This window comes from Novosphingobium guangzhouense, from assembly GCF_002896965.1.
Taxonomy (GTDB): Bacteria; Pseudomonadota; Alphaproteobacteria; order Sphingomonadales; family Sphingomonadaceae; genus Novosphingobium; species Novosphingobium guangzhouense.
This window is the reverse complement of the sequence record NZ_LYMM01000026.1, coordinates 1-56,522: the sequence shown is the minus strand read 5'-3', so window position 1 is coordinate 56,522 and position 56,522 is coordinate 1. Positions and strand designations below refer to the sequence as shown.

Here is a 56,522-nt window from a genome sequence, read left to right as displayed (position 1 = left end):
GCGCCCGGTATCGCTTATACAGGGGTCTTCGACGATCTCGCTTGCGCGCTGCGCCAGCCTGACCATTTCGGCATCCTCGGCGGTCATCTCGAGGATGAAGGAGCTGGTGAGGTAGTTATTCGCCATGATGGATCTCCTGCGCTTCAGGCGGCATCGCCGGCGAGACGCGCGCGGGCGGCCTCGGCGAGTTCGGGGAATGCGGCCGAAAGGTTGGTGTGGATGGTCTCGAACGCGGGGATCGCGAAGCGGCCGTTTGCGCCGGGGCGGGTGGTCAGCAGCGCGCCGATCGTCACTTCGTCGAGTTCGGGCCTCGGAATGGTGGCGACATTGCCGTCATATTCGACGGGGCACGCAATCGCGGCTTCGATCCAGGAGCCAAGCCCGTCTTCGACGGCCTCGGCATAGGCGGCGACCGCAGCGTCGTTCTCGTCGTCGATATGCAGGACGAGAGTGCGGTAGGTGCCAAAATCGTGGCGGTTGGGCTTGCTGGTGAGGCGGCAGCCTTCAGGGGGAAGGCCATGGATCGCGATGATGCCGATGCGGTAGGCGTCGATCTCGAAGCGATTGACCCGCTCGAAATCCGGGGTGTGGCCAAGCTGGGCGCAATGGGCGTTCGCAGGCGCTGCGCCAATGTCGATGGTGTAGGACAAGGGAACCTCCGTCGATCCTCCATGGATCGCCTGTCCCTTTCCCCCTCATCTCAAGGGGCTTCAGGCTCGATCGTGAAGTTCCAGCCATGCACATGGAGCATTTCGTTCGCGTCGCGGTCGAAGGCGAGGAAGATGGAATCGAGGTCTGCGCCGGGTTCGATCAGCAATTCGAGCGTATGGTGCGTGCTGTCTGCAAGCACCGCGCGCGTGTAGCCGGCTTCGCGGGCGTCGGCCTCGGTGTGGATCGGCGGCGGCGATGCCTGGATGAAGGGCTTGGCGGCCAGCTGGGCGGGGCCGTCGAAGGTGCCGAGCGTCTTCAGGCGATCGGTTTCCAGCTTCGAGCCAAGATCCTTAGGCAGATCGGCATATTCGGTCGCAATAGCGATTGCGTCTGCAGCGGTGGGAAGCTCTCCGGGGGCACTACCCTTCCAGATGTAGGTTGCTTCCTCACCCTCGATGCGGGGATGGGGCTGCATGACCTGCACGAAAAATGTCGACAGAGGCCGGTCGTATCCGATGGCGACGCTGCTCGCGACGCCCTTCCCGGCGAAATCGTATCGGCTCATGAGGGGATCTCCGGTCAGTTCACCAAGGTAAGCCATTCCGCGTGCCAGGGGCGCGGGAACGGCTTGTAGCGGATGAAGGTGGGGACGAGGGGAAGCCCCATCGCAGCGAGGCTTTCCGCCATGGAAACCCGCTGGAGGGCTTCGGCAAGGTCATCTTCCAGCATGAAGTCCAGCATGGCAGCTTCATGAACCTGTTCACAAGTGAGCATTGTCCAATCCAGCGCATCGAGGAAAGTCTCGCGGCGCTGCACGAACCGTTCGATCCGTGCGGCATCGCTGCGGACCTGATCGACAACCTGTTGGTTGGTGAGCATGGGATGTCTCCCTAAGCGGCGATGGGTTCGCGGTTGATGGTCGCCGTATTCTCGACGGGCGCGGGCGATGGGAGGATGGCATCGAGGCGCAGATCGCGGCGGATGCGGGCGGCAAAGCGGGCACGCCGGACGAAGTCGCGCATGGGGGCAAAGCGCAGTTTCTGACCGGCTGCAGGACCGCGCTTGGCGAAGTATTGCACCTCGTTGCCTTCATGGAGCGGGCCCACGCTGAGCATGATCGAAATGTCATCGCTCGACAGCGCGACGTATCCTGCGATCGCGGGATCGCTGGGCATGGAACTGATGGTGAAGCTGCCTGGGGCGAGGCCGATTTCCAGCGCGAGCGCCTTCATGGCCTTGCGCCCGTCGGCGTGGAATCGCTCCTTGGCTACCCGGTCATGGGCAACGCCGCGCACCGCCAGGGTAAGAAGCGCGGGAAAGCGCTCGATTTCGGCCATACGGCGGCTGCAGGCGAAGCGCAGACTGTCATCATCGCCGCGGTTGGCGGTGACAGTCGCGAAATGGCGCGCGAGCAGCGCGATCGCCGGGTCGTGGTCGGGATCGACGCCAGCAATGCGGCAATCTTCCATGGCCCGATTGATGGCATGAAGCGTTGCGGTGATGGTGGTGAGACTGCTGGGGTCGATCGCCTGCATGTGACGGAACGGGACGTCGTAGGTCATGGTAGGACTCCGGGTCAGACCGAGCGCATTCACGCGCTCGATCTTCCCTTCCCCCTCAACTCAGAGGCTCTGATCTTCAGGCCGCATCAGGAGTCTTCCGAGAACCAGTCGACCTCGGTGATATTACCGCTCGCTTCGAGCGCCTCGATGTCGGCGATCGTCCAGCATTTGCGGTCGGTCATGCTGAGGTTGGCATAGCCGGCATAGAAGCGGCCCTTATGCTCGATGAACTGCATGTAGACGCGCTGCACGACGGGTTCGCTGACGAACCAACCGGGGCTGAAGCGGCTGTAGATCGGTGGTAGGATGCCGAGCATGTGGTCGTAGAAGCGCTGTGTGACGCGCGTGAGTGGAAACTTCGCCATCGTGCGCTCGACCTCGGCCTTCTGGTAGGCGTCGCACGTCATGAGGAAGGCTTCGGGATCTTTCTGGCGATAGTCCGCCAGAGCCTTGGCATGATCGGCGCGTTCCGCGACATAGGTCTGCGGGTATTGGCTGCAGGCGGTCATGATGTAGTGATCGGACATGGGAGATCTCCCTTGCGCGCATAAATTGCGCGCAAACCCCGTTCCCCCTCCATTTTCGCAGCACAGTAATTCAGGGAGTCGTTGGCCGGTAGGCGACCGTCCGAATTAGAGCCGGGGTTCGAGCATGGCAGCCGCTCACGCGGCGTCGGCTGCTGATAAAAAAATGCGCCATTCATCGATAGGGTTTCGAACGGCAGCTTCTACCATAGCCAGAGACCCACCCAGCGTTAAGCCGTCTAGTAGCCATGCTGCTGTAACGCTGCGTTACGCGTCGCAAGCACGCTTCGAACACTATCTCCGCTGGGTCAGGCTGTTTCACGATGCCGATGTTGGTCGGACGCGCAGGCCTTGTCGGCGTCAGGCAGTCCTCCCCGTTGGATCTCGGTAAGCCAGCAGCCGCAAGGCATTGATAACCACAAGGAGGGTGGAGCCTTCGTGGACGGCCACCGCAGGCCCAATGCCCAGCCCCAAGATGGTGGCGGGAACCAAGAATGCGACAATGCCCAGACTTACGAAGACATTCTGACGGATGATGCCACGGGTATGGCGGCTCAGGCCGACTGCAAATGGGAGGTGGGCAAGGTCATCAGCCATAAGGGCCACATCAGCCGTTTCGAGCGCAACATCCGATCCCGCAGCGCCCATGGCGATACCGACCGTTGCGCTGGCCATGGCCGGAGCATCGTTAACTCCATCGCCAACCATCGCGACCTTATGCTCTTTGGCCATCTTCTTGATTGCATCGACCTTGTCCTCGGGCATCAGGTTGCCCCAGGCCTCGTCGATGCCGACTTCGGCCCCGATGGCCTCGGCAACCTTCTGGTGATCGCCGGAAATCATGATCATGCGGCTGATGCCCAGATCATGAAGCTGCTTGAGGGCAGCCTTCGCGGCCTCGCGAGGGGTATCCATAAGGCCAATGGCGCCGAGATCGCGAGCGCCCTTGCGCACGACCATGGTCGTGCGGCCATTCTCCCGCAGATCCGCGATCGCCTGTGTCGCGGCCACGCCGAGAGGAGGAATGCCTTCGGTCCCGAACATTTCTGCCTTGCCGATCCAGACCTCCTCACCATCGACCGTCGCTACGACGCCGCGGCCGGTCAGGCTCTTCATTTCCGAGGCGACAAGAAGTGCCGCACCGGCGAGCCTCTCGCGACCGTCCTTGGCGATCGCCTGCGCCAGCGGATGGTCGCTCAGATCCTCCACCGCGACGGCAATGGCGAGAAGCTCCGCTTCGCTGGCACCATCCACGGGCACGACGTCGGTGATGCGAGGCTTGCCCTCGGTGAGCGTGCCAGTCTTGTCGAAGGCGATTGCCTTGAGTGAGCCGAGGTTTTCCAGCGGCGCGCCTCCTTTGACGAGGACGCCGCCGCGCGCGGCGCGGGCGACGCCCGACAGGACGGCACTCGGCGTGGCGATGGCCAGCGCACACGGGCTGGCTGCGACGAGCACGGCCATTGCACGATAGAAGCTGTCGCGGAACGGTTCGTCGATCACGACCCACGCGAACAGCAAGGTCACCGCGAGGATCAGCACTGCGGGAACGAAGACCCGCTCGAACTTGTCAGTGAAGCGCTGCGTGGGCGACTTTTGCGTTTCTGCCTCGCTCACCATCTTCACGACCTTGGCAAGGGCCGTCTCGTTTGACCGCCTTGTCACTTCGATCTCGATGGCACCGCCTCCGTTGATCGTGCCTGCAAAGACCTTGCTGGAGCCGTCGATGGCGTCGGGCTTCGCTCGGGCGGCCTCCAGATCGGTGACGGCCACCTTGTCGACTGGGATGCTCTCGCCGGTGACAGGAGCCTGGTTTATCGCGCTTGTGCCTTTGAGGACAAAGCCGTCCGCGGGAAGGCGTTCATTGGGGCGTACGATGGCGACATCACCGACGACAAGCTCCTCGACCGGTATTTCACTGGTAGTACCCTCGCGGCGTACTGTGGCAGTTTCGGGCGCGAGTTTCCCCAGCGCCTCGATCGCCTTCTTGGCCCGGCCCATCGCGTAATGTTCAAGCGCATGACCAAAACTGAATAGGAAGAGCAGGAGCGCACCTTCTGCCAACTCACCCAGCGCTGCGGCGCCGGCGGCAGCGACCAGCATCAGTGTATCGATCTCGAATTTGCGCAGCCGCAGGTTGTCGATTGCCTCTCGCAAAGTGAAGAAGCCGCCAAGGCCGTACGCCGCAATGTAAAGCGCGGTCGGCACCCAGTTCGGTAGACCGGCAGCAAACCTCTCTAAGAGGTAACCGATCGCCAGCAAAGCACCGCATCCCAGAGCGAAGATCAACTCGGTGTTGGGTCCTAGGAAGTCCGCGTGGCTGTGATCGTGCCCATCACCAGGGCCATGCTTCTCATCTTCTCCGTGGGTGTGGCTGTGTTTGTGATCTCCCGCACCATGGTCGTGTGGTGCATGGTCATCCCTTGCATGCGGCGACGGGGCTGTACCAGGGACAGGCACAACGCCGACCCTGCGCATTGCGGCAAGGATTTCACTCTCCTTTATGGCGAACGCCTGGTACTCGACACTCACAGTGCCAGCGGCGCTGGCTCTGATTTCCAGAACGCCATGAAGCTTCAACGCCTGCTCAACCGTGCGTGCCTTGCGCTCGTGATTGATGCCGGTGACTTCCCAAACCCTGTGGCGAAAGCGTGTGCTGAGCTCGGCACCTGCCGAACGCACCAGTTCGCGCAGACGAGTGACCGATAACGTGTCAGGGTCGAAATGGATGCAAAGTGTCGGCGTTTGAGTGCCGTTGTCAAAGCGAAGGTGCGCCTTTTCGACACCAGCTTTGGCGGACAACGTGGATATTAGCCTTCCGACGCATGCATCTTTGGCGTCGGGTATTTCTGGCAGCAGGACCGGGATTTCCAGCTCGAGCTTATCGGTCATTGAGAAGGCTCCTTTTGTCCGCTTTGATTTCATTGCGCGCGTCTGAGAGAATTTCGAGGCCGCCCATGAAGGCGATGCCTGCGGTGCCGAGGCCCACAAGCAGGTCCGGCCAGTTCGAGCCGAGCCAGAATACCAGCCCGCCTGCTATCAAGATGCCGCCGTTTGATACGAAGTCGTTGAAGCTGAAGGTCGTTGCGGCACGCATGTTGACGTCTGGATTATCCAGACGCTGCAAAAGACGCAGGCACTGATAGTTCACCACACCTGCGACTGCCGCCATAATCATCATCGTTGGACCTATGGGTTCGCTGCCGACAACATAGCGGCGACCGACGTCGATCAGGATTCCTACGGCAAAGACAAGCAGCATAACACCCGATGCGGTTGCAGCGCTCGTTTTCCATTTGCGACCTCTGCTCAGGGCCGCGAGACTGAGTGCATAGACCGCCGTGTCGGAAAGGTTGTCGACGCCGTTCGCTATAAGGGCGCTCGAGTCTCCTATGAAGCCCGTGGCGAAGAAAGCTGCCGAGATGCCGGCATTGAGCAGCAGCACGGTCCACAGCGTCCGGCGTTCCGTAGCGGTCTTGATGTCTTTGGTCATACGAGGATCTCCTCGATGGTCAGCAGCGCTAGGAAACCAACGAAAAACATTGCGCTGGCGAATGAGGTGTCCGGCGTCTCGTGTGCTTCGACGAGCAATTCTTCGGTTACCAAGAATAGCAGTGCCATGACACCGAAGGTCAAAAAGCCGGCAATGTAGAATGGGGGGAGCGTCGCGATCGGAATGGCTGCAAGCGTCCCGACAGGCAACAACAATGCCAACGCACTGACCGTCGCGATTGTACGCAGTCGCCGGGTCGCAGCCGTATTGAGCTTGGCGGTCAGGGTGATGCCGATGAACAGCACTTCGAGGGTCAGGGCGATGGAAAGAAGAATGCCTGCCTTGGAGCCCGTGATGAATGCCAACCCAAGCACGAGGCCATCGAGCAGGATGTCGATGGCGACCGTCGTCAGGAGGATGACTGGGCCTGAAAAGCGAGCTTCTATCGATTTGAGGCCCAGCATGCATGCGACGCCAAGCGCTCCGCCGTATAGCGTGGCTGCAGGGTCAGCTAGATGGGTCACCTGAGGCAGGATCTCTATGGCAGTGGCCGCGAAGATGAGCCCCGCCGCTAAATGCTGCATGGTGCTGGTGAAGTTGGCCGCGGGTCGCTTGAACACCGCCAGAATTGCTCCGGCAACAAGTGCTAGAGTCGGGACGAGAGTGTATTCAAGCGCCTTCATGCCCGTGAATCCAATTGATTGCGCATGTGGAAATGGGGGGCGATGCGTCTCACCAGAGAATCCCGCGATCCGGTTTGAGTGGCTCCGGTCCGGGACGGCCGAGCGCCTGCGATAGGTCGATCTCGATTGTCGTGCTCATCGCGGTCAGGGGGATGTCGTGCACCGAGTTGGCGAAAGGATCGGTAAGGTCATCGCCAATGCTCAAGATTGCCAGGAATACGAGGCTGATGAGCGTTGATCCGATTGGTGTAGCGATACCAAGGGTTTCAACCAGCGCGATCGGCAGCAGCAGGCAGAACAGGCGCGAGAACAGATTCGGGAAGAACTGGAAGCCATTTGGCAGCGGCGTATTTTTGATCCGTTCCATGCCACCTTGGGCATTTGCGATGTCGATCAGGACGCGTTCCGCAACTCCCTGCTGGATGGTGTCGATCCTGCCTGCCGCGAGCGCATCAGCATACAGACCCGAGATGCTTTCCAGGATGACGTTCGCAGGATTGCGGCGCTGCATAGCGGCGTCGGCTATGTCCTCGCCAGCAAGCCGGGAAATGTCGCCTCTGGGATTCTGGCCGCGCAACTGGCAACGCATCGAATGGGCGAACGCCATCTGCCGGGTGATCACGCTCTCTCGAAACGCGAGGTTCGGACCGTTGGGGGTCTTGCTGTAAGTGAGCGTGAGGCGCGTGATGCTCCGTGAAGCATTGATCAGTGCACCCCAAAGCGTGCGCGCCTCCCACCACCGAGCATATGCAGCGTTGGTACGAAAGCCTAGAAACAGAGCAAGAGCCGTGCCGAACAGGGCAGTCGGCAGCGGTGGCTCCTTGATAGGCATGTAGAAATGAAAGGCCGTAACCGCGACATCCCAGATGAACAGCAGGGATAGCGGTTTCGAAACTTCAAGAATGATCTGGCGAAATCGAGGAGTTGTTCCAACGATCATGATGTCACCCGTAAAAATTTTCTTGCATGGGATCGCAATTCATAAATCATTCCCAACCATCGCGGGTGCATGTCCTGGTCACACCAGCTTCCTCAAGAATTAAGTTCTGGTTCCGCACGATGGCCGTGCCGTGTTCGCCGAAGAACTGGAGTCCTTGGGACGGCGCGGTCAGGACCTGAGGAGGAGTGGTTTTCGACGTGCGATATTCCAGTGTCAGTCCGGCGTCCTTGAAATCCACGTAGACCTTGGATCCGTCGCTGCAGCGATATGGGTGCCGACCGACCTCGGCTGACCGGGTCGCGTTATCCATCGAATGGATCTCCTGCTCCGAGGGCGCGCGCTCCCGTTCTTCCTTTGAGCATGCTGTCACGGTGGCTAGCATGGCGAGGGCCAAGGTTGCCGTCCCATACCGGAATGTTGTGCTGCTTTTGTTTTTCATGTTCTTACGTCCTTGAAAAGTCGCCATGGACGCCTCAGGGGATGCGACTGGTTGAGGCGCCCATGGCGGACCCCCACACGGTTTTGCGCGACCAATTCCGTGTGGGGGCCATCTCATCGCGGTTCGAACAGACGCTTCAGTGGGCCGCTTTGAGAATGCGGTTGCGAGCGCCGCCAAGGCAGCCATGATCTGCGTTGCGAGCGCGCTTGCCGGCCTGCGGCAATAAGGCGAGCGATCTTGTCCAGTTCCTCACTCGGAACCCACAGGCCGCGGCAATGAATGCAATGGTTGAACTCCACGCCCTCCTGTTCGAGTTCGACAAGGTCGATCAGGCAAAAGGGGCACAGGATGTCATGGTCGATTGGAGTATCGTTCATGCCTGCGGCTCCTCAACCGATCGGGCTCGACGACAAGGCGGCAATGGCTGGTCGATGGGTATGGCACCTCCTGCCTGAAATTTCTCCATCGGTTCCACTCCTCTGTTCCCCTGACTCGGATGGTGCCCGGTCTAAGTCCGACCGGGCACCATCCCATCAGGCTGGTTCGCTGGTGTGGGGGTGGCGGAAGTCGTCGCCCTCATGCTCTTCGTTGTAGTGCTCGTTCGGGCCGATGACCTTCTGTCCGAAACGGGCGTAGAGCGTTGGAAGGACGAACAGGGTCAGCAGCGTTGCCGAAATCAGCCCGCCGATCACGACCGTCGCCAGCGGCTTCTGCACTTCGGCACCTGCACCTGCTCCCAATGCCATCGGCACGAAGCCGAGGCTGGCGACCAGCGCCGTCATGGCAACCGGACGCAAACGCTGCATGGCGCCGGTCCGGGCGGCCTCAGCCCGTTCCATACCCGTCCGGATCAGGTCCTGGATCGAACTGACCATGACGAGGCCATTGAGGACTGCGATCCCAGACAGGGCAATGAAGCCGACTGCTGCCGAGATCGAGAAGTCCATGCCTCGTACGAAGAGGAGCAGGACGCCGCCCACCAATGCAAAGGGGACGCCGGTGAAGACGATCGCGGCATCGCGAACGCTTCCAAGCGCTCCGTAGAGCAGCAGCAGGATAAGAATGAAGCAGGCCGGGATCACGAGCTTCAGGCGCTCGCTGGCCGACTTCATGTTCTCGAACTGGCCGCCCCATTCGACATAGCTGCCTGCAGGAAGCCGAACCTTCTGGCCGATGGCTGCCTGGGCATCGGCAACCACACTGCCGACGTCACGCCCGCGCACGTTCGCCTGCACCACGACGCGGCGTTTGCCGTTCTCGCGGCTGATCTGGTTGGGACCATCCACGACCTTGATTTCCGCAACACTGGCGAGCGGCACATAGGAGCCGCTGGGGACCGGCACCTGCAACTGCTGAAGCAGGTTGATGTCGGCACGCTGGGCATCGGAAAGACGGATCACAACCGGGAAGCGGCGATCGCCTTCGAAGATCATGCCGGAGGTCCGGCCGCCGAGCGTGGCGGTTACGGTATCCTGCACGTCCTGCGCGGTGACGCCAAGGCGGGCCATGGCATCGCGGTTCACCACGATGTCGAGCATCGGCAGACCGGTGGTTTGCTCGACCTTCACGTCAGCGGCGCCTTCAGTCTTGCGCAGGATGCTGGCGATCTGCTCGGCGGTGCGGTTCATGGTATTGAAGTCGTCACCGAAGACCTTGACGGCGATATCGCCGCGAACGCCTGCGATCAGTTCGTTGAAGCGCATCTGGATCGGCTGCGTGATCTCGTAGGCATTGCCGGGGAACTTCGCGAGTTGACCTTCGATGCGCGAGACGAGCTCGGCCTTGTCTAGCTTCGGGTTCGGCCATTCCTCACGAGGCTTGAGGATCACGAACATGTCGGTGGCGTTCGGTGGCATAGGGTCGGACGCGAGTTCCGCCGTACCGGTCTTGGAGAACACGAATTTCACCTCCGGCTGCTTCGACATCATCCGCTCGATCGGCACCTGCATGGCCTGGCTCTGCTGAACCGACGTCGCCGGGATACGCAGGGCCTGGATCAGCATGTCGCCTTCATCCAACTGGGGCAGGAAGACCTGTCCGAGCGAAGTGAAGGCAGCGGCCGCAAGCACGAGGCTGCCCAGAGCTGCACCGATGGTCAGGGTGGGGCGCTTCATTGCCCGGTCAAGACCGGGTTCGTAGCGCTTCTTCAACCAGGTCACGATCCGGCCGTCTTCTTCCTCGACCCGGTTGGACAGCCAGATGGCGATCATCGCGGGAACGAAGGTGAGCGACATGACGAACGCGAAAGCCAGTGCCATGATGACGGTGAGCGCCATCGGGACGAAGGTCTTGCCCTCCACGCCCGTGAGGGTGAGCAGCGGCACGTAGACGAGGATGATGATCGCCTGACCGTAGACCGAAGGACGGATCATCTCGCGTGCAGCCGAAGCGACGGTGGCGAGACGCTCCTTCACGCTGAGCAGGCGACCATGATGGTGCTGGTCCTCGGCGATGCGGCGAAGAGCGTTCTCGACGATGATGACCGCGCCATCGACGATGAGGCCGAAGTCGAGCGCACCAAGGCTCATGAGGTTAGCCGACACGCCAGCCTTGAGCATCCCGAAACCGGTCAGCATCATCGTCACCGGAATGACGAGCGCGGCGATGAGGGCAGCGCGGAAGTTTCCGAGCAGCAGGAACAGCACGACGATGACGAGGACCGCACCTTCACCGAGGTTCTTGGCGACGGTCTTGATGGTCGAGTTCACCAGTGCGGTGCGGTTGAGCACCGGCTGAACGACGACGTCAGGCGGCAGCGAGGCATTGATCGACTGCAGCTTGTCGGCGACTGCGGTCGCGACCGTGCGGCTATTCTCGCCGATCCGCATGATGGCGGTGCCGACGACGACCTCGGTGCCGTTCTCTGAGGCCGAACCCATGCGGATGGCCTGTCCCGAACGGACCGATGCGACCTGGTCAAGTGTGATGGGCACACCATTGCGGGTGGCGACGACCGTGCGGCCAAGTTCCGAAGCATTGCGGATAAGCGCGTCCGAACGGACCGCAAGGCCTTCGCCATTGCGATCGACGAAACCTCCACCGACGCTGGTATTGTTTCGTTCGAGCGCATTGCCAAGGTCGGTGAGCGAAAGGTTGAGCGAGGCGAGGCGCTGAACGTCGGGAACAACCAGGAACTGCTTGGCATAGCCGCCAATGGAATCGACCCCCGCAAGGCCCTTCGTGCTCTTGAGCAGCGGGGTGACGATCCAGTCCTGCGCAGTGCGCAGATAGGTGGCCTTTTCGGCTTCCGTGGTCAGACGCTCTCCCTCAGGAGTGATGTAGCTACCGTCGGGCTGCTGGCCGGGTTCCCCGGGCCGGTGCTTGTCATCCTTGCGGTGTTCAAGCTTGACGGTCCACATGTAGACTTCGCCAAGACCGGTCGCGATAGGTCCCATTTCGGGGTTCACACCGGCCGGCAGGTTCTCCGCGACCCCCTGAAGTCGTTCGCCGACCTGCTGGCGGGCGAAGTAGATATCGGTGGAGTCCGAGAAGACTGCGGTCACCTGCGCAAAGCCATTGCGGCTGAGCGAGCGGGTGAAGTCGAGACCGGGGATACCGGCCAGCGCCGTCTCGATCGGGAACGAGACCTGTTTCTCAACCAGCTCGGGCGAAAGGGCAGGCGCGCGGACGTTGATCTGGACCTGGTTGTTGGTGATGTCCGGCACTGCGTCGATCGGCAGGCGGGACAGCGATGCCGCACCGATGACGGCGGCGATGGCAGTGAGAAGCAGGACGAGCCAGCGCTTCTCGACCGCCCATGTGACTACGCGGGCGATCATGGCTCAGTCCTCCACCGCTTCGCTCTTGCCGAGTTCGGCCTTGAGCGTGAAGCTGTTGACGGTGGCGATCACCTCGGAGCCCTTCAGGCCCGATTTCACGATGACCATGTCCCCGGCGCTGTCGCCCAAGGTCACCGGGACCGCCTGGAATCCGGTTTTCGTGCGCACAAAGATTACCGTCTTGCCTTCATCTGTCTGGACGGCGGTGGTGGGCACCTTGATGGCATTGCCGCCGCCGCTGTCCGACAGCGCGATCGATGCCGTGACGGGCTCACCAACCCGCCACTGGCCCGCGCGGTTGTCGATCGTCGCGATTACCGGCACAAGGCGGGTATTGGCATCGAGGGCAGGGGAGACGAAGGTCACGCGCGCGGTGGCTTCGCGGCCTGCCGCCTTGATCGTCACGGTATTGCCGGGGCGCACGCGTCCCGCATCCTGCGGCTGTAGATTAAGCGAGAGCGACACGCTGGAGAGGTTCGCCACGCGGAACAGTTCAGCGTCTGCCGCAACCGTCTGGCCCAGCACGACGCTGCGCGCGATGATCTGGCCCGCAATCGGGGACGTGATCGCAATCCGGTTGAGCGCGCCGCCGCCAGCACCTGCGGCAGACACCTGCTGCTGCGCCAGGCGCAGGGCAATGCGAGCCTCCGTTGCAGCGGTACGTGCGGCGATCAGGTCCTGCTCGGGCGAGACTTTCTGGGCGAACAGGCGCTGTTCACGGCCAAGGTTGGAGTTCGCAAGCGACAGGCGCGCCCGAGCTGCCTCGATCTCGGCGTTGAGCGACGCGGCCTCGCGGCTCTCGATCACGGCAATGGCCTGGCCTTGTCCGACTGACTGGCCCAGGTTGCGGGTCAGCGAAACGACGCGGCCCCCGATCGCGGCCGAAACCACCTGCGTACCCTGTGGATCGCCGTCGATCGTAGCGGGAATTTCCACGGTTCCCGAACCGCCGATCGTGGGTCGGCCCAACTGGATCCCGGCCGAGCTGATCTGCTCGGCGCTCATCAGGACTTTGCCTTCCACTGGCTTGGATTGTGCAGCCTCGGCATTTTCCGCGGCCGGCGCTTCAGCGGCCTTGTCACCACCGCCGCAAGCGGCGAGGGCAAAGGCAACCGAGAGAGGCAGCGCGGCATAAGTGAGCGTGTTCAGTTTCATGGTAATCAGTTCCCCCCTTGAGGCGCGACGGCAGGCGCGGTCAGGCGCTCCAGCTGCGCACGGGCATTCTGGTATGATGCGAGAGCGTCGATGGCGGCGACGCGCGTGTCGGCGAGCGTGCGTTCGGCATCGAGAAGGTCGAGCTGGCTGAACTTGCCCTCCCGATAGCCGATACGAGCGATGCGGGCGGCTTCCTGCGCAGCCTGCAAGGCTGGTCCCGACGTCGCTCGCGCCGTGGTCGCCGCATTGTCGGCATCGGCCTGGGCATTGGTGATTGCCTGCTCGATATCGAGCGCGGTCACCCGGCGATTGGCTTCCGCCTGCGTGCGCTGGGCACCTGCTTGCGCCAAAGCGGCGCGACCGTTGTTAAAGACCTGCAGCGGGATCGAAACCGTAAAGACAGCGGCGAAGTCCTTCGTGGCTTCCAGACGACGTACCGATGGTCCGACATCAATGTTCGGCACCCGGTTTGCCTTGGCGAGGCGAACGCCTGCATCGGCGATGGCAAGGTCTGCATCGGCAGCAGCTAGTGCCAGCGTTCCTTGCGGGCTGACCGGTTCGGACGGCCCGTAGGACGCAGAAACGGCAGGCAGTCGATCAAGCAGGCCGATGTCCAGGGGGCCGTCGAAGGCGCGGCCAATACGCCTTTCAAGATTGGTGCGGGCAGCTCGGGCAAGGCGATCCTGCCGCTCGACATTGGCTTCAGCATTGACTCGCGCCACATTGGCACGTTGCTGCTCCAAGGGAGAAGCGCGCCCGGCCTGCACCCGGACACCGGCGGCGCGCAGGGCATCGCCGGCGATGCGAGCTTGGTCCCTGGCTGTTATAAGGCGCCGTTCGGCCGAGACGGCCTCAACGTAAAGCTGCGTTACCTGAAGGCGGACATCGGCAGCGATGATTGCAGCCTGAAGTTCTGCGCGGGAGAGTTCGGCGCTTGCTACGGCAACGCGAGCACTGCGCTTGCCGCCAAGTTCCAGGGTCTGCATGAAACCGACCGTGGTTTCGCTGCTTCGGACACCGGAATAAGGCCCGGTGCCAATTATGTTTTCGATCTGACCTTGGGCGACCGGGTTTGGCCGAAGGCCTGCAACGGTACGACCTGCCTTGGCAGCATCGATGCCTGCACGGCCCGCATCCATCGCGGGAGCAGAGCCGCCTGCGGCAGCGACGGCATCGTCGAGCGACAGGACATTACTTGCGGAAACTGCGCTAGGCGTCTCCTGCGCTTGCGCCATCGTGACGCAAGACGCGGCAGCCAGAAGGGCTGCGAGCGTACGATACATTGCTGATTTTCCTGAATCGAGTCATGTCGGCCCGCAGCGCCAGTCGCAGCGCGCGGGTGTTGAGAGCTCAATCAGGCGATAGGAGGGCGCAGCAGTGGCCCGGTCGTCCAGCGAGGCAGAACTACCGCTTCTGGCGCAGGCTTTGAAAGTCCACGCATGACCGGAAAGACTCCAGCGAATAGTGCGTCGCGAAACACAGCTGCCGAGCCGTGACATACGCTGTGATGTCCGGCCATTCCCTTGTCGGGATCACCGCGACTCTGGTCTGCGTCGCCGTCGGCATGTACTATGCCGCTGCATTCGATAACCGGAGCGACCGAAGATTCCTGGGCGTGCACCGTCGCGGTCGCCATCATTGAGGCGACAAGCAGGTACAGCAGGAGGAAGCTGCGGCGAAACATCAAAGGGCCCGATATCTTATACGGACGACAATGTCATCAGAGAAATTGGGCTTCGCAGGATTTTTGCGAATGATACGATATAACGCGATAAGTATATCTTGAATTAATTCGCGAAGCCAAGAATTCGATCAAAGTTGCCTATTACACAACAATTTTACTTCTTAGATGTGAAACGATGCATATTCACACCGCTGAATTTAAAAATATCAATATTGATTTGGACCAATACATTGGATGCTGATTTCGACGATTCTGGTGTGGTGGCTTCGAGCAGCACGGGGAGCACACCCTCCGGATCAGGCGCTGATGCAGGCTAAGGCAAACGGAGCGGCTCCGGTGAGTGCCGGGCTCTCCTTTTGTTTGGCGTTGTTGCACTTCACAGTGGGAGTATTGGCTAACGCTAGATGACGCTTCCCGAACTGGTCCCTCACGTTGGCTTCGACAATTCGTCCCAGATCGTGTGACAGAGCCAGACTTTGCAGCAGCCTTGGCAATACTTGACAGAGGCTGCATTAATAAATTGTAGCGCCAGATGTCTTGAGCATTCGGAGCATTCGGAGCATTAATTGGGGAGCCGCAGAGTACAAAGCGCACAGGTGACATGACTAGCGGGTATGAAATCAAAATCTTAGCCATAACCCCCTGAACAAACCCGCCTGTGGTTGAAGGCACCGCCGCTGCGGACAACCGGAGTTCGACCTGCCGACAAAAAAATTGGGATGACACGGAACAGTGGCGCGCCTATTTAAGGAGTGCAATGATGCGTCGAAGTCTTCTCGTCCTGTATGTTCTTGTAGGCGCGTGGTTTGCCACATCGACGGTGCATGCTCAGGAGATTTCCGCAGCACCACTGATCGAATGCACTGGTGTTGTGCATTCCGGCGGAGATGCCGAAAAGGCCCCTGGGGATATGGACAAGGGCATCGCTCACCACCACGGCATGTGTCATTCAGTCGCTGCTGTGGTGCGTGACAGCCAGTCGAACATACTCACGCGGGTTCTTCTTGGATCCGTGAAGCTTGGAAGGAACGCTGTCGTCCTTCCGCGCTGGACCACAGGGCCGTTGCTTCGACCTCCCATCGCCTGAACGAGCCGTAGTCGCCCGCCGGTCGCCAGACCGTGCGGGTTAACGCATCTCGAATTCAGGAATTACCATGTACGTTACACTCGCGGCCGTGCGCGCAACCGTGTTCCACGACTTTTTCTCGGATGTGAAAGCGCATCCCACAGCAGCGCAGCTGCCTGCGGCGGGGCCCTCGCGCCTTCGAGAGAGCGTAGACAGCCGGTGAGACAGGAATCGACATTCTACGTCGCAGCCTCGCCGTTGCGCGTATGGAGCATGCTGGCCAACCTCGACGAGTATCGCCTGTGGCGACCTGGCACCAGGATTACGGTACGCAACCCAGGAGCAGGCAGCAGCTTTCGCTACGCTCGTCGGACATTTTGGAAGAAGTGGCTCGTCGTCGATGCGACGATAACCGATTGGGACAAGGGGTCAGCGGTCGGATGGCGGTGTGGCACCGATCGCCTCATCGGTTTCACCGAAACCTATCGGATCGAAGATGAGGGATCTGGTTCCCGTGTACGCCACAGCATAGAGGCCATCGGGTTTTTCGGTCGCTTGGCCAGTAGGCTCGTCGCGAACGATATCCTGACGGCGATCGAGTTGGAAGACGCCGCGTTCGTCAATTTTGTGAAGCGGGTGATGCGTGAGCCTGCCGCGCCGAACCGTCACCGGCGGCGTGCTGCCAAGTACCAGTCAACTAATGATCGCGAGACCGATCGGCGCAATTGAGTGTCTCGATAATCATCAGAAAATTCAGGAGACCAATCATGTCTACCGAAAAAGATAGGGCTGGGTTTGTTTGCCCCGCCTGCACCGTCAGCCTTGTAATGACCGAACGTCTAGGGATCGAAATTGACTATTGCCCGCAGTGCCGCGGTGTGTGGCTCGATCGCGGTGAGCTCGACAAGATGATCGAGCGCAGCATCAGCGAGTACACCGAAAGACCGGTGCCGCGCGAACGGCTCGGCATGTTCGATGGCGGACACGGTGCAAAGCACGGCAACAGGCACGGAGCCGAGCCCATGCGGGGGCATCACGGTGGCCGCCGCAAGGGTTTCCTGAACCGGCTGTTCGACTGACAGTTCAATCAGCCGCGGCGCCTGGATGTCCCGAAGAGCGCTAGAACGGTTCACGCCATGGAGCGGCCAGCCCTCCGCTCCATGGCGAAAGTTTCAAGGGAAAATGGCAAAGGGCATAGCCGACACCGCCCGGAAACGCCTGTCTATGGGCGAATGCTTGTAGTGTTCGCTGTAAGCCGCCCGTTTGGCTTGGCGGTTTCCAATGACTCGGGCGTCTGGGGCATGCAAGTCCAGTCGCCCCGATCCACAGTCCTGCCTGACATTCCCGATAACCAAGCGGAACCATCGATGTCATTCCTCGATCGATACCTGCCATCCCTCTCGATCTGGGGCCGCGAGGCCATTTTCGCCCTGATCGCGGGCGGGCTCGGCATTTCGATAGCCCTCATCATCCATTCGGCCTTATTCCATTTGCTGGGCAGACTATCGAGGGCGAGCATTACCCAACTTGATGACATCGTCGTCAGTCGACTGCAGCGGCCAACGCGATGGGCGTTCATCGCGATGGGAATCGTACTTGCGTCACGCAAGGTGCCGTCCCTCGACTCAGTCTGGGATGGCATGGCCGGGTTAATTGTACCCCTTCTTACCGGATGGGTTGCGATTGCTATCTTGAGAGCGTTCGTCGAGGCCATGATCCTGCTTGCCGACATCGACGTCGAAGATAATCGAGATGCCCGGCGCCGCCGGACACGGCTATCGATATTCAGCAGGATCGGAACCTTCAGCATCGTTTTCCTGACGATGGCGGGAATGCTGTCATCCATCCCTGGCGTTCGTCAGGTCGGCGTGACGCTCATGGCTTCAGCCGGATTGGCTGCGCTCGCAGTCGGAGCTGCCGCCCAGCCTGCACTCAAGGCGCTGATTGCAGGTTTCCAGATGGCGATCACCGAGCCGATCAGCATCGACGACGTCGTAATTCTTGACGGTGAATGGGGACGTATCGAGGACATCCGCACGACGTATGTCGTGGTGCGCCTGTGGGACGAGCGCAGGCTGGTGGTTCCATCCAACCGGTTCCTCGAGAGCACTTTCCAGAACTGGACGAAGACGTCCTCGCAATTGCTTGGAACGGTGATGCTTTATCTCGATCATGCTACCGACGTCGCGCCCATCCGTGCCGAATTCTCCCGCAAGCTCGCGACACACGACCTTTGGGATCGCCGTGCCCATGCTCTGCAAGTCACCGACTGCCGCGAGACGACGCTGGAGCTCCGGTTGCTCATGAGCGCGAAGGATGGCCCTTCATTGTTCGATCTACGCTGCGCCATTCGCGAAGAGATGCTTGAGTGGATTCGAAGCGAGATGCCCGAAGCGCTTGCGAGAAGACGCAACATGCAAGTCGACCCGATCGAGATCGTGCAATCTGCGGCCGGTGCGCGAGCAATGATGAGCGCATCGTAGATGTGATGGATGAGTTCGTTCGTGCGCTTCACGGTGTTGATGACGCCGCATGCTGTGCAACTTGTGGATCGTTACACCAGAGGCAGGAAGATGGACGCCCTGTTCATAGGGCAGCGGACCACTCCGCAATTGCAATTATGACTCATTCCTGATTGTCGCTCTGACAACTGAATGACTGGTTACTGGCCTAGGCGGAACGAAGGTACATGACTGGAATGGGCGCGTAGTAGACACCTGCCCTGCTGTCCGTTCACATGTTCATCACCAAGTCGGGGGCCTTGCGGGACATCGCCAGTCAGTGTCTTTTGCTCTCAGCAGTGAGTCAGGATGCCGCTGCTACCTTTGGTGGCCTTAGGTTTCCGGCAGCTTTGGGCCGTCTACGGTATAGGTCGGCCGCCCATGTCTCGATCCATCCAGTGGTCACTTCATCGTGAGCCAGGTCGCCGCTTTCGATAAGCGCGCGGATCTCGGCCTGCGCTTGCTGGATGGCGGCTTCCCAGGGATCGGACGGCGTCTGTGGAGGCGTAGGTTCAGGAGTGATGGCCATCGCCCGATGGGGTTCGCGCAGACGATCAAGCTGGGCGATGGTCCAGCGCTCCATGTGGTCGGCCGCGAGGGCATCGGTTTTCGATACCTGCCGGCGCCGGGCATCGCGCCGTGCTGCGGTGCCCCATGCCTGGGAATCGAGCGAGGCCACGCGATGGGCATAGGGTTGAAGGTAGGGGATGGCCGCTCCCTTCACGCCGAACAGGTGGAGGCGCGGGCCCGGATCGGGGAGTATCCTGTCGAGGTGGGCGACAACCGCGATCAGACCGTCAGGCCCATGAATGTCTCGGCGGCACATCGAACCAACACCGACAACGGTGCCCGGATTCATCGACCATGCCAGTGCTTCAGCGCAGCGTTCGTAGTCTTCAGGATAGCGGCCTTGGAGAACCGGCATGAAGCGGTCGATAATCCCTAGGTCATAGGCGCGTGAACGACATTCGCGGTTCGTCGCCACGGTACGGGCGATGCGGTCGAGGACTTCGGCGCGATCGGCGGCGATTTCGGCCTCGCAGCAATAGTCGGCAGCCGCAAAGCGGCGGAAGGGATAGGATGCGGCCAGCGCCATGTAGTCGGCGATCGACCATGGATAGCCGCCGTATCTGGCCATAAGGACATAGCCCGCGCTGTCCAGATCGAGGCTCTTGAGGCCATAGGCGTTGCCGAGCTGGCCAGTGCGCCAGCCATGCCATTCGCGCCAGCCCCCTGAAGCGGTCCGCCAGCGAGAGAGGCAGTTCGCGGAAATCAGCATGGGTTGCTGCATCAGCCGCGCGCGTTGCAGGATTGGCCCTTCGTTGAGGTGGGGCAGGCCCACGATCACCTCGATCGTCATGTCAGGATCTCGGCGTCGAGTTCGTCGAAGCTGATGACGCTGGTGCGCTCTTCATAACGGGCAGCATCGACGAGGGCCTTGAACACCGGGTCGGCGTATGTGGGGCGGGCCATATGATCGACGCTGGCGAGGCGGTAGCCAAGCACGCCAACCTTGCCAGTGGGCACCCAATCGGCCCAATTGCCATAGGCGGTGGTGACAACGACCTTGCCGATGCGCGCCTCGAAGGCTTCGCGCTCGCGCCGGACGTGGCTCTGCCGGGGTTCGACGGGCTCGCTGGCATAGGCTTCCCAGCGTTCGGGCCGCCAGCTCTTGACGGTGCCGGTGGCGAGCGAGAGTTCGATGTCGAAGAGCGGATCTCCGGCAGCGGCAAATTCGGTTTGGAACGCGACGATCACGAGCGACCAGTCAACGTCATGCTCGTACTCTGGCCCGTCGAGGCGCAGGGCCTCGGGCATGGCGGCCTGGCGCGCTTCGGACAGGACAAAGCCGCCATGCGACGGGGTCATGACGCGCCAGATGCCGGGCAGGCGCTGGGTGGCCGTTACGGGCTTGCCCCAGCGGGTCATTTCGGGTGCGGGGGAGGAAGCGAATGCGGGCATGGATGTTCTCCTCGATCGTTCGCTTCCTCCTTCCCGCTCCCCTCATTCGGCTTCGGAGAGCCAGGCCGCCATCGTATCGACGACAACGGGACGTCGCTCGCAGTGCCGCCGTGCGCCCTCGGCGCTGTTGATGGCGCTGTGAAGACGGCCAGCGGCCTTGGAAGCGCCTGCCTCGCGCAGCAGTCCGCGCGCACGGCGCATGAGTTTCAGGGCGTCGTCGATCTGTTGCCTGGATCGCGGTGTGGCGGGTTTCAGGCGGGGCATCTCAAGTCCTCCTGTTTCTTGAGGACAATGCGCGCGGCGACTTCGCTGGCCGAAAGTTCGGTCCGCTCGATCACGCGCCAGGGTTGCATGGCATCGCCGGGAGCGACCATGACGGCGATTCTGGCCTGCGTCATGCGCTGCGCGACACGGATGGCATTTTCGCGCCTGCAGAGGCGCGCCCGCAGCGGCGAGAGTCTGGATGCCCCGCTCATGGCGGGGGCATCGCTGCAGAGGGCCGCGGCGCGAAGATTGTTCGGTGAACCTTCGTTGCCGGGACGATCGACCATTCGGCGTCCCTGAAATTGCTGATGCGGTAGTGCCCGGGCCTGCCGACGGGGCGGAAGGTTATGGTCGCGCCGCGCTTGATGACGGTAAACTCGTCACCCGCGAAGCCATCGGTGAAGGTGATCGCCTGCGGAAATTTGACGCGCATGCCATCGACGATCTTTCGGGAACGCTTCTGCAGGCGGGCGACGCAGCGCCGGCGCCAGTCGAGGGAATACTCGTTGGTGGTGGGCGTGAGCAGGCGAAGGATGTTCTCCGGAGCCTCGGCCTCGCAAGGCCCCATCATTTCGCTCATGTCCTTGAAACCGAAGTGCATGGCCTCCTTGTCCCTCGGGTTCCACTTTACGAGGCAGACCATGGCGATGACTTCGGTCGGCACGCCGTTTTCGGAGTATTGCACCGCTGCGTACCAGACCCGGTTGCCGGGGCAGGACGATGCAAGGACGCCGGCGCCGCGCGCGATTCCTTTGTCGTCCGGCGCATTGGTGAAGGTGAATTGGGCGTCGAGGTAGGACTTGGGTGTAGCGTGTCCGCCCATGTGGTGTCTGTTCATGAAGAGCCAGCCCATGGTGATGTCTCCTGATGTGTGGGGTCATGCCGCTGCCTTCAGGGCATCGCCGGCAGGCGCAGACGCCTCGGCAAGGCTGAAGGCGCGCAGATAGTTGAAGGCTTGTTCGGCTTTGGCCGAAGCGGTGAAGATGGCGCTGTGGTCGGCGCGAAGTACCCTGACCCAATGCGCAAGGTAGCTGGCATGGCTGTCGTGGAGTTCCGTTGGCAAGCCGAGTTCGGCGCAAATATAACTTGCTGTTAATTCAGCACAAAGTTCTTCTACGCAGTAAGCATCGTCGCCGAAACGCTTGCCGAACGTCCGGTTGAGACGGTCCTTGTTCCCGCTCCAATGCGCACTTTCATGTCCGCGGGTCGAGGCGTAAGCGTCCCCCGACTTGAAACTGCCGGGACGGGGTAGCTGGATGTAGTCTCCGATCGGGCTGTAATAGGCTTCGTCACCTCCATGACGTACCCGCGCAGGGATTGCCGCGAAGAAGCTATCGATCGCGTCCTGGCGCTGCGAAAGCAGGCTCGGTGTCGGCGGCACGTCGCGGGCATAGTAGTAATCCGGCAGGCCCTCGATCTCGTCTGCGTTGTAGACGATGTAGTGGCGCAGGAAGCGGATAAGCTGGCCGGTGGCCTCGCCCATCAATCCCGGCTGTCCGGCCTTGCGGAAGCTGGAGGCATAGATCGACATGGAGGGATCAGCTTTGCGGCGAACACGCGCACCAAGTTCATCGGCCTGGCGGGCAGTCATCCAGTAGCGGCTGCGGTATCCACGCGCATCGGCGATGGTCCAGAGCCAGAGACAGTTGATGCCGTTGTATGGGGTGCCTTCGTGGCGCAGAGGACGACCGCCCTCCCCGGTCAGCGACCAGGAGCGGGTCCATGGCGTAGTTCCGGCTTCAAGGCGGGAGACGATGGCGTTGGTGACTTCGCGCGCGATCTCGCGCGAATTGCGGGGCGTCTTCATGGGGTATGTCCCTTGTCCGGTGTGGCGAGAAAAGCCGCCGGTGAGCCGTAAAGCCCACCGGCGGTTCGTCGGTCAGGTTGGGGACGCGGGTTATTCCGCCGCTTCGGCCCACTGGCTGACGGCATCGTCGTCGCCGTAGACAGCGGGCGAGCCATCATCGATCTGCTGATCGTCGTCGCCTTCAGCGGAGCCCGCATCGTCGATCGAGACGCCCTCGCCGTCATCCCCGTCGTCGGGCCCGGCAAGGGCTGCGTCGATCAGGCTGGCCAGTTCGTCCTCGGCTTCGCCGTCGGAGCCACGTTCGCCGGCTTCTTCGGGCGTGTCGTCGTCGTCCTGATCGGCCGTCACCTCGGCGGGGGTGAAGCGCATCGCTGCGGGCACCCAGGCCAGAGCCCTTTCCTTGACATCGGCTTCGATCACCGCATCGCCGGCGAACAGCTTCTCGCAGGACGTCGAGATTTCGCCCTTCTTCTGGCTCGCATGACGGCTCGAGAGTGCAGGGCCGCCGACTTCATCGAGGAGCGAGAGCAGCGCGCCCTTCGATACGCGGTCGAAGAAGTTTGCCGAGGTCGGGCGCCACCACTTGGCAACATCGACTTCGAGCAGCCCCGCAAGGTGGTTCTGAAGGGCGTTCTGGCGATGACTGTAGGTTTCCTTCGACTTGAAGGACTTGGCTACCGTCCAGGCCAGCCACGCGGTCTTGGCCTCATCGCCGAGCGCACGGAAGGCGTCGAAGCGTTCGATCATGCTCTTGTGTTCGGTCCAGGAGGCGTCGAGGCCCTCGCGCACTTCGGCCAGATAATCGTGCGCGACCGACTGCGGATAGGCGTCGAAGCGAACCGGATCTTCGGGATGCGGAGCATGGATGCTGGTGCCGCAGCTCTCGCGCATGATGTCGACCTTATCGACCATTGCGAACAGCATGAAGTCGAGCGCGAGCGCCGGATTGGCGATCATGGAAGCGCCCAGAACGTCGCGGCGCTGCACGGCGAGCTGGTCGAGAAGAACCTGGCTAAGCGCCTTGCCGCCCGGTGCGGCCTCGTCGGGAGACACATCCTTGGTGCCTCCGGTGACGGTGGCGGTCTCGCCTTCCTCGATGCGGAAGGTCGGCACGCGCGGCGCAGCATCGCCGGCAGTTTCGCCCTCGATACCGTCTTCCCCGGTTTCGGCCGCGTCCTCGTCGTCTTCGTCGGGCTCGACCACGGTGACGCTGAGCGGCGTCTCGCTGTAATAGGTGTGGTCGAGTTCCATGCTGCCGTCCTGCGAGAGCGTCAGAAACAGGCCGACACGCGGGGCGAGTTCGGGAGGAAGGATCTTCTCGCGGCGGTTGACCTCTCGAAGTTCGGCGGTGAGCGCATCGTATTCCTTGTCGAGCGCTTCGTAGGCTTCCGGCTCGGTTTCCTCATCGTCCATCTCGAGGCTGATGATGCTCTGGCGCGCTTCGATCTCGCTGATGCGGATGATCTGCGCCTCGGTGAGCGGAAGGCTCGGCAGGCTGACCCGGCAAAGGTCGCGCGCCACTTCCCAGGTGGAGTTGGAGGCGACGGGACGAATCCACGCGAGGCCACGTTCTTCCCCGATGCGCTTGGCTTGGGCTTCCATCGCCGCGGCCGCAAGCGTGTGGGCAATCTCGGGATTGGTCCAGCGATCGCCGTTGTCGCTGAACAGGTCGCGATCGACGACGCCGCCCGCCGCAACGTAGGCTTCCTCGCCGACAAGGCGTGCGATCGGATCGGTCGACTTCATGGAGTCGTTTGCGATGACGCGGCGAATGGTGTCGGCGCTGGCGTGGTAACTGTTGGCGCCGTAGCTCTTCCACACCATCAGCTGGCGCTCATGGCTCTCGGTGGAGGCATATGCCTTGGCCATGTCGAGCGTTATTTCGCCCGCCTTCAGGGCGTCGAAGATGGGCTCGGCAAGGTTCGCGAGCCGCAGGCGTCCTTCGACGAAACGGCGGGTGATGCCGAAACGCTTGGCGACCGCCTCGATGTCGCCGCCCTGCCCGAGGCAATACTGGAAGGCGCGGCATTCGTCGGCAGGCGACATATTGAGGTGATGGAAGTTTTCAGCGAGCGATGCTTCGGAAAGCTCATCGTTGCCGCCGCTCAGGATCAGCACGGGCACGTCGTATTCGGCCGCGTTGATCTCGCCGCGCTCGGCGAGCAGCATGAGGGCACGAAAGCGCCGGCTACCGGCAATGACGCCATAGGAGCCGCGAGGCTTCTTCACGGAAGTCACGACCAGGTTCTGCAGGATGCCGCGCGCGGAAATGTCGGCGGCGAACTGTTCGATCAGGTCTTCGCCGCGGGTGCGCACGTTGATGTCGGAGAGGACCAGCTTTGCCAGCTTGACGGTCTGGATCATGGGAACAACACCTTCTTCTCATCGTCCGGCCAATTCACGGACACCTCTTCCCTTCCCCCTCCTCTCTCCTGACCGACCCGGCTGTTTTGGCACTGGTGGTCGATCAGGGAGGATAGGTGCGCCAAAGCAGCCGGGGCGATCAGGAGGGCTTGAGGATCTCGGCGATGATGGCCTCGGCCTGCGCGACCGGGATGAAGACGCGGGTGCGGTACTGGATGATCTCAGTGAACGCGCCGAGCGATTTGAGCCATGCAAGCTGCGAGGCCGGAGCGTCGACGATCTCGACACGCGGGTTGCCGTTCACATGCGATCGCTTGAAGGACATCGGGAACGGGCGGGTCACGTTGACGCTGCGCCCTGCGAGGACGGCATTGGTGATCGCTTCGACCGGCATCTCCTCGCTGCTCGCAAGGCCGAGCTTGGTGAAGAGGTCGACGATGCTGTGCTCGAAGACGATACGGCCAAGCCAGCTGTTGCCATTCTTGTCGACAATCCGGTTGACCGCGAGGTGATCGGAGGGCAGCGCCGACCAGATCGGCAGCAGGAGCCCGGTTGCAAGGCGCACCGTCTCCGTCTCCAGCTGCTCGGCGGCTTCTTCGACTTCGGCCTGCCACTTGGCCCGGAAGGTGTCTTCGTCGATTTCCTCCCAGGCGGTCTCGTACAGATCCGCCTCGCGCATAGATTTGCGGCTGCAGGGGCGCTGCAGCTCGATGCGAAGGATCGGCTCGCCTTCATCGTCCATCCATGCGTTCGCCTTGCTGCGCAGCGCGACGCGGCCCGACTTGGCGTTCATGACGAAGGCCGGGTTCTCGCGCCAGCGGACCATATCGAGGATGCGCTCCAGCGAAATCGGGTTCTTGCGCCGTGCGATCTCGATCGTGAGAAGGTGCGTGGTGGCGCCGGTGCCGGGATCGGTCCGCAGGATCGTGTCGCTGATGACGCGGGCGCTGTCGGCCGTGATCGTCTCGACGCCGACATCGAGGGTGCCGGCCTCGCGCGCGGCGGCGACACGGGTTTCAACGAGGGTAAGATATTCCTCGAAGATTTTGTTCTGCAGCGCGATCGGCAGGGCCAGCAGGCGATTTAGCCAGCGCTGGATTGGCGGAAGGTCTTCCTTCAGGACGCCGTCGCCCTCGGTGATCTCCAGCCCGCTGAGGTCAACGAACTCGGTCATGTTCGTGCTCTTGAGCTTGCCATGATAGAGAAGGTGGAACCACGTAACGAGGGCGTCGCGCGCGTACTCGCTTTCGAGGTTGTCGGCGGGATCGAAGAGGCCCTGGCCTCCGGTCTGGCGCTGGCCGCGCGTGAGGGCGCCAAGGCTGTCGAGGCGGCGGGCGATCGTCGAGGTGAAGCGCAGCTCGCCCTTGCAGTCGGTGGTGACTGGACGGAACAGCGGCGTCGATGCCTGATGGGTGCGGTGCGTTCGGCCCAGACCCTGAATGGCCCGGTCAGCGCGCCAGCCCGGCTCGAGCAGGAAATGGGCGCGCCGGTCCTGGTTCACCGCATCAAGGCTGGCATGGTAGGAACGGCCCGTGCCGCCGGCATCGGAGAAGACGAGCACCTTCTTGCGATCATTCATGAAGGCGCTGGCCTCGGCCTGACTGGTGCGCGCGGTCCGCGTCTCGACCGTCTGTCGGCCGTCCGGCCCGGTAATCAGGCGCTTGGAGCGGCCCGTCACTTCGGCGATCCGATCTGGCCCGAAATGCTCGATCAGCGCGTCGAGGCCCGACTTGATCGGCGGGAGTGCGCAAAGATGCTCGATCAGGTTGTCGCGCGCGGCCATCGCTTCGGGATTGTGGACCGGGTTGCCGTCCTCGTCGCGCATGGGCTTGGAATGCAGGGCGCCGGTATCGTCCTTGAAGACCTCCATCTGGTGCGTCGGGAAGGCACGCTTGAGGTAATCAATGATCTGGTCAGTCGGTGACAACTCAATCTGCGGCTCTGCGCGTTCCTCGGCCGTCATCTCGGAGAGGCGCCTGTCGAGGATCGCCTCGGCCGTCGTCACCAGCTGCACGACCACCGAATGCTCCTGCTTCAGGTGCCCCTCGATCGCCGCGATCACGGTGGGGAGTTTCATCGAAAGCAGCACCTGGCCGAAGAAACGCTGGCGGGTTCCTTCCAGACGCGAACGCGCTGCCGCCTTCGCGCCGGAGTTGAGCGTCTTGCCCCCAAGGGCGTCGACCACGTTCGTCGCCTCGAGCGCGGCGGCGAGGTTGGTGTTGATGACCTGCCAGGCCCGGCAATAGGTGTCGTAGATCTCGATCTGGGCTGGCGTCAGCTCGTGGCGCAGCACTTCGTATTCGACGCCGGCGAAACTGAGTGCGCGCGCCGTGTAGAGGCCAAGGGCCTTCAAGTCGCGCGCTACCAGTTCCATCGCCGCGATGCCGCCCTGCCGGATGTTGGAGATGAAGGATTCACGGTCGGGGAAGGACGTTTCCGGCCCCCAGAGGCCGAGGCGCACGGCATAGGCCAGATTATTGACGTCGGAAGCCCCGGTGGCTGAGGCATAGAGCACGCGCGCATCGGGCAAATGGTTCTGAAGGAGGACGCCGCAGATGCCCTGCTGGGAGCCTTCGGTCTTGCCGAGCGCGCCCTCGCCGCCCGCGACACCGCCCATTTCATGGGCCTCGTCGAAGGCGATCACGCCGTCGAAGTCGGGCCCTGCCCAATCGAGGATCTGCTGAAGGCGGGTTGCATCCGAGCGGCCCGATCGCAGCCCCGGATAGGTGACGAAAAGGGTGCCCTCTTCCAACGTGATGGGCTGGCCGACCTTCCAGTTCGAGAGCGGCTGCACGTCGGCCGAAAGGCCGCCAAGGGCGGTGACGTCACGGCGGATGTCCTCGAGCAGCGGCTCGTTCTTCGTGACGAAGATGTGGCGTCGGCGGCCCTGCAGCTTGTTGTCGAGGATGCAGGCAGCGATCTGGCGGCCTTTGCCAGCGCCTGTGCCGTCGCCAAGGAAGAAGCCCTTGCGGTACTTGCGACCTTCAGGATCAATGTCGAGGCCAACGCCTTCCTTGCCAGGCTTGAAGGTGCCGGGAAGCGTCTGGCTCCAGGCATGGCCTGCATAGACGACGGTCTCGAGCTGGGAGGAGGACAGGAGGCGCTCGCTGACGGTGCGTTCGGGCAGATGCGGGATGTGCGTGGGGATCGGCGCCGGGATCGAGCCCATGGCGACCGATTCAACCAGTGCTGTCGGGTGTTCGCCCGCTGCGTCGAAGACGATACGGCTTGGCCGGTAGGGCAGGTAGACACCGACCTGTTCGGCCAGCGGCGCGGGCTCGTCCAGCTTGCGATAGCCGACGGGCAGGACCGCATTGGCCTTAGGCGCGTGATAGGGGCGTGGCGCGGCCACCCTGGTATTGCGCGCGGCGCCGAACAGCGAAGTCGGTTTGGCAGGCGCAGGGCGAACCGGAAGGTTGGAGGTGGGTTCCAGCTTGATGCGGGCGGGGATGTCGATGGCATCGAGGAAGTCGAGGACGGCCGCGCGCTCGATGACCGCAGGCATGAGGTCGCCGGCGATCTTGTCGATGACATAGAGGCGAACGGCAATGTCGGTGCCGTGCTTCCTGTAGCAGTGCTCGAGGCGAAGCGATGCCCGAACGGTGCAGCCGGTTAGGATCGTCTCGTAGGCAGTGCGCAGGCGCGCGCAGGGCGCGAACCAGTCGGGCATAATGGCGACGACGCGGCCGCCCGGGCTGATCCGCTTGATGGCGGCCTGCAGATGGCGCAGTGCAGCCAGGTCATCGGCGCCGCGGCCAATGCTGCGCGAGAACGGCGGGTTCATGAGGACGACGCTCGGGCGCGGGAGATCCGCGTGAAGCGCGACCAGCGCAGCGCCGTCATGGCCGGTGATCGTCGCATCGGGAAAGATGTGAGCAAGGCGTTCGCGGCGGCGCGGGTCGATTTCGTTGAGCTGAAGCGCTCGGCCGCGCGGGGCCTGGGCGATCAGGAGGCCGTTGCCGGCGCTCGGCTCGAGCACGACATCGTCGACGCCGATCGCGGCGAACAGCATGGCCAGCGCGGCAATGTCGGCGGGGGTCGAGAACTGCTGCAGCTCGATCTGTTCTTCGCTGCGCACGGTCTGAGTTGGCAGGCGCTGCATCAGCGCGCTGGAGGTGGCGATGTCCGCGAGGGTGTCGATGCGATGCCCGTCGCTCGCAAGGTGAAGGGCAAGGGCGTGCTCGAGCATCTCGAAGCTGTCGCGCTGCGTCCAGCGCCCGTCGGCATCGCTGCCGCCGAACGCCTGTACCATGGCATCGTTCAATTGGCGGCGGGTAATTGCGCCATCGGTGGCGAGAAGGGCGGCGATCGTGCGCGCTGCCGGCGCATCATTGACGTGCGTGAGATCGAGAAGGTCGCGCATGGGGGTCTCCTTGGGCTCTCTGCCGAACGGCAGATCACCCTTCCCCTCCCCCTCCTCTCTTCTGCGCCTCGAGGGCTTCGAGCACCTGTGCCCAATCCTTGTAGCCCTTCGGGAAATCGACGCGGATCACGCGGTTGTCGCTGGCGTAGCGGTGCGATGCCCGGTTTACGGCCCTGCGTCCCGCCGTGTCGTAATCGCCCGCCAGGATCAGTTCGGTCACGCTGTCAGGGATCGTCACCAGGCCGAACCGGCGCGAGCCGAGCGTGGCCCAGCATGGAAGGTTGTTGATGCGGCTCCATGCCCGCGCCGTCTCGAAGCCTTCGGCAAGGCCGATGGTGGGCCCGATACCGCCGCCGCGCCATGCGCCCATGCCGAGCGAACCGATGGTCGCCTTGGCGGTATAGCGCGCGGTTTCGGGATCGAGGAAGATCCGCTGGAGGGCAACAAGCCGCTGCCCTTCGCGCACCGCGACCAGCAAGGCGGGCTTGAAGACGGTGTTGGGCTTCGCGCCATGGGGGCAACGCGGGTGAAAGCGCACGTCACCGGGAACAGGCAGCAGGAAGCGTGAGCCGAGATAGCGTTCGCCAAGCGTACCCGGCACGGATTGCGCCTGCGACCAGAGCCGCTCGATGTTCGCGGTGCCGGCACGGACATTGTCTGGCGGCGGTTCGTAATGGCGGGTGATCGCGATGCGATCGAGTTCGCGCAGCACGTCGACGGAATCGCATCCTGCAAAGCAGGTCACGAGGATTCCGCGATCCCCTTGGCGAAGGGACAGGCTGGGCTCGTGGTCGTCATGCGCCGGGCAGCGGCACATGGCTCGGGTTCCATGCCAGGTGCCGCGCAGGGTTCCAACGATGTCGATGAGTTTCTGGGATGGGCGACGCGCGACGATGGTCATTGGTCGTTTCCTGGCATCGACTGCGGCGTAATGCGCGTGATCGCGAAGATAGCTTCGCTACCGTCGAAATAGGAGGCGATGGCCTGTTCATCGTCAGGGTGGTCAGGCAGGCCGTTGGTAGTTGCACGGGCTCGCACATAGTCGACAAGCGCGCTCTGGGCAGCCGGTTCGCTGGGGTGGATGTCTACAAAGTCATCAGCTCCCGGCTCGCTGATGAAGAGAACAAAGCGTTCCATGGGGAGTTACCTCCATGTAGCAAATGCCCGCAAAGGCATCCGCTGATGGTTGAAGGACTTTGGCCGATCTGCTCGGTCCACTCCCTCTCTTCCCTCTCCACTCTTTGCGCGGTTTGTGTGTGAAAATACCTGATAGTCCAAGGAAATTATCGATTTACCTGTAACTTTCTTATCGGTGGAATCAGGTGCCCTGATAGAAAATTACAGGTATAGCCAAGGGTCTGATGTCTCAGTTCACGCCTCTCGAAATCGCCAACTGGATGGCAATCTACCTCGCGACCAGCCTGTGCTGCGCGATCGCCATGGTGCTTTCGGTGAGTGTCGCCCTGCATGAACTCTGGAAGGATCGCGTCTGGCGGGATGCGGGCAGCCTGAAGGGAGCGGCGTTGCTGTTGCCTCGGATCTGGTGGCGCTGGCAGAAGCTGTATCTGCTTTCTACGCCGGTCACGCTGGGCATCATCGGCTATTTCGCTGCCAGCCTGTCCTGGCGCTAGATCGTCAGAGTCCGAGCCCTTCAAGGAGCGCACGCCGTCCCGTGTGGGCGTCGTCATCCTGCCTGTCGATCGTCACGATCTGACCCAGATGTGCCATGCGCGGATGCGTGATGGCCTTGCTCGCCTCGTATTCCTCGGTTTTGAAGCCCATGGCCTCGACGACAAGGTTGCGGATCTCGCCGGTCTCGCGTGAGCGCGCCTCGATCAGGAAGTCGGGACGGCACGGTCCGTCCGGGGTCAGGGTGTCGAAGACCGGCTTGTCGATCGCGAGGTCGATGCCGCGGCCATGAAGTTCCTGTTGGGTCCGCAGGATCGTGCGGAAGACGTCGCGCTCGAAATCGGAATCGACGGGCGCGAAGAGCCGGCCATTGAGGATTGGCTGGGCATAGGCGCGTAGCGGCGCGTAGCCCTTGGCCTCGGGATATTTGCCGACGACGATGATGACCAGGAACGGCCCCGCAATCGGGTTGCCGCGCACCGACGGGGACTGGATGCGGTTGGCGATCGTGACGGTGTCGCCGTCGGGCAGCGTGATTTCCTGACCATGGATGCCCTTGGCGTAGAGAAGGACGAAGCCTTGCGGGGCGTGGTCGCGCGGCCATCTGTCCTCGAGCGCGCGCAGCGTGGCGTAGACGGCGCGGGCCTGAAGCGGCTTCGGGTGGGTCCAGAAGGCTTTCTCCAGCTGGATGCCCGGTGCGATCTCGATCAGACCTGCCGCTCTGGTGAGCGCGGCGAACTCGCGCCGGATCGACCATTCCTCGCGGTAGGCGAGCGGCGCGATGCGATTGACGCCGGCTGCGGCCATGAGGCGCCAGAGCAATCTGGCCAGTCTCGGGATCGAGGCGTTGCGGGTTCGATCATCGTTGGAATCGTCCTCCGGGCGCTGCGCCAGTTTCTCAGGCGCGGGTTTGAGCACTTCGAAGAAGCCTGCAGGCGGTTCCAGCGGGGTCGATCGCGACCGCACTTCGCTGATACGGATCGTCACCTGGTCGCGGAAGAAAGGGCAGTCGGGCAGATGTTCGGGGCGTTTTGAGCTGGTCAGACGACGCAGATAGTAGGTTTCCGCTTCGGAGAGGAATGCAGGGGTCAGGATGGCTGGGACCTTGTCGGCGCCGAGGCAGTCGCAGGCGATCCACTTGTGGCCGATCCGCGCCTGCTGAACGAGGGTGATGCCGGCCTTTTCGTCATGGACAGTGCCTTTGCCGACGTACCATCGGATCAGCGCTGCGCGCAGATCGGGGGGCAGTGGGATGCGATTTGAGCCTTTGCCGTTGGTGTCGCGGGGTACGAGCCACATGCCGGAAGCCTTCCAAAGCCTTTTTCAAAAAAAGTGTTCGTGAGGATCGCCGCGTTGACAAGGGCAAAGCCTCTGAACTCCAATTATCTCATCAAGGCGTTGGAGGGTTCATATGCGAGTACATCGAGCATCAGGTCTGGTCGCGTTACTGTGCGTCATTCCCAATAGTGTGAGCGCTGGCGAAGTAAAAAAGACGCGCAAGGTGGAACTTGTCGTCATGGGACAACCGGCCCCGGCTGCAGACGCCCCCGCAGAGAGGTCGATTGCTGCACCTGACGCAGGGATTCCAGAAGCGTTTCGCGTGCATGACCTGTCGCGCCGCTATGTCGAATATCAGATGGGGCAGGAGTTTAGCGCGCCTGTGGTCGATCAGCCCGATCTTGCCGGTTCCTATGATCTGGCTGCGGCGGCCGTTGCGCCGGTTTCCTCGATCGCGGTGCCGGGGTGGATGAAGGGACAGTATCCCACGCTTGCCTCGGTGCCTTACACACCGGGATGCGCCTCGATCCCCTATCGTCCGGCAGGGTTCCTGAAGCCCGATGCTGAGGCGCGCCGCGCAGCCTATTACGGGATGATGAGCGCGATCGCCTGCGAGCATGGCATTCCGACGGGCCTGTTCGACGCGATGATCATTCAGGAGAGCCGGTATAATCCAGCGGCGATCTCAAGAATGAAAGCCTACGGCCTGGCGCAATTGATGCCGGGGACCGCAGCGCAACTTGGGGTCAATCCCTATGATCCGGTCCAAAATCTGCGCGGCGGCGCTCGTTATCTGCGGACCCAACTCGACAGGTTCGGGCAGGTGCATCTGGCGCTGGCGGCCTATAATGCCGGGCCGGGCCGGATTAAGGGCGGGGTTGTTCCCCGGATCAGGGAAACGCAGGGCTACGTTGCGACCATCCTCGATAATTGGGCGCGGCTGCGTCGTTATGGCGCGGGTCAGCAACAGGCCAGTTTCGTGCCCGAGCCCAAAGGCCGCACTGTATCGGTAGCCGCGTTCTGATCCCTTTCGATTTCGCGCCTTTCTGACCCCTCGTTTAGCGCGAGGGCACGAAAAGAGGGCGGAAGAAGACGCATGCTCCCCCTGGGAGCACGTGGCGGCGTAGCCGACACTCCTGCGGGTGCGGCATTGCGATGGGGCTTCTTTAGGATGCTGGTGTTTCGGCCTTGGATCGTCAGATCGGTGCGTTGGCCGACTTAGGCCAACTCCATTAATCCTTATACTAATATAAATTGGTGAGCGGTTGAGCGCCACAATGAACCTCACGCTAGAAAGCGCATGAAATGGCCGCCTTAGCCCTCGCAGAGGCCCGGCGATCGCGGTCATCCTTATTGTCGATCGCGGCACCGAGCTTGGCGAGCACGCCGCCAATGGCGCCACCAATCGCCAATTCAGCAAATTCCTTGCAGGACAGGGACGCGACCATGGCACTGACCTGCTCGGCCTCATCCGAACGGCGCCAGTCATCATCGACAGGTGTCGGCGCAGCGCGCATCCAGCGTGGCGTATAGCGACGCACGCTCTTTGGCGTCAGGAGGCGGTAGACGTTGGAAGTCTGCTTGAAACGGGGGCCAGGTCCATTGGCTTCAATCCGTTTGAATCGGCGCTGCCGGATGATGAAGCCGATGGCTTCCAGCACGGCCAGAGCGCGCCTTACAGTCGAACGGCCGAGGCCGGTAGCCTCAACAAGATGGTCGTAGCTGGGATAGATCTTGCCGTCACAAAGGCGCGCCAGCTTGGTCAGCTCTTTATAGATCCGCACCGCCGAGGCTGTGAGGGTCGTGATCAACCTCTCTGATGCGGTAAGAGTGCGCAACCCTGCCTTGTACTCGCGCAGCAGCTTTTTGCCGGCATCGAGCGCTTGCTCGGCCATTTTGAGCATGCGATCCGGTTCGCCCTTGCTCGGCACCTGGAAGAATGTGTCCTCAAAGGTGTTCGCCTCGAGGCTGCCCGCCCTGACGGGCGCCCCGGTGCGATGCTTCGCGCCGGAGCGGGACTTCTCGGTATTTACAGGGACGCCGGACAGCACACTTCGTGCCGTGTCGCCTACAGCATAGATCCCCATCGCCTTCCTCCTTGTTGGAGGCCGGACCTGGCAAAGAGATTCCGTGGCGCGAAACGCGCATCCTTGTATCGGGGATCGGGATCGGCTATGTCAGGCCTTGTAACTGAGACCGTTTGCGGTTGGCGCCGCTGACATCTCCGATCGCTAAGCGATCGCTGAAATTGGGATGCCCGGCCTTAGCGCCGGGTTTTCCTTTATTTGGTCACGGCCAAAAAGCTCCTGACTGTAAAAGATAGCATCTTAGAAAGTGAAAGTTTCCGCAGCCGCAACGACGGCAAGCGAATGCGCTGCCTGCGCTCCATGAGTGCAGCAGTGGTATTGCAACAAACGAAATTGCTGAAACGGCGGCCACGCCGGGTTCTCTGCGACCACTTCGAAGAAATTAGACTCCTGACAGTCTAGTCACTACGGGATGCAGACGTTGATCTATCTATAGCCGGGCTATGATCGATCGGTACAAGAAACAGCTATTCGCAGTATGCATTAAATTTCATCGTTCCTGAGGCGGCGAAGTTCCTTTCTATCCGCGACGTCGGAATACGCGTCCTCGACTTGCGCCCAGACACGCTCGATGATCAAGTCACCGTGCGCAGGCCGGACGTCATTCCACTCGAGGCTTGCAATGCGTTCCATCATCTGTCGCATTTCCTTTCGGAAGCGGTTGATGATGCCGGCATAGAATTTGACCTCAGTTTCGACACCTTCCGTGTCGACACCACCCCCAGCACACAGGTCGCTAACCAGTGCTGCCTCTAGCGGCGAAAGATCCAAAGCAGCAGCCACCGCGTGGAACTCGTAAATGTAGATAGGTCTTCGCTTGGAGGGTTCCGGGTGAAACACAGTGTGGGTGCGGGACTTTGAAAGTCCGGCCCTGACCGCAAGATCGCGGTAATGTAGTCCCTCTTGGCCCATTCGCCATCGAACATAGTCAACGAAACCAAACGATTGGACCTCGCCTTTAACAGGGAAATCCCCTTCGGTTGTTGGTGCCCCCATCGCCAATCCTCCGGTAATGCCCCCGCAGGGTTACTCAAAGAGCGAGCGATTGCAAACCCTTCGCAACTGCAATGCGGCAATTGGTCAGAAATAATAATGGCCCGTCAGTTAATGGATTTAACTCCGGGAGCATTTGGCTTTAGTAACTGCCGGTACCTCGCCGCTTCCTGCGACGTAAATCCGATCTTAGTAAGAACTTCTGTTCGATTAGCCTCTACCATAAAGTCAAACATGATTACTGAAAGCGCCTCAGAAAAACCAACCGAAGTCCCTATGATCGATGAAAGATCGATGGCTACGTCGTTTATCTTCCCAGCGTTCGTTTCCAATATCTCAATTTCGAGAGGTATGTTTCCTTTAGCAGGTATTAGCTTGAGATGCTCTTTGAGCGTTGAAGGTGGGTGGTTACGACAAGCGCCCTCCGCAAATTTAACTCGGTCATCAACAACGTCGTTTAATGCCGCATATCGATGCCGCAGGTTCGAATGGAGACGAATACATTCAGTTGTCATCCTGAAATAGTATTCAGAAACATCAATGCGATAGATATTCTTCTCATGATCCATGATTACTCACCACCCCGACGGTCGAATCATCGGTCCCGTTACTCCCTGACTTGCCACAGTACGTCAAAACGCCAATTTTCCAATCACCAGTGCGGGCGACGGCCCTTTATCAACACAGCTAGGCGTTCAATACGCCTTTATCGGACGCGAGACAGGGCGTCCTAGGGTAGGGACACGGGTCCCGGTTCAAGGACCCGCGTCCCCGGACAAGGATGGCCGTCCTGAGATGAGGACGGTTGTCCTCAATTGAGGATCGGAGTCCGCCATCGCGGACCGAGACAGTGATTCGGCGAGCTAATTCATCCGGTCACAAGAAAATAGCAGAACTCCTTATTCGTTCCGACCATTCCAGCTTGATCCCGTTCCTGGGTGTTTCGCAGCCTTCTCTTGGGCGCGCTGAAATGCGCTCGATTGAAGGAGACTCTTATATGAAGACCCTGCTCAACCGCGGCGTGAGCCGTGAAGCCACCGCAGCCGCAGTCATCGGCCTTGCCGCTGCTGCCGTTGCATTCGCCGGTCCGGCTTTCGCCGGCGCCGACACCACCTTCGACACCGCGCTGACGCAGTTCACCGGCTTCCTCGAAGGTTCGGGCGGCAAGATCATCACGGTGCTCTCGCTCGCGGGCGGTATCGTCGGTCTCGCCTCGGGCCGTTTCAGCCTCGGCCAGGTCGCGATCCCGGTCGGCGTCGGCGTGGGCGCTGGCACCGGCATTCCGATCGTCACCTCTACCGTCACCGCCACGATCTGATCCCGAACGCCGGCGAAGTAGCAGCTTCGCCGGCACCTTTTGGAAGGTGGCATGGCATGGCGGCCGACAAGTATGTGATCCCCTCTCATCTGGATGATCCCGAGTTGATCGGCTTCTGGACGCTTGATGAGTTTCTCGCGATGGTTCTCCCGTTCATCTGGGGAATCCTGTCCCAACACATTGTCATCGGGATTGGCTTTGCCGTCCTGGGATGGTGGGCTTTGCGGAAAGCCAAGGCGGGACGGGCAACATCGTGGCTGATCCATCTCGCATACTGGCACCTGCCGGGCGGGTTTCCGTCGCTGCGGGCCACGCCGCCTTCCTACCTTCGACTGATGGTGGGCTGACATGGAATTTTCTTATCAGCACGCGCAGAGCCAACGCATCCTGCGCCAACGTAACATGCTCGGGGTAACTGCGCTCGTTCTTGCAGGCGTCGTCGCCCTCCTCCTCCTCTTTTCGGTCACGCGCAGCCGCGAAATCGTGCTCCAGCCTGTCCTGCGCTCGCCTCTGACGCTGTCGAGTGCGGGCGTCTCGCGCGAGTATCTGGAGCTGATGACCCGTGACACTGCCATCCTGACGCTGGATCGCTCACCGGGCAGTCTCGACTACTGGATGAAGTCGGTGCTCGAGATCGTGTCGCCGCGCGCGCAGGGCAAGATCAAGGCGGACCTGCTGGAAATCGTCAATGAGCAGCGCGGCTCGAGCATCTCGCAGTATTTCCAGATCCAGTCGATGGAGATCGACAGCGCGAACCTGCGATCAACCGTCACCGGCAAGCTCAACACGGTGGTCGGCCAGAAGGTGGTTTCCAGCGACATTCGCACCTTCCAGTTCAGCTGGGAATATTCGGGGCTCTCCCTGAAGCTGATCGGCTTCGGGATGGTCCAGCCTGAAAAGAAGAAAGGCGGGCTGTCATGACACCCACCCAATACCTGATCGGCTCGGCCATCGCCGGCGCCGCACTTTGCTCGCGCATGTGCATCGTAAGCCGCACGACGGGCGCCTTGCTCATTGCCGCGTCGGCAATGGGCATTTCGGCGCCTGCGATGGCGCTGGGCGACCAGACGCTGATGGCTTCGGACGGCAGCCAGGTTGAATGCAGCGCCTCGGCGCGCGATCTGACCCGAATCAGCCTTGTTGAGGACGAGTTCGCGTCTGTCTCGAAGATCAACACGGGCAACCCGGCAGACGATTTTAGCGTGGTCAACGAGCCGGTGCGCGGCGACATCTACCTGTCGGTGCCCGATGGCTTTGCCCGCCCTGCCCTGTCGTTCTTCGCGACCTCCAAGCGCGGCTATGTCTACAAGTTCATCTGCCGCATTGCGGGCGATCAGGCGGTGCAGGTGTTTATCTCTAACCCGGCAATCGCCAAGGCCGATGCCGCCGAGGCAGGACCGCAGAACGTCCAGCAGGCAAGTTCGCAGGATCGGGCGATCGAGCTGGTGCAGGCGATGTACGGCGGTCAGATCGTCGATGGCTACGAAATGCGCCAGCGCTCGCTGCGTCCCGTCTACGTGGGCGACCTCAAGGTCCAGATGATCGCCGAATATCGCGGTTCGGAAATGACCGGCCGCGTCCTGCGCATCGAGAACAAGGGCGCGCAGGAAACGACCCTTACCGAGGCCAGCGTTGCGCCGGCTTCCTCGCTTGCGGTTTCGATCGCCGAGCCGCGCCTCGCGCCCGGCAAGGTCACGACCGCGTACCTTGTCTCTCGCACCGGGAACTGAGCCATGGACTTGAAGGGTATCTTCTCGCGCTCGCGCAAATCGCTCGATGGCCCGGAAGGGGGCGATGGCGTTTCGCCGGTCGGCAATGAACTCGACGGCAACACCGAGACGCGCCGCAAGCAGCGCATGCTTCTGAGCGGGGTCGCGGTTGTCGGTGTCGTCGCGGCAAGCATGTGGATCTTCTCCGACAACGGGAAGGTCGCAGGCCATGCCGACGACGAGATCGAGGACGTTCAGGTTTCGACCAAGGACATGATGAACCGCAATCTCTCCGAGCAGGAGTGGATGGCGCAGTCGGAAAACCGCTTCCAGAGCCAGGAGAACCAGCTCAAGTCGGTCGGCGGCACCAATGCCAAGGTTGCGCAGCTATCCGAGCAGATCGAGGCGCTGCGCGCACAAAACCAGTCCATGACGGTCGATGGACAGCGGGTGGTCAGTGCCTACCAGACCGAGAACGAGCAGCTCCGGCGCCAGATCAACGAGCGGGCGACGCCGGTGGCTCCACCGCCCGGTCCCGCCGCCCTTTATGGACCGAACTCACCGACTTATCAGCGTCCTGACGCTGGTGGCGCAGTTGGACCGGACTCGCCCGCAGCCAATTCTGGGGGTGGCCGGTCCAGCGAAGTCAAAATGGTCTCCTTCAACAGCGGTGAGACGGGCAATGCCAAAAAGGTCGAGAAGGGCAACACGGTCTACACCGATAGCCCGAACTATCTGCCGCCCAACAGCTTCGCGACCGCCAAGGTTATCGTGGGTGTGGATGCTGCCGCAGGCGTACAGAGCCAGACCGATCCGCTCCCGGTTGTCTTGCGTGTCACCGGGCCTGCGCGGTCGGTGCTGCAGAATGGCAAGCTGCTGACGACCAAGATTCAGGGTTGCCTCATCAACGGCGCGGCGCGCGGCGAATTGTCGAGCGAGAAGGTCTACGTCAAGCTGCAGAAGATGACCTGCCCGCAGCCGGGTGGGCGCTACGCCGTATCCGAGGTCAAGGGCTTCATCGCCTTTGGCGGCAAGACGGGCGTTCGCGGCCGTGTCGTCAGCCGCGAGGGCAGCCTTATCAGCCAGGCATTCATCGCTGGCCTCGTCGGCGGCTTCGGTCGAGGCTTTGCGGCCAACTCCAACAACGCCCTCACGCAGCCCAACGTCATCGTCGACGGCAAACGCCAGGATCTGTCGATGGGAGACATCGCCAAAGGCGGCCTTGGCGAGGGCGTCTCGCAGACCGGCGACATGGTCAGCAAGTACCTGATCGAGCGCGCCGAACAGTACCAGCCTGTCATCGAAATGCCGACCGGCGTCGATGTCGAAATCGTCTTCCTGGAGGGTGTCTATGTCCGCAACTGAACATCATGATGGCGGTGCCCAAAGCGTCGTTCCTGACCTGGACACCGAGCTGAAGCGCCCATGGATGCGTAGCGCATTCCTCTATTTCACCTGCGGGCTCGCATTTGTTGGCGGTGGGGTCGCGACGCTCGCCTATGCGCGTGATTACATCGCGCCGCCGAGCAAAAGCGTCGCCGAGCTTCTGAAGGCGCGCCTTCCCAAGACCAAGGTCACGAGCGTCAATTGCGACAAGGTCGATGGCCTGTGCGAAGTCACCGCCGGCAGTAACCTGTTCTACATCGACCGCACCGCGCGCTATCTGGTGATCGGCCGCGTCTACGACATGGAGACGCGCCAGGATCTGACGGCAACCCGCCTGCTCGAGATGAACCCGGACATGCTGCTGGGAGCATCGGCCAAGGCCAACGCTGCGGGCGCCGAGGACAATGAGCCTGCGCTTGCCGCCCGGCCCGCTGCAGCTGCCAAAGCCGCGGCTGCCGCTGCACCGCTGCAGAAACTGCCGCTGGGCGAACTGCCCAAGGATGGCGCGATCGTCTGGGGCAATTCGTCGGGCAAGACGGTTACGGTATTCAGCGATTTTCGCTGCAGCTACTGCCGTGCTCTGAGCAACACACTCTCCTTGATGAACGTGCGCGTCGTCGAGCGGCCGATCTCTGTGCTGGGCAGCCGCGACATTGCCGACAAGGTCTACTGCGCGAAGGACAAGGCCAAAGCCCTTCATGCCGCCTATTCCGGGCAGGACATCAAGGGGACCGGTCCTTGCGATACCAAGGGCCTGGATGCCAACGAGGCGTTCGCGCGCAAGCATGGTCTGGGCGGTACGCCCGTCATCGTGCGTGACGATGGCAGCGTGCTCGAGGGTTACAGGCCCAAGGAGTTCCTTGAGAATTGGCTCAAGGGAGGTCAGTCGTGATCCGGGGCCGCATCGGCCTTGCCGGCGTGCTGCTGGCCAGCGCCAGCCTTTCTGGGTGCATGTCGCTGGGCGGCAATGTGAAGGGCGATTTCGCTTGCCGCGCGCCGGATGGCATCTGCGCGCCGAGCGGCACGATCGACGATCGCGCCCTCGCCATGATCTCGGGCGAGGAAGGCGATCGCATGATCGCTCCTGCTGGTCCTTATGTGGAACCGCCAGCGGAAGGGCGAGGCTACCAGAAGGCCAGCTCGCCGGTACGCACACGCGAGCGGGTGCTTCGCATCGTCTTTCCGGCACAGATCGACGCTTCGGGCAGGCTTCATGAACAGTCGGCGGTTCATGCGGTCGTCGAGCGGGGCGAGTGGACCGAGGCCCTAGCCGGTAATGCCGTAGCGCAAACGCCCGATGAAGTGGCGGCGTCTGCAGGTCGCGATACGCTTCTCGCAGCTGTCGAGCGCGCAGAACCGCCGATGATCGAGACGCTGGCGGTTGATCCTGATCTGCCGACGCCGGAAGCCGTCGCCATGGCGCGGGCTGCCGGCAATGGCGGAGAAGTCCAGTCGCCCGATCCTGTCGGGGACATCAAGGACCAGGTCTCGCGTACCCTGACCACGCCGCGCAGGCCAAGGGCTGCGAAGCCAGCGACCGCAAAGCCGGTTGCGGCTTCCACGCCCTCGCCTACTCCCCAACCTCAACAGGCCTCCGACGCTCGGCGTCAGGCCGAGCCCAAGCCTGTCGCGCAGGCGCCGGTCGTTCAACCGGTGCCTGCTACCCCCCTCGCATCCCCGTTAACTGGTACCGCCGCCAACGGCGGCGCCGTGGCCGATGGCGTGGCTGCAGGACCGATGATCTCGGTGCCCCAGCATGCGACCGCCAAGGGCAAGACCGCGATTGCCACTGTGGAGGCTGATCCGGCGATCCGTTCTGCGCTTGGCCGGGCTGCGCCTGAAGCCAAGGCGGCCGCAAAGGACGCCAGTCCCCTGCCAGTGATGCGAGCTGGCTCGTTTCCGGGAGTGCAGCCATGAATATGTTCACCAAGATCATGGGCACGCTGCTTGGCGACAACGCCAAGCCCGAAACCAGTCGGCCCGATACGACGGTTCCCCGTCTCGTCCATTGGCTGCCCTATCGCAGCTATGATCCCAAGACGCACCTGTTCTACAACAGTTCGTCGCGTGGCTTCGTCCTCGAAGCGACGCCGATGATGGGGGCGAATGAACGCACCTCGGAAATCCTGACGCAGTTCCTTTCCGAAGGCATCCCGACGCCGGGTTCGCTCCAGTTCCATGGCTGGATGAGCCCTCGTGTGGGCGAGCGCCTGTCCCAATGGTATCTGCCGCGTTTCATGGCCGGAAGCGTCTACGAGCGCATGGCCAAGCACCGCACCGAGTACCTGCTCGATGGTGTCTGGAACTCGCTGTCCTCGGCCGCGCCGTTCCATTTGCGCAACCATCGCCTCGCGATTTCCTACGCCACCCCGGAATCGAGCCGGGTGACGAACGAGGAAATCGTCTCGGTTCTCGAAGGTTTGGTGTCCTCGCTGGAATCGATCGGGATCTATGCGCGGCCGATGGACCCGCAGGCGCTGATTGCGTGGATCGACGACTTGACCTCGCCCACGACGGCACCGGGCGACGATAACATCATCTACAATCCGTTCGATCCGATCGCTGATCAGGCAGTGCGGCACGATCTGGAGATGAAGATCGAGCCGGATCGTATCCTGCTTCGCACCGAGCGCTTTCGCCCGACTGGCAAGATGGTCGACGATGCGCCGGAGATTGGCGAGATCTATCCCGACGTCTTCGATGTGCGCTCTTTCTCGGTTCGCAACCTTCCGCAGCGCTGGGCGCCGTGGGACATGGCCAAGCTGATTGGCGATATGTTCGCTGACAAGCTGCGCATGCCTTGCCCGGTATCGACGAACCTGTGCCTCGATTTCCCCGACGCGGAAGACGGCATCATGAAATCGCTGCGCTGCCTCATCGCGATTTTCGCGATGTTCTTCGCCTCGGCCATGCTTGCCCCATCGGCGCAGGCGCAGTCGCGCTGCACTGGCAAGTTCGTGAACCCGATCACGGACGTATGCTGGTCGTGCCTCTTTCCCCTTTCGATCGGTGGCCTCAGCATTTGGCCAAGCACGCGCCCCGACACGAACAATCCCAGCCTTCCGATCTGCGCCTGCGGTAGCCCGATTCCGCGCATCGGCATCGCAGCGGGTTTTTGGGAGCCGGTTCGCCTTGCTGACGTTTCGGTGAAGCCGTGGTGCTTCGTGAACCTTGGCGGCATGAAGATCGCGCCGGGGTTCGACATCGGCCAGGGCCAGTTCACGGGGCCCTCGCAGGTCGGCGGACAGGCGCAGAATACGTCCAAGTGGCACGTCCATTGGTACGTCTATCCCCTCCTCTACTGGATGGAGATCCTGACCGACTTCCTCTGCTTCGAGCAGGCGTCTTTCGACATCGCATACATGACCGAGGTCGATCCGCTCTGGCAGGACGACACGCTGACCACGATCATCAACCCCGAGGTGGTGATATTCGCCAATCCGATCGCCAAGGCGGCCTGCGCCGGTGACTGCATTGCCGCAACCGCGCGCTTGCCGCTCGATGTGACGTTCTGGTGCGCGGGCTGTCAGGGCTCGATGTACCCGATGAACGGCAATATCTCGTCCTCGATCGGCCATGTGCAGGCATCGCGCCTCGCCCTCTCGCGCTTCGCCTTCAAGATGCATCGTCAGGGCCTCGCATGGGGTACGATGGGCAGCAAGGGCATGTGCGACAAGTACCTGATGCCGGTGCTCAAGAAGCAGCAGTACCGCATCCAGATGACCAATCCGATCCCGACGGTGAGCGGGAAGCTGGGTTGCTCGCCCATCGGCGCTTCCACCCTGCCGCCCCAGACTGGCCGTTCCTATCCCGTCCAGGGCGAGGACATGGGCTACCTCGTCTGGCGCAAGCGTAACTGTTGTGTGCGAGCGCCGTGACGGCGCAGAAAGGAAATATGTATGTAAACAACATCATATCCTTTCGATCGTCTTGCTGACGATTGACCGGTGGCTGCGATGCCACCCCACTCGGCGGAAGGAGCCGGGTCGGAAGGGGGTCTCCAAGGTTTTCCACGTTCCGGCGGACGGCCTCAAAGCAGGAGACCTTAACTGCACCGGATGCGGCCCGTCAGCCGCAGGTCGGGCTACCACAGGTCCTATGGTGAGATAAAAGCGAATGACGTGTCTGAAGCCTCTTTATTTACAGTTGAACTCCCGATCACCTGACGGGGTGGGGAGATCGCGGTGCGAACCGGTTGGTTTGGCATGCTGCCTTCTGGTGAATTCTCGCAGAGTATTCGTGTGCGGATCGTCCTTTCTTGTCCGCATGCCTGAACCGCAAGGGGTTAAGCGTCGCACCTACGGGTCCAAGGTTGATCGTCGGAACACGGGAACCATCATCGTCCGCCTGCTTCGGAGCAGGCTATCCGCGGAGACCGGGGATGGGCGCTGGCGGGGCGGAGCCTGCGTAGTAGTCCGAGGGCGGGAAAGCCGTCCACATGGCGAAGGCGGGCAGGAAGTCGGTGTGCTTTCATGACGGAGGAACTATCAGTGGACTCTGATAATCAAGCCTCTCAGGCTTGGCTCCTCAGCGTTCAGCGCAAGCTATACCAGTGGAGTCGGGAAAACCTCGAGACACCATATCGTGATCTGTGGAATTGGGTAACCGATCCCCGCAATCTGTACATGGCCTGGAAGACGATTGCCGGTAATCGCGGCAAACAGACGCCGGGAGTCGACGGGGCGACCGTAGAGAAAATTGCTACCGGCAAAGGGGTCGGCCTTTTCCTTCATGAGCTCCGAGAAGAGCTCCGGTCGGGCGATTATCGTCCGTCTCCTGCACGAAGGAAGTGGATCCCCAAGCCCGGCAAACCGGGGAAGTTCCGACCCCTCGGTATCCCTACGGTCAAGGATCGCGTGGTGCAGTGCGCGGTCAAACAAGTACTGGAGCCGATCTTCGAGGCCCGGTTCTGGCCTGTCTCATACGGGTTTCGGCCCGGACGAGGTAGTCAGGCCTGCCTCGAACATATCCGTGTGACCATCCAGTCGCGGGGCAAACCTGCTGCCGATGGCTACCGACATGATGCGCCGTATCAATGGGTCATCGAAGGTGACATTGAGGCCTGTTTCGACAACATCGGCCATCACCCTCTGATGGAACGCGTGCGCCACGGCGTCGCGGACCGCAAGGTGAACCGGCTGATCGTGCAGTTTCTCAAAGCCGGAGTACTGGAGGATGTCTCGTACAGTCCAACAGACACCGGCACACCGCAAGGTGGCGTACTTTCGCCGTTGCTGGCCAACATCGCGCTTGGCGTGATCGAGGAACGGTATCGACAATGGGTCCGCCGCCCCGAAGACCCCCGGCTGAAATCCGATGGGATCAGGCTGGCGGCCATCAAGCGCGACAAGGACCGGAGGGCCGGTCGAACGGTCTTCTACCCTGTCCGCTATGCCGATGACTTCCTGATTTTCGTGTCAGGGACGGAAGCTGATGCTCTTGCCGAAAAGCAGGCGCTGGCCTCCTACCTGTACGAAACGATGGGTCTGACGCTCTCGCCTGAGAAGACGCGCATCACCGCGCTGACCAAGGGCTGTCGGTTCTTGGGATGCCGTGTAAGGCTCAAGTGGGACAGGCGGTTCGGGCTGCATGCCCGCATCGAAATCCCCCGCGAGCCGATCAACGGCTTCCGCATTCGGGTAAATCAACTGGCTCGTCGCCAGACGCTTCGGCGTTCGCTCACGGCCATGCTTCAGGAACTCAATCCATACCTTCGGGGGTGGTCCGCCTATTATCGCTACTGTTTGGGGTCCAAACGCATCTTCGCCAGTCTCGACTGGCATGTGCGTCAACGTCTCTGGCTGTGGCTGCGGGCCAAGCACGCAGGTGTCCCCGGGAGGAAGATCGCATCGTGGCGCCGACCCAGTACCGCGCACTCCGGTGCCAAGGTCTGGGCTGAAGGCGGCACAGAACAGTTCTTGATGAGCTACGTGCCGGTCCACCGGTTCGATCTCAAATGGATGAGAAAACCCGAGTTCGCCAAGACTTTTGGAGAGCCGGATGCACAACGAAAGGTGCAAGTCCGGTTCGGAGAGCAGGCGTGGGAGACGGGCGGTGGAGACACCGCACCGCGCCCACGTCTGACTCTACTCTAGGAGACATATCCGATGCGACGCAGAACCATCGTGATTGCAGCCCTTGCCGGTATTTCGGCAGTCGCCGGCATCCAGGCCATCGCCCAGAATATCGACGGTCTCGATCTTGAGGCCGTGCGCAAGCGCGCGGCCGCGATGCAGGAAGACGCCCAGACCTTTGCCGATCACGTCAAGGGCCGCGGCGAAGCCTTCCGCGAGGAGGCACTGGCCGTCCAGCAGCAAGGCACCGATAGCCTGACCGATCTGGCCAAGGCGGATCTACCGATGAACGGCGATGGCCCTTTCGACTTCGACGAGATCATCCAGGGCGCCTCGCAGAATGTTGCGGCCAAGAAGGGTGATGCGCCGCAATTCATCGTGTTCGCGAGCCTGTCCATGCCGCCCAAGGCGCTTCGCCAGATGATCGCGGACACGTCGAAGGCCGGTGGCATCATCGTGTTCCGGGGCTTCCCGAATAACTCCCTGAAGGCGTTCACGACGGCGCTCTCCAAGGTGGTGACGGAGCAGGATCAGCTTTCCAACGTCGGGATCGATCCCCGCCTCTTCCGCGCTTTCGATGTGAAGGCGGTGCCGACCTATGTCGCGGTATCGTCCGACTTCGATTTGTGCGCGGGTCTCAACTGCAAAACGGTGGTTCCGCCACATGATCGCATGACCGGCAACGTCTCGGTCAACTATGTGCTCGAGTCCTTCGTCGATGGGCACGGCCCGGGTGCCGGCGTTGCGTCCGTCGCACTGCGCAACATGGGCAAGGCCAGCTAAGATGCGCCGTTTCGCCCTTTCCCTAATCCTGCCGATTGCTTTCGCGGGTGCCGGCGCAGTGCTCGCGCAGAGCACGGTGCAGGAAGCCAAGGAGGATGGGAAGAATTTCGCAACGGACATGCGCGCCAATGACGCATTGGTGCCGAGCGAAACCATGCGCGATCAGGTGCCCGGCTATCAGGGGACCGATCTGCCGCAGAGCAGCTACTTCGACGATCCCGACAAGCTGGTAGCCGATGCCGGCGCGCAGGCGAGCAGCAATGAGGCTTTCGCGGTATCGACGGATCGCAACAAGACGCGGCCTGTGTTCGATGCCCAGGAGATCCTCGACACGACGCGGCGCGCGACCGAGATCGAGGCGAACCCCGATACCTACCTGCAGGGTGAGCAGATGGGCGGTCAGGCGGGGAGCTGCACACCCCTGCCTCCCGGTGGCGGGAACGTCAGCTATTACGAGGCGACCTGCAACTATGGGTCCAAGCTGGACGAGGTGCCGCGCACTTGCACATCGACGCTGAATGTCTCGGTCGAAAATCGGACGCTGTGGTATTACCACATGTCGGACAAGGGCCCTTATGTTGATCCGGACAGCATGGCTGACGAGATCGCTGCGGGCACCTGCAAGGCCGTCGGTACGGCACCTTACTGCGCAACGATGGCAGAATATGGATCGCAGGCCGCAGGCAGCTGCAACAAGGATTTCGGCAACTACCCGTTGCACGTCATGGAATGTTCGGTTCAGGCCAGCGTGGTTGGGAATCCGCTTCCTTTCAGCGGCAATTATCCCGTCATTTCGCGAACGACCGGGCAGCACTGGTTCAAGGTCGATAACGCGGCGCCGGTCATCACGACCAACAAGGTCAACGGCTGCACGGCGCTGGAGAATAATTCGCAGTGCGTGGCGCAGAGCGCCGAGGTCTGCACGGACAGCGACCCGCAGACGCGGATCATCAACGGGGTGCCGGTAACGCAGCCCTGCTGGGCCTGGCAGACCAACTATACCTGCAACGAGATCACCCAGGGCAATGATTGCGGCGAACTGGATGACAAGCCGGAATGCACTTACGTTCGCGATGAGTGCATCGACGATGAGGATGACCCGGATTACACGCCCGGGGCCTGCAAGGTCAGCCAGAAGGTCTATCGGTGCCCGGTTCCGACGACTCCGGGGAATGATCCAAAGCAGTATGTCTGCGGGAACGACGTCTACTGCATCAATGGCGATTGCGAGACGATCGAGCGTGAAGCCTCGACCGAGTTCAAGGATGCGCTGGTCGCGCTGCACGCGCTGGGCCAGGCAGGCGAAGAGTTCGACGAGGAGAATTTCACGGTCTTCTCCGGTGAGCGTGACACCTGCCACAAGCCGGTTTTCGGTCTGGTCAATTGCTGCGCGGGTAAGACGTCGGGGCTTCTGACCGCTGGTGCCGGCGCTGCCGCTATTGCCGGGGGGCCGACGGCGATCGCCGCACTGGCGACGCCGTTCCTCACCATGTTCCTGTGCTCCACCGACGAGAAGATGCTCGACATCAAGGATCGCATGGGTTTCTGCCACAAGGTTGGCACTTATTGCTCATCGAGCGTGCTGGGCATCTGCAAGACCAAGCGCACCGCCTATTGCTGCTTTGAGAGCAAGCTCTCGCGCATCCTGCAGGAGCAGGGCCGCCCCCAGCTAGGCAAGCCGTGGGGCAAGCCCAAGAAGGAGCAGTGCCAGGGCTTCACCATCGACGAGTTTTCGCGCCTCGATCTGTCCGTGATGGACTTCACCGAGGTTTATTCCGAGTTCGTGGACGCCGCCAAGCTGCCCGACGAAGTCAGCACGCTCAGCGAAATTCAGGACAAGATCCAGGACTACTATGACATCCACACCAGCCAATGACGCCGGCGGCGCGGGGGACAAGGTGCCATGCCTGATCAATATGAGCGTTCTCGACCTTGCGATCTTCATGCGGGTTCACCGTGTCAGCAAGGCGGCGGTAGCCGGCGAGGTATCTGCAACGCTGGGACACTGGTTCGATTGCCACTTCGACGCTTTCGAGATCGAGCAGCGGTTCCGCGCGATGATCGAGAAGGGGTGGCTCGTTCGACGGATGGGCGGGGTCCGCCCAACGCTCGATGGGCGCCGGCACGGCCGCACGCATCTGCACGGTCTGGTGCGAATGATGGATCAGGGCACGAGCATGCTCGATGTGGCCCGGATGATGTCCGTTTTGGGCATCGCGATGCAGGAACTGGATGGGGAGCACTCAGTCGATGATGACCAATAAGCGCAACGCTCTGGAGATCCGCAGGGGCGTCTCGGACTCGAAGCCGGCGCGCCTCGCCCGCCTTGGTGCCATTGTTCTGGCTATCGCCCCTGCCCTGTCGGCGCCGGCTCTTGCGGCCGACGACGATGCCGGGATCAGTGAGGTCGAAGGGAATGATGACTTCTATTGCCGCGAGCGCAAGCTGGGGCAGTGGTTCTATTGCGAGAGGCCCAAACCGAAGCCGAGCGAACAGAAGGCGGCCGAACCGGTGCAGTCTGCCAGCGAGCGCATGGCAGCGATCGCCAAGCAACTCGACGAACTGAAGGCGCGCGCGATCCTTGAGCCGAGTGAAGAGAATGTGATCGCCTATGTGCGTTTCCAGCGCGAGCAGCTCGATCGCGCTTCCACCTTCTCCGACACCTGGCAGCGCGCCCTGTGGCAGAACCCGGACATTGACTACACGCTGCAGCGGCCCGTCTCGACGGTGGCGAAGCGGGCATGGACCGACAACCGCACGTCCGATCGCAGCCAGCTGCTGTCTCACCTCGGCCAGCGCTACGGCATGTTCTACTTTTTCGCGCAGAGCTGCGGCGCTTGCGAAATCTTCGCGCCGATCCTGCGGTCGGTCGCGGATTCGCATGGTCTGGCTGTGATGGCCGTCTCGACGGACGGTGGGCCGAGCAAGGACTTCCCGAATTACGTGGTCGATTCCGGCCAGCGCGAGCGCATGGGCGTGCCCAACGCAACGCCGGCACTGGTCCTGTTCGATACCGCCACCAGGAAGACCGTGCCGATCGGTTTCGGCATCCTCTCGGCCGACGAAATCATGGACCGCATCTTCATGCTCACCAACACCAAGGTCGGGAGTGATTACTGATGGTTGACGTGGCCCCCTCCCCTCGCGGCAAAACCCAACCCTCCTCTCGCTTCCGCGCATTTCGTCGGCGGCTTGCCGCCGCCGCTCTGAGCCTCGGGGCCGCCAGCATGGTGCCGATCGGAATTGCGAGGGCTGACGTTGCCAGTTCGATGAACTCGTTCTTCAACGATGCCGGCGGCGCCGCCAACGTAACCGGCCCGACGGCCTATCAAGGGCAGTCGGCGGGTTACTATTCGCTCGGGAATGCCTGGACGCGCTTCCCGCAAAAAAGCGTGTCGCCGTTCAACCTGCAGCTGCCCAGCGCCCGCGCGGGCTGTGGCGGCATCGACCTGTTCACCGGGTCGTTCTCGTTCATCAATGCTGCCGAAATGGTGGCCATGCTCAAGGCCACGGCCAACAATGCGCTTGGTTTCGCCTTCAAGCTTGCGATCGACAGCGTCTCGCCGGAGATCGGCAAGATCATGGGCGAGTTTCAGCAGGCCGCCCAGCAGATGAACCAGATGAATATCTCGTCGTGCGAGGCGGCGCAGGGTCTGGTCGGAGCTGTATGGCCCCAGATGCAGGGCGCGCGATCGACAATCTGTGCGGCCGTCGGCAACAGCCAGGGGGTGTTTTCGGATTGGGCGCGCTCAAGGCAGGGTTGCGGGGCTGACGGCCAGATCGATGATGTGCTCGCCAACAACAGCGATGCCACCATGAACGAGCATATTCCGGGAGAGCCGCGCAATTACACATGGGAGGCCCTGAAGCGGTCGCAGAAGTTCGGCGCTTTCGACGCCGAGTTTTCCGAATACCTGATGACCGTCGTCGGGACGATCATCGTCAACAAGGCTGAGGGCAGCAATCCGGCCTCGATCCAGTACATCGGTCCCGCCGAGGATGCTGTTGTGACAGCGCTTCTGGATGGTACGCAGACCGGGAATACGGCGAAGATCCTGACCTGCACCGATGATGACAAGTGCCTTCAGGTTTCCGAGCAGAACCTATCGATTCCGACTAACGTGGCGCTGCGTCCGCGGATCAAGGCCATGATCACCTCGATGCGCGACAAGATCCGCACCGATGCTGCGCTTTCGTCGGCCGAGCAGCAGCTTTTGTCGCTGACTACCGTGCCGCTCTATAAGCTGCTTGCCGTCGAGGCCATGGCCCACGGCAGCTTCAGCGAAAGTGAGTCCGATGCGCTCGCGGAGATCGTGGCCGTCAATCTCCTGAGTTCAATGATCGAGAACATGCTCGACCGGGTCACGCAATCGCAGGTCCATTTTCAGCCAGCGGATCAGGCGACCGCCGAGACATGGCGCAAGCAGCTCGGCGAGGCGCGTTCCAAGTACGCTGAGCGGGATGTGAAGGTGAAGAACACGCTCAACATCTCGATCGCGCTCATCAACAAGTCAATCGCGCTGGAATCGACGCTGCAAAACGCAATGTCGCCGGGGATGGCGGCCGCGCTGAACTTCTCGCGCGGCCTAAACGTCCAGGGTCTCAATTAAGCGGGTAGGAAACAGGCATGGTCGAGGTCTTCACGATTGGCGGCGGTGAGTACATCGTCAACACCTTCAACGCCGTGGCGGCTTGGACAGGTGGTGGCGGCTATGGATCGCTCATCAAGGTCGTCATGGTGATCGGTCTTATCTATGCCCTGCTCTCCGTGGCGTTCACGCTGAATTTCCGCGTCTGGATGAACTGGTTCCTTGGCTCGACGCTGATCTATTCCTGCCTGATGGTTCCGACCGTCGATGTGAAAGTGACAGATCGGATCAACCCTTCCCTCGCCCCCGCGACGGTCGCCAACGTGCCGCTTGGACTTGGCGTGATCGCCAGTTTCTCAAGCCAGGTGGGCGATTGGCTGACTCGCACGGCCGAGACCGTCTTCACGATGCCGAGCCAGCTCAACTATTCCAACAACGGCATGATCTACGGATCGCGCCTGTTTGACGCGACCCGCAACTTCCAGATCCGCGATGCCGAGTTCGCGACCAACCTGCAGAACCACTACAAGAATTGCGTGTTCGGCGATGTTCTGCTGAATTTCAAATCCCTCACGGATCTGGCGAGTAGCACCGACCTCTGGGCGTCGATCGGTCCCGGATCTCCGGCCCGGTCGCAGGTATGGCTTGAACGTGACGGTGGTGGCTCCGTCAACAACACCATCATCACCTGTCAGGTGGCCTATCAGGCGCTGACAGGCCTGTGGAACACCATCATCGATGCGTCCACACCGCTTTGGGGCCGCCAGACCTACACGAACCTCAGTGAGACGGCTGCGGCAGCGAAGCTGCGGCAAGACGTCCCGATCGTGAACCAGACCTTCACCGGGTCGTCCAGCGATTATACCTCCTCGATGCGGCAGAATAGCGCCATCAACGCTTTCATGCAGGCCCGGGACGCGATGGGCGGCAGCACCGGCGGCGCCTCGATGGACGCCTTTGCGACAACCCGCGCCGACATCCAGGCGCGCAACACCTACAACTCAATCGCCCAGCAGGCGATGTCGTGGGTGCCGATCCTCAATATCGTGCTGACTGTTGTCTTCTACGCCATGTTCCCGGTGATCTTTCCGCTGTTCCTGATGCCCCAGACCGGGGTGCAAGCGCTCAAGGGTTATGTGACGGGGTTTTTCTACCTCGCTGCCTGGGGGCCGCTTTACGTCATCCTCCACATGATCTGCATGACGCGCGCGGAGAGCGCATCAAACGCGGTGTCCCAGGGCGGTCTCACGCTCTCCAGCTACGCAGGGATCGGCGCGGTTAATGCCGAGACCGCGACGATCGCCGGCTTTATGTTGATGAGCGTGCCGTTCATTGCCGCGGGGCTCGCGCGCGGAGCCATGAGCATTTCCGGGCAGGCGACCTCGATCCTCGCGCCGGCGCAGAACGCGGCCGAAGCGGCGGCCGTCGAGCAGACGACCGGCAATTATTCCTATGGGAATACCAGCTTTGCGAACCTGACATCGAACATGCGCCAGAGCAACCAGTGGTCGGATGCGCCGACATTCTCGACGGGCGCCTCGTCGTTCACAGTGAGAAACGATAACGGCTCTACCGATTCCTTCATGGCTGATGGATCGATCATCACAGATGTCAGTGGAGGCATGTCAAAGCTCGCCTTCTCGTCGACACTCAACAGTTCGCGTGTCGCGGAGATGCGACAGCAGCTTAGCGCCGTGCAGCGCGCCGCTCGAAGCGAGGAGGTCAGCGCCGGACATGTTACGACTGCAGCGCATACCGACAGAAGCGGAAGAACGATTTCCAGCGAAAGCACGCACGGCAGCGAAAGTGCGAATGGCACCCAATCGGGTGAAAATCATGAGCAGTTCGATCGAACATCCAATTCCGCAAATAATGGTATCGAGACACGTTCAGGCATAACAGACACCTCAAAGGTCGATAACGGCGTGGGCCGTGTTTCTCGACAAATCGATGGTACGCAGGGAGGTGTAAGTGCCGGATTTAGCGGCAATGGTCGAAGCAAATCGGCCCAGTCTTCTGGTGGAAATGGAAAGGATCAAGGTCCGGGCAAAAAGGATGTTATCAGCCAAGTTAAGGATGCTCTTCCTAGTGTCAGCGGCAGCAAAAACTGGACAGACAATCAAATCTGGGATCTGTCTCATAACACAGGTAGAACTGTCACAAGCGATGATGCCTCCAGCGTGACCGATTCCATGCGATTTGAGCATGGCAACGGCGATAATTACGCAGTGACCGATGGTTCCTATAGCCGCGGCGGTTCGTTCGCACGTTCTGCCCGAAGTTCAATCAGCGTGGTCGGAAGCGACGACTCTCTTACCGATGCATATTCGCACGAAAATAGGCTGCGCCAACTTAATGAATTGGCCGAGCAACTCTCCAATGACATCAGCTATGCTGAAAGTCATAATATGCAGTTTAGCGAGAATTTGAGCCAAGAACTCGCTGAGTGGTATCGGCAGGAAGCAAATCGTATGCCCCCTGGTATTGCCCCGGAACTTCATCAAACCACGTTCACCGTACAGGAACGGCAGGTTAGGGATGCAATGATCTCCAAGTTCCTCGATGAGCGGAGCCAGGCGATTTGGGATGCGGTCGGGCCGGAGATGATGGCATCGCCATTGAATGAGATTGATCCTTCTGCCGTAAGCCCGGACGATGCGAGCGTTCGCGCGCGTTACCATCCACGAGGTTTGGCGGGTGTAACGACCCTATCGGGGCCTGCAGGACCGGGGGATGCAAGCGCTAAGGTTGAGGCCGGGAAGCAGGAACTGCAAGCGCTCGGCGAAGCGAAACGCATGATGCGCGCCGGTTATGTGAGTAAAGGGGCCGCTGTCCAATCCATGGTCAATGATGACATGGACAAAGGATTCTTTAACGATCCTAATTTGAGGAAATGACAAAGTACCCCACAAGGAAGAAAGCCAGCATGAGGACATATCCAAGCACGTAACCGATCTGACCACCAAGAGTCTCGTTGCCATTTTCGTCGGTGTAAGGCTCAATATTGCAATCAGGCCCGCTCGTATCCTGAACGATCAGCGGCCCGCCCTTAAGGTCAGACGTTGCGTTGTAGATGTTCCAATCAATCTGACTCATGGCGCGGACCTCCAAGCCATGAATCGCATAAAGGTGTGAAATTGGCAACCTTGAGGCCTGAAGCCGAGTCCGCAGAAGTGTTCGATGATCCGATAAGCTACTCCACCCTAGGGTTCTCGTGGCTGGTCGTATCAGCGCTAGGGCTACTGCCCCTTGCGGAAGCCTTTTTGCATCGTTCGCCATCGATCACCCCCCAGGTCGTCATCGCTTTTCTCATTGCGGTTGGCAGCGGCGCGGTCTTACGACGCAGATACACTTGGGTCGGCGTGGCCCTGCACATCTACAGCCAGATCGCGATATGGCTTTCCCTGTTTTGCGCGTCCCTTACCATGGTTTTAATCTGGGTTGGTCCGCAATAAGGTAACCAGGAGAGGCAATCATCACAGTCCATCTTCGACCGCTTTTTCGATAGCGGTCGCTCCTCGTCCTTCTATTTTGCGCCGGGAACAGCAGTCCACTCGCGCTCATCCTATCGGCATTGTGGGCCGCATCGAGTTGGGACTAGAAGCGGTCCATCTCAGCGCTCAGTGGCTAGAAAAGAACCTTGGCTGTCACTTTACCACCGGTAAAGTGACACGACTGTCCCATTTGCCTCCCTGCATGGAATAGGGATTCACATCTGGTGTCGGCCGTGCTTGATTCATGAAATGTTCCAGGCCGATCTTTTCCGCGACAGCAGACCTTCCGAACCGATGCGCCTCGCTGCGCCGCCCCCGACCACCACGGTCTCGATCCTCGAGCGCCTTTCCACCAGCTGCAAACGTCCGCGCTACGCGTTCATGGTACTCAACCTGCTTGTCGAAGCCAGTCAGCGCACCGGCTCTGCCGGGCCCTATGTCCTCGTCGGGGAGGTGCGTGTGCCGGTTCGCGACTGGCTTTGCGATGCTTTGGTTCCCGTCGCTCAGCGCGACCCCCGACGTCTTTCAATCGAAGGTCGCGTCCGCCAGACCCTCGAGGATGCGTGTGCGCTGCCGCCGGATCCCGATGTCGCGCAGCGCTTGATCGACAAGAAGGTTCTTGAACGTGTCCGCATTTCAGGTCGTACAAACGTTAGTCGGGCCGTGAGCGAATTGGTCCGAGCCGGATTGGTCAAGCGACACTACCAGGGCTTCCGGGTTGATCACCACAATCGCGGAGCGAAGCGACAGGCCGTCTATGTCGTGACCGATCCGGTAATGCGGGCTCTTTCGCGTGCGACCACCTGACGTCGGGATGCCCCTGCCAGACGAAGAATAGTATCCTTGCCTAACTTGGCAGCGAGGTCGCGGGTTTTCGGGTCGGGAAAACCGGGCCAAGCACTGTCATTTTCTCAGCTTCAAAGGGGCGCTGAAGCAGCCGGATCGCGTCGTAGGAGCCCCGGAGCCAGATATCGATGTCGTCAGGATCGAGGATCGTCACCATTGCCTTGGGGTGGATCGGTTCGACCAGCGAATTGGCATTGCACGTCACCATGGTGAAGCCGTTCCCCCCTCCGGTGCCCTGCCAGAACCCGGCCACGGCGAAGACTGGCTGATCCGTAACCGAAAACCACATCTCGCCTTTCAGTGGCGGCTTACCGTCGCCAAGGTCATGCTTTTGGGGGGTGAATTCGCAGAACTCGGTGAGCGGCACGACGCACCGGCTTTCCGGCCGGTCGGCAAGCCGCCTCCATTGCGGGAGGGAAAGGTTGCGAACGTTGGTCATTGGATAGGGCGCTTTGCCGCCCAGGACGTCCCAGTTCATTACGTCCCATGCCCGAACGCCATCCTGCTCGCGGATGACGTACGCCCTCCCCTTGGGCCGTAGCTCGTGGGGATCGAAGCGATTGTCGCGTGGGCGCTCGCTGAAAAGCTCGGCGACCGATCCCCAAATCGTTTCGATCTCACCTTTCATGCGGGCGCGGTTACACATGGGTCAACTCCTGCGAGACGATGGTCTACTATGTCCGGCCGCTGTTCGTTGCCACCCTAGCGCTTCAGAGATTGCCCTGTTCATCCACCGGAACCTCATCTCCGGGCGCGAAGTAGAGGGAGGCACATTCCGCCCGCAAACGGCCCCCTTCGAGAGCAAGGTCGTCGCGAAACGCGTCCTTGATAAAGTCCATGGTGTCGAGGTGCCGGTCTTCAAAATACATCTGGTGAACGTCGTCGCGACCCGCACCATAGACTATGCGCCCCACCTTCGCCCAGATCGAGGCCATTGTGCACATGCCGCATGGCTGCAGGGTCGAGTAGAGTGTCGCGCCCCGAAGGTCCATGTCGCCGTGCGCCGGCCCTGCACCGCGAAAAGCCATCATTTCGGCATGGGCCGTCGCGTCGCAAGTCTCTTCGGTCTCGTTGACTGCACGGGACAGCTCGCGGCCATTCA

The 56,522-nt window shown here is 61.5% G+C and carries 54 protein-coding genes and 1 pseudogene (1 of these 55 running past the window's edge); 23 read left to right on the top strand and 32 right to left on the bottom strand.

The window, feature by feature from the left end; genetic code table 11:
- The 12 genes from A8V01_RS07930 to A8V01_RS29725 all read right to left on the bottom strand — a co-directional run.
- Window positions 1–126 carry the start of a hypothetical protein gene (locus A8V01_RS07930; RefSeq protein ID WP_103095388.1) on the bottom strand. It extends 657 nt beyond the left edge of the window, so the window shows 126 of its 783 coding nt (coding positions 1–126); its start codon is at window positions 124–126; its stop codon lies beyond the left edge, outside the window.
- Between the two features lie 17 nt (window positions 127–143).
- A complete protein-coding gene (locus A8V01_RS07925; RefSeq protein ID WP_103095387.1) occupies window positions 144–650 on the bottom strand; it encodes a hypothetical protein in 507 nt (168 codons plus the stop codon).
- Between the two features lie 50 nt (window positions 651–700).
- Window positions 701–1,252 carry a hypothetical protein gene (locus tag A8V01_RS28905; protein WP_211294983.1) on the bottom strand — a complete coding sequence of 184 codons (552 nt, stop codon included), beginning with the start codon at window positions 1,250–1,252 and terminating at the stop codon, window positions 701–703.
- The gene (locus A8V01_RS07915) at window positions 1,231–1,530 is read right to left on the bottom strand and encodes a hypothetical protein (protein ID WP_103095386.1); all 300 of its coding nucleotides are present in this window, start codon (window positions 1,528–1,530) and stop codon (window positions 1,231–1,233) included. Before A8V01_RS07915 ends, A8V01_RS28905 begins: the two co-directional genes overlap by 22 nt.
- Before the next feature lie 11 nt (window positions 1,531–1,541).
- Window positions 1,542–2,213, bottom strand: a complete 672-nt coding sequence (locus A8V01_RS07910; RefSeq protein WP_211294982.1) for a hypothetical protein — start codon at window positions 2,211–2,213, stop codon at window positions 1,542–1,544.
- A gap of 86 nt (window positions 2,214–2,299) precedes the next feature.
- Complete coding sequence (locus A8V01_RS07905; RefSeq protein ID WP_103095385.1) at window positions 2,300–2,740, bottom strand: hypothetical protein; 441 nt, start codon at window positions 2,738–2,740, stop codon at window positions 2,300–2,302.
- A 357-nt stretch (window positions 2,741–3,097) separates the two neighbouring features.
- The gene (locus tag A8V01_RS07900) at window positions 3,098–5,626 is read right to left on the bottom strand and encodes a heavy metal translocating P-type ATPase (RefSeq protein WP_103095384.1); all 2,529 of its coding nucleotides are present in this window, start codon (window positions 5,624–5,626) and stop codon (window positions 3,098–3,100) included.
- Window positions 5,616–6,227 carry a cation efflux transmembrane domain-containing protein gene (locus A8V01_RS07895; RefSeq protein ID WP_103095383.1) on the bottom strand — a complete coding sequence of 204 codons (612 nt, stop codon included), beginning with the start codon at window positions 6,225–6,227 and terminating at the stop codon, window positions 5,616–5,618. The genes A8V01_RS07900 and A8V01_RS07895 overlap by 11 nt, the downstream gene beginning before the upstream one ends.
- On the bottom strand, window positions 6,224–6,910 hold the full coding sequence (locus A8V01_RS07890) for a ZIP family metal transporter (RefSeq protein ID WP_103095382.1): 687 nt from the start codon (window positions 6,908–6,910) through the stop codon (window positions 6,224–6,226). The genes A8V01_RS07895 and A8V01_RS07890 overlap by 4 nt, the downstream gene beginning before the upstream one ends.
- A 49-nt stretch (window positions 6,911–6,959) precedes the next feature.
- Window positions 6,960–7,850 (bottom strand): bestrophin family protein, encoded by an 891-nt coding sequence (locus tag A8V01_RS07885; protein ID WP_103095381.1) that lies wholly within the window; start codon window positions 7,848–7,850, stop codon window positions 6,960–6,962.
- A 46-nt stretch (window positions 7,851–7,896) separates the two neighbouring features.
- On the bottom strand, window positions 7,897–8,316 hold the full coding sequence (locus A8V01_RS29175) for a hypothetical protein (RefSeq protein ID WP_245892379.1): 420 nt from the start codon (window positions 8,314–8,316) through the stop codon (window positions 7,897–7,899).
- 86 nt (window positions 8,317–8,402) lie between these two features.
- Complete coding sequence (locus A8V01_RS29725; protein WP_425437288.1) at window positions 8,403–8,588, bottom strand: zf-TFIIB domain-containing protein; 186 nt, start codon at window positions 8,586–8,588, stop codon at window positions 8,403–8,405.
- Here A8V01_RS29725 and A8V01_RS29170 point away from each other — a divergent pair.
- Window positions 8,565–8,744 (top strand): hypothetical protein, encoded by a 180-nt coding sequence (locus tag A8V01_RS29170; RefSeq protein ID WP_245892378.1) that lies wholly within the window; start codon window positions 8,565–8,567, stop codon window positions 8,742–8,744. The two genes, A8V01_RS29725 and A8V01_RS29170, sit on opposite strands and share 24 nt — an antisense overlap.
- A gap of 78 nt (window positions 8,745–8,822) precedes the next feature.
- On the opposite strand, the gene A8V01_RS07870 is transcribed toward A8V01_RS29170, so the two are convergent.
- Genes A8V01_RS07870 through A8V01_RS07860 form a run of 3 tightly spaced genes read right to left on the bottom strand, consistent with a single transcriptional unit; the run spans window position 8,823 to window position 14,506 of the window.
- On the bottom strand, window positions 8,823–12,068 hold the full coding sequence (locus A8V01_RS07870; RefSeq protein ID WP_103095379.1) for an efflux RND transporter permease subunit: 3,246 nt from the start codon (window positions 12,066–12,068) through the stop codon (window positions 8,823–8,825).
- Between the two features lie 3 nt (window positions 12,069–12,071).
- Window positions 12,072–13,223: an efflux RND transporter periplasmic adaptor subunit gene (locus A8V01_RS07865; RefSeq protein ID WP_103095378.1), complete on the bottom strand. Its 1,152-nt coding sequence runs from the start codon at window positions 13,221–13,223 to the stop codon at window positions 12,072–12,074.
- A 5-nt stretch (window positions 13,224–13,228) separates the two neighbouring features.
- Window positions 13,229–14,506, bottom strand: a complete 1,278-nt coding sequence (locus A8V01_RS07860) for a TolC family protein (RefSeq protein WP_103095377.1) — start codon at window positions 14,504–14,506, stop codon at window positions 13,229–13,231.
- A gap of 1,686 nt (window positions 14,507–16,192) precedes the next feature.
- Between A8V01_RS07860 and A8V01_RS07850 the strand changes: the two genes are divergently transcribed.
- From A8V01_RS07850 to A8V01_RS07840, 3 genes are all read left to right on the top strand, one after another.
- Window positions 16,193–16,702, top strand: a complete 510-nt coding sequence (locus A8V01_RS07850) for an SRPBCC family protein (protein ID WP_170065872.1) — start codon at window positions 16,193–16,195, stop codon at window positions 16,700–16,702.
- A gap of 98 nt (window positions 16,703–16,800) precedes the next feature.
- Window positions 16,801–17,052 carry a TFIIB-type zinc ribbon-containing protein gene (locus A8V01_RS07845; protein WP_245892384.1) on the top strand — a complete coding sequence of 84 codons (252 nt, stop codon included), beginning with the start codon at window positions 16,801–16,803 and terminating at the stop codon, window positions 17,050–17,052.
- Window positions 17,053–17,340: 288 nt separating this feature from the next.
- Entirely contained in the window at window positions 17,341–18,456 is a 1,116-nt protein-coding gene (locus A8V01_RS07840; RefSeq protein WP_103095373.1) for a mechanosensitive ion channel family protein, read from the top strand.
- A 322-nt stretch (window positions 18,457–18,778) separates the two neighbouring features.
- Here the strand turns inward: A8V01_RS07840 and A8V01_RS07835 are convergent, their stop codons facing one another.
- From A8V01_RS07835 to A8V01_RS07790, 10 genes are all read right to left on the bottom strand, one after another.
- Window positions 18,779–19,834: a deazapurine DNA modification protein DpdA family protein gene (locus A8V01_RS07835; RefSeq protein WP_103095372.1), complete on the bottom strand. Its 1,056-nt coding sequence runs from the start codon at window positions 19,832–19,834 to the stop codon at window positions 18,779–18,781.
- On the bottom strand, window positions 19,831–20,436 hold the full coding sequence (locus A8V01_RS07830) for a DUF7007 domain-containing protein (RefSeq protein WP_245892377.1): 606 nt from the start codon (window positions 20,434–20,436) through the stop codon (window positions 19,831–19,833). Before A8V01_RS07830 ends, A8V01_RS07835 begins: the two co-directional genes overlap by 4 nt.
- A gap of 42 nt (window positions 20,437–20,478) precedes the next feature.
- Entirely contained in the window at window positions 20,479–20,700 is a 222-nt protein-coding gene (locus A8V01_RS07825; protein WP_062069074.1) for a hypothetical protein, read from the bottom strand.
- A complete protein-coding gene (locus A8V01_RS28530; protein ID WP_170065871.1) occupies window positions 20,688–20,834 on the bottom strand; it encodes a hypothetical protein in 147 nt (48 codons plus the stop codon). Before A8V01_RS28530 ends, A8V01_RS07825 begins: the two co-directional genes overlap by 13 nt.
- Before the next feature lie 74 nt (window positions 20,835–20,908).
- Window positions 20,909–21,553, bottom strand: coding sequence for a DUF6927 domain-containing protein (locus tag A8V01_RS07815; protein ID WP_103095369.1), 645 nt, complete (start codon window positions 21,551–21,553; stop codon window positions 20,909–20,911).
- A 24-nt stretch (window positions 21,554–21,577) separates the two neighbouring features.
- On the bottom strand, window positions 21,578–22,507 hold the full coding sequence (locus tag A8V01_RS07810) for an ArdC family protein (RefSeq protein ID WP_103095368.1): 930 nt from the start codon (window positions 22,505–22,507) through the stop codon (window positions 21,578–21,580).
- A 90-nt stretch (window positions 22,508–22,597) separates the two neighbouring features.
- Window positions 22,598–24,871 (bottom strand): ParB/RepB/Spo0J family partition protein, encoded by a 2,274-nt coding sequence (locus A8V01_RS07805; protein WP_103095367.1) that lies wholly within the window; start codon window positions 24,869–24,871, stop codon window positions 22,598–22,600.
- A gap of 139 nt (window positions 24,872–25,010) precedes the next feature.
- Window positions 25,011–29,234 carry a strawberry notch-like NTP hydrolase domain-containing protein gene (locus A8V01_RS07800; RefSeq protein WP_103095366.1) on the bottom strand — a complete coding sequence of 1,408 codons (4,224 nt, stop codon included), beginning with the start codon at window positions 29,232–29,234 and terminating at the stop codon, window positions 25,011–25,013.
- Between the two features lie 34 nt (window positions 29,235–29,268).
- Entirely contained in the window at window positions 29,269–30,135 is an 867-nt protein-coding gene (locus A8V01_RS07795) for a DUF7146 domain-containing protein (RefSeq protein ID WP_103095365.1), read from the bottom strand.
- Window positions 30,132–30,371 carry a hypothetical protein gene (locus A8V01_RS07790; protein ID WP_103095364.1) on the bottom strand — a complete coding sequence of 80 codons (240 nt, stop codon included), beginning with the start codon at window positions 30,369–30,371 and terminating at the stop codon, window positions 30,132–30,134. Before A8V01_RS07790 ends, A8V01_RS07795 begins: the two co-directional genes overlap by 4 nt.
- A 224-nt stretch (window positions 30,372–30,595) precedes the next feature.
- On the opposite strand from A8V01_RS07790, the gene A8V01_RS07785 reads away from it, so the two are divergent.
- Window positions 30,596–30,865 carry a hypothetical protein gene (locus A8V01_RS07785; protein WP_103095363.1) on the top strand — a complete coding sequence of 90 codons (270 nt, stop codon included), beginning with the start codon at window positions 30,596–30,598 and terminating at the stop codon, window positions 30,863–30,865.
- A 4-nt stretch (window positions 30,866–30,869) separates the two neighbouring features.
- On the opposite strand, the gene A8V01_RS07780 is transcribed toward A8V01_RS07785, so the two are convergent.
- Window positions 30,870–32,162, bottom strand: a complete 1,293-nt coding sequence (locus A8V01_RS07780) for a hypothetical protein (protein ID WP_103095362.1) — start codon at window positions 32,160–32,162, stop codon at window positions 30,870–30,872.
- Window positions 32,163–32,463: 301 nt separating this feature from the next.
- Between A8V01_RS07780 and A8V01_RS07775 the strand changes: the two genes are divergently transcribed.
- Window positions 32,464–33,165: a lytic transglycosylase domain-containing protein gene (locus tag A8V01_RS07775; protein WP_245892376.1), complete on the top strand. Its 702-nt coding sequence runs from the start codon at window positions 32,464–32,466 to the stop codon at window positions 33,163–33,165.
- A 265-nt stretch (window positions 33,166–33,430) separates the two neighbouring features.
- Here the strand turns inward: A8V01_RS07775 and A8V01_RS07770 are convergent, their stop codons facing one another.
- The 3 genes from A8V01_RS07770 to A8V01_RS28120 form a co-directional block, all read right to left on the bottom strand.
- The gene (locus tag A8V01_RS07770) at window positions 33,431–34,228 is read right to left on the bottom strand and encodes a helix-turn-helix domain-containing protein (protein ID WP_103095360.1); all 798 of its coding nucleotides are present in this window, start codon (window positions 34,226–34,228) and stop codon (window positions 33,431–33,433) included.
- A 483-nt stretch (window positions 34,229–34,711) separates the two neighbouring features.
- Window positions 34,712–35,224, bottom strand: a complete 513-nt coding sequence (locus A8V01_RS07765) for a hypothetical protein (protein WP_146037222.1) — start codon at window positions 35,222–35,224, stop codon at window positions 34,712–34,714.
- A gap of 104 nt (window positions 35,225–35,328) precedes the next feature.
- Window positions 35,329–35,790, bottom strand: coding sequence for a hypothetical protein (locus tag A8V01_RS28120; protein WP_146037221.1), 462 nt, complete (start codon window positions 35,788–35,790; stop codon window positions 35,329–35,331).
- A gap of 428 nt (window positions 35,791–36,218) precedes the next feature.
- Here A8V01_RS28120 and A8V01_RS07760 point away from each other — a divergent pair, with 428 nt between their 5' ends.
- The 16 genes and pseudogenes from A8V01_RS07760 to A8V01_RS07690 all read left to right on the top strand — a co-directional run bounded on the left by A8V01_RS07760 (window position 36,219) and on the right by A8V01_RS07690 (window position 53,977).
- Window positions 36,219–36,539: a hypothetical protein gene (locus tag A8V01_RS07760; RefSeq protein ID WP_008831576.1), complete on the top strand. Its 321-nt coding sequence runs from the start codon at window positions 36,219–36,221 to the stop codon at window positions 36,537–36,539.
- A 56-nt stretch (window positions 36,540–36,595) separates the two neighbouring features.
- Window positions 36,596–36,886: a type IV conjugative transfer system protein TraL gene (gene traL / locus A8V01_RS07755; RefSeq protein WP_103095359.1), complete on the top strand. Its 291-nt coding sequence runs from the start codon at window positions 36,596–36,598 to the stop codon at window positions 36,884–36,886.
- A gap of 1 nt (window position 36,887) precedes the next feature.
- Complete coding sequence (locus tag A8V01_RS07750; RefSeq protein WP_103095358.1) at window positions 36,888–37,460, top strand: type IV conjugative transfer system protein TraE; 573 nt, start codon at window positions 36,888–36,890, stop codon at window positions 37,458–37,460.
- Window positions 37,457–38,269, top strand: coding sequence for a type-F conjugative transfer system secretin TraK (locus A8V01_RS07745; RefSeq protein WP_103095357.1), 813 nt, complete (start codon window positions 37,457–37,459; stop codon window positions 38,267–38,269). The genes A8V01_RS07750 and A8V01_RS07745 overlap by 4 nt, the downstream gene beginning before the upstream one ends.
- A gap of 3 nt (window positions 38,270–38,272) precedes the next feature.
- On the top strand, window positions 38,273–39,613 hold the full coding sequence (locus tag A8V01_RS07740) for a TraB/VirB10 family protein (RefSeq protein ID WP_103095356.1): 1,341 nt from the start codon (window positions 38,273–38,275) through the stop codon (window positions 39,611–39,613).
- A gap of 64 nt (window positions 39,614–39,677) precedes the next feature.
- The gene (locus A8V01_RS07735) at window positions 39,678–40,526 is read left to right on the top strand and encodes a DsbC family protein (RefSeq protein ID WP_245892375.1); all 849 of its coding nucleotides are present in this window, start codon (window positions 39,678–39,680) and stop codon (window positions 40,524–40,526) included.
- Window positions 40,523–41,551 carry a TraV family lipoprotein gene (locus A8V01_RS07730; protein WP_103095354.1) on the top strand — a complete coding sequence of 343 codons (1,029 nt, stop codon included), beginning with the start codon at window positions 40,523–40,525 and terminating at the stop codon, window positions 41,549–41,551. Before A8V01_RS07735 ends, A8V01_RS07730 begins: the two co-directional genes overlap by 4 nt.
- Window positions 41,548–42,420 (top strand): annotated as a pseudogene (locus A8V01_RS29165) (conjugal transfer protein TraC); the annotation flags it as partial. The gene A8V01_RS07730 and the pseudogene A8V01_RS29165, both read left to right, overlap by 4 nt.
- 69 nt (window positions 42,421–42,489) lie before the next feature.
- Window positions 42,490–43,512: a conjugal transfer pilus assembly protein TraU gene (gene traU / locus A8V01_RS29160; RefSeq protein WP_245892383.1), complete on the top strand. Its 1,023-nt coding sequence runs from the start codon at window positions 42,490–42,492 to the stop codon at window positions 43,510–43,512.
- Between the two features lie 594 nt (window positions 43,513–44,106).
- Window positions 44,107–45,729 carry a group II intron reverse transcriptase/maturase gene (gene ltrA / locus A8V01_RS07720; protein ID WP_103095352.1) on the top strand — a complete coding sequence of 541 codons (1,623 nt, stop codon included), beginning with the start codon at window positions 44,107–44,109 and terminating at the stop codon, window positions 45,727–45,729.
- Between the two features lie 12 nt (window positions 45,730–45,741).
- On the top strand, window positions 45,742–46,491 hold the full coding sequence (trbC, locus tag A8V01_RS07715) for a type-F conjugative transfer system pilin assembly protein TrbC (RefSeq protein ID WP_103095351.1): 750 nt from the start codon (window positions 45,742–45,744) through the stop codon (window positions 46,489–46,491).
- Window position 46,492: 1 nt separating this feature from the next.
- Window positions 46,493–48,367 carry a conjugal transfer protein TraN gene (locus A8V01_RS07710; RefSeq protein WP_211294981.1) on the top strand — a complete coding sequence of 625 codons (1,875 nt, stop codon included), beginning with the start codon at window positions 46,493–46,495 and terminating at the stop codon, window positions 48,365–48,367.
- Window positions 48,368–48,407: 40 nt separating this feature from the next.
- Window positions 48,408–48,755, top strand: a complete 348-nt coding sequence (locus tag A8V01_RS07705; protein WP_146037220.1) for a hypothetical protein — start codon at window positions 48,408–48,410, stop codon at window positions 48,753–48,755.
- A complete protein-coding gene (locus tag A8V01_RS07700; RefSeq protein ID WP_103095349.1) occupies window positions 48,742–49,611 on the top strand; it encodes a conjugal transfer protein TraF in 870 nt (289 codons plus the stop codon). The genes A8V01_RS07705 and A8V01_RS07700 overlap by 14 nt, the downstream gene beginning before the upstream one ends.
- Window positions 49,611–51,101, top strand: a complete 1,491-nt coding sequence (locus A8V01_RS07695; protein WP_425437286.1) for a conjugal transfer protein TraH — start codon at window positions 49,611–49,613, stop codon at window positions 51,099–51,101. Before A8V01_RS07700 ends, A8V01_RS07695 begins: the two co-directional genes overlap by 1 nt.
- A gap of 17 nt (window positions 51,102–51,118) precedes the next feature.
- Entirely contained in the window at window positions 51,119–53,977 is a 2,859-nt protein-coding gene (locus A8V01_RS07690) for a conjugal transfer protein TraG N-terminal domain-containing protein (RefSeq protein ID WP_103095348.1), read from the top strand.
- On the opposite strand, the gene A8V01_RS07685 is transcribed toward A8V01_RS07690, so the two are convergent.
- Entirely contained in the window at window positions 53,961–54,176 is a 216-nt protein-coding gene (locus tag A8V01_RS07685; RefSeq protein ID WP_103095347.1) for a hypothetical protein, read from the bottom strand. The two genes, A8V01_RS07690 and A8V01_RS07685, sit on opposite strands and share 17 nt — an antisense overlap.
- A gap of 647 nt (window positions 54,177–54,823) precedes the next feature.
- On the opposite strand from A8V01_RS07685, the gene A8V01_RS07675 reads away from it, so the two are divergent.
- Window positions 54,824–55,381, top strand: coding sequence for a hypothetical protein (locus A8V01_RS07675; RefSeq protein WP_103095346.1), 558 nt, complete (start codon window positions 54,824–54,826; stop codon window positions 55,379–55,381).
- A 40-nt stretch (window positions 55,382–55,421) separates the two neighbouring features.
- Here the strand turns inward: A8V01_RS07675 and A8V01_RS07670 are convergent, their stop codons facing one another.
- Together A8V01_RS07670 and A8V01_RS07665 are read right to left on the bottom strand one after the other, a co-directional pair.
- Window positions 55,422–56,066 (bottom strand): SOS response-associated peptidase family protein, encoded by a 645-nt coding sequence (locus tag A8V01_RS07670; protein WP_103095345.1) that lies wholly within the window; start codon window positions 56,064–56,066, stop codon window positions 55,422–55,424.
- 64 nt (window positions 56,067–56,130) lie between these two features.
- On the bottom strand, window positions 56,131–56,522 hold a 392-nt coding region (locus A8V01_RS07665; protein WP_103095344.1), incomplete at its 5' end, for a nucleoside deaminase.

Coding starts and splice junctions, on each gene's coding strand:
- A8V01_RS28905 (WP_211294983.1), bottom strand. CDS start 1,252: ATGGCTTACCTTGGTGAACTGACCGGAGATCCCCTCATGAGCCGATAC.
- A8V01_RS07735 (WP_245892375.1), top strand. CDS start 39,678: ATGCGTAGCGCATTCCTCTATTTCACCTGCGGGCTCGCATTTGTTGGC.
- A8V01_RS07675 (WP_103095346.1), top strand. CDS start 54,824: ATGTTCCAGGCCGATCTTTTCCGCGACAGCAGACCTTCCGAACCGATG.
- A8V01_RS07890 (WP_103095382.1), bottom strand. CDS start 6,910: ATGAAGGCGCTTGAATACACTCTCGTCCCGACTCTAGCACTTGTTGCC.
- A8V01_RS07780 (WP_103095362.1), bottom strand. CDS start 32,162: ATGTGGCTCGTACCCCGCGACACCAACGGCAAAGGCTCAAATCGCATC.
- A8V01_RS07910 (WP_211294982.1), bottom strand. CDS start 2,213: ATGACCTACGACGTCCCGTTCCGTCACATGCAGGCGATCGACCCCAGC.
- traU (WP_245892383.1), top strand. CDS start 42,490: ATGAAATCGCTGCGCTGCCTCATCGCGATTTTCGCGATGTTCTTCGCC.
- A8V01_RS07710 (WP_211294981.1), top strand. CDS start 46,493: ATGCGCCGTTTCGCCCTTTCCCTAATCCTGCCGATTGCTTTCGCGGGT.
- A8V01_RS29170 (WP_245892378.1), top strand. CDS start 8,565: ATGAATGCAATGGTTGAACTCCACGCCCTCCTGTTCGAGTTCGACAAG.
- A8V01_RS07785 (WP_103095363.1), top strand. CDS start 30,596: ATGTCTCAGTTCACGCCTCTCGAAATCGCCAACTGGATGGCAATCTAC.
- A8V01_RS07810 (WP_103095368.1), bottom strand. CDS start 22,507: ATGAAGACGCCCCGCAATTCGCGCGAGATCGCGCGCGAAGTCACCAAC.
- A8V01_RS07670 (WP_103095345.1), bottom strand. CDS start 56,066: ATGTGTAACCGCGCCCGCATGAAAGGTGAGATCGAAACGATTTGGGGA.
- A8V01_RS07700 (WP_103095349.1), top strand. CDS start 48,742: ATGATGACCAATAAGCGCAACGCTCTGGAGATCCGCAGGGGCGTCTCG.
- A8V01_RS07840 (WP_103095373.1), top strand. CDS start 17,341: ATGTCATTCCTCGATCGATACCTGCCATCCCTCTCGATCTGGGGCCGC.
- A8V01_RS07825 (WP_062069074.1), bottom strand. CDS start 20,700: ATGCCCCGCCTGAAACCCGCCACACCGCGATCCAGGCAACAGATCGAC.
- A8V01_RS07885 (WP_103095381.1), bottom strand. CDS start 7,850: ATGATCGTTGGAACAACTCCTCGATTTCGCCAGATCATTCTTGAAGTT.
- A8V01_RS07905 (WP_103095385.1), bottom strand. CDS start 2,740: ATGTCCGATCACTACATCATGACCGCCTGCAGCCAATACCCGCAGACC.
- A8V01_RS07830 (WP_245892377.1), bottom strand. CDS start 20,436: ATGCCCGCATTCGCTTCCTCCCCCGCACCCGAAATGACCCGCTGGGGC.
- A8V01_RS07770 (WP_103095360.1), bottom strand. CDS start 34,228: ATGGGGATCTATGCTGTAGGCGACACGGCACGAAGTGTGCTGTCCGGC.
- A8V01_RS07845 (WP_245892384.1), top strand. CDS start 16,801: ATGACCGAACGTCTAGGGATCGAAATTGACTATTGCCCGCAGTGCCGC.
- A8V01_RS07835 (WP_103095372.1), bottom strand. CDS start 19,834: ATGACGATCGAGGTGATCGTGGGCCTGCCCCACCTCAACGAAGGGCCA.
- A8V01_RS07685 (WP_103095347.1), bottom strand. CDS start 54,176: ATGAGTCAGATTGATTGGAACATCTACAACGCAACGTCTGACCTTAAG.
- A8V01_RS07870 (WP_103095379.1), bottom strand. CDS start 12,068: ATGATCGCCCGCGTAGTCACATGGGCGGTCGAGAAGCGCTGGCTCGTC.
- A8V01_RS07750 (WP_103095358.1), top strand. CDS start 36,888: ATGGAATTTTCTTATCAGCACGCGCAGAGCCAACGCATCCTGCGCCAA.
- A8V01_RS07815 (WP_103095369.1), bottom strand. CDS start 21,553: ATGGGCTGGCTCTTCATGAACAGACACCACATGGGCGGACACGCTACA.
- A8V01_RS07895 (WP_103095383.1), bottom strand. CDS start 6,227: ATGACCAAAGACATCAAGACCGCTACGGAACGCCGGACGCTGTGGACC.
- A8V01_RS28530 (WP_170065871.1), bottom strand. CDS start 20,834: ATGACGCAGGCCAGAATCGCCGTCATGGTCGCTCCCGGCGATGCCATG.
- A8V01_RS07790 (WP_103095364.1), bottom strand. CDS start 30,371: ATGGAACGCTTTGTTCTCTTCATCAGCGAGCCGGGAGCTGATGACTTT.
- A8V01_RS29175 (WP_245892379.1), bottom strand. CDS start 8,316: ATGGCGACTTTTCAAGGACGTAAGAACATGAAAAACAAAAGCAGCACA.
- A8V01_RS07860 (WP_103095377.1), bottom strand. CDS start 14,506: ATGTATCGTACGCTCGCAGCCCTTCTGGCTGCCGCGTCTTGCGTCACG.
- A8V01_RS07695 (WP_425437286.1), top strand. CDS start 49,611: ATGGTTGACGTGGCCCCCTCCCCTCGCGGCAAAACCCAACCCTCCTCT.
- A8V01_RS07795 (WP_103095365.1), bottom strand. CDS start 30,135: ATGACCATCGTCGCGCGTCGCCCATCCCAGAAACTCATCGACATCGTT.
- traL (WP_103095359.1), top strand. CDS start 36,596: ATGGCGGCCGACAAGTATGTGATCCCCTCTCATCTGGATGATCCCGAG.
- A8V01_RS07900 (WP_103095384.1), bottom strand. CDS start 5,626: ATGACCGATAAGCTCGAGCTGGAAATCCCGGTCCTGCTGCCAGAAATA.
- A8V01_RS07765 (WP_146037222.1), bottom strand. CDS start 35,224: ATGGGGGCACCAACAACCGAAGGGGATTTCCCTGTTAAAGGCGAGGTC.
- A8V01_RS07865 (WP_103095378.1), bottom strand. CDS start 13,223: ATGAAACTGAACACGCTCACTTATGCCGCGCTGCCTCTCTCGGTTGCC.
- A8V01_RS07760 (WP_008831576.1), top strand. CDS start 36,219: ATGAAGACCCTGCTCAACCGCGGCGTGAGCCGTGAAGCCACCGCAGCC.
- A8V01_RS07740 (WP_103095356.1), top strand. CDS start 38,273: ATGGACTTGAAGGGTATCTTCTCGCGCTCGCGCAAATCGCTCGATGGC.
- A8V01_RS07690 (WP_103095348.1), top strand. CDS start 51,119: ATGGTCGAGGTCTTCACGATTGGCGGCGGTGAGTACATCGTCAACACC.
- A8V01_RS07805 (WP_103095367.1), bottom strand. CDS start 24,871: ATGATCCAGACCGTCAAGCTGGCAAAGCTGGTCCTCTCCGACATCAAC.
- A8V01_RS07705 (WP_146037220.1), top strand. CDS start 48,408: ATGAGCGTTCTCGACCTTGCGATCTTCATGCGGGTTCACCGTGTCAGC.
- trbC (WP_103095351.1), top strand. CDS start 45,742: ATGCGACGCAGAACCATCGTGATTGCAGCCCTTGCCGGTATTTCGGCA.
- A8V01_RS07915 (WP_103095386.1), bottom strand. CDS start 1,530: ATGCTCACCAACCAACAGGTTGTCGATCAGGTCCGCAGCGATGCCGCA.
- ltrA (WP_103095352.1), top strand. CDS start 44,107: ATGACGGAGGAACTATCAGTGGACTCTGATAATCAAGCCTCTCAGGCT.
- A8V01_RS07745 (WP_103095357.1), top strand. CDS start 37,457: ATGACACCCACCCAATACCTGATCGGCTCGGCCATCGCCGGCGCCGCA.
- A8V01_RS07800 (WP_103095366.1), bottom strand. CDS start 29,234: ATGCGCGACCTTCTCGATCTCACGCACGTCAATGATGCGCCGGCAGCG.
- A8V01_RS28120 (WP_146037221.1), bottom strand. CDS start 35,790: ATGGATCATGAGAAGAATATCTATCGCATTGATGTTTCTGAATACTAT.